This is a genomic window from Stenotrophomonas sp. 364 (genome assembly GCF_009832905.1).
In the GTDB taxonomy this organism is placed as follows: Bacteria; Pseudomonadota; Gammaproteobacteria; order Xanthomonadales; family Xanthomonadaceae; genus Stenotrophomonas; species Stenotrophomonas maltophilia_AP.
The window spans coordinates 4140822-4196952 of the sequence record NZ_CP047135.1; the positions used below are offsets into that span (position 1 = coordinate 4140822).

Here is a 56131-nt window from a genome sequence, read left to right on the forward strand (position 1 = left end):
TCATAGCCCTGCTCTTCGGCCGGGCGGTTGACCACCAGCAGGCTGTCCGACGGCAGTGCGCGGCCCAGTTCCGGCGCGGCCGGGTACGCGTCGTCAGCAACGGCGGCGGCCACCGGCAGGGCCAGCTGCAGCGCCACCGGCTGGCGGATGTCGGTGGGCGCGGTGCGTACATGCAGCGTGCCGCGACGCTCGGCGGCATCGAAGTACCAGCCTTCGCTGGCCGCCTGCCACGCCGCCTTGTCGGCCAGCATCGGCAGCGCACGCTCGCCCAGGGTGACCGCGGTGGGGCGCTGGCGGCTGAGCACGCGCAATGCGTAGCGGCGTTGCGGCAGCTGGCCGGCGTACTGGCCCTGCACCGCCCCGATGGTGACCTGCACCGGGCCCGTGCCCTGCGTGGGAGCTGTGACGGTCACCTGCTGGGTGCTCGATTCGCCCTTCTCGTAACGGCGGGTGTTGCCGTCGTCTTCGTACAGGGTGTACTGCGCATCGCCCTGTGGGTACAGGTCGAAGGTGACTTCATCCAGCGGCTTCTGCCCGTCGTAGAGCATGTCCGGGTACATCGGAATGATCGCGCCGGCCCGCACGAACACCGGGATCGTGGCCAGGTCCACGGCACGGTCCAGAGTGCGACCGGCGGCACCGGCCTGCAACTGGCGGCCATCCCAGTAGTCGATCCAGCGGCCCTGCGGCAGGTGGATGTCGCGGCGCCAGCCACGGCTGGCGGCCTGGCTGCGGTACACCGGCGCGATCAACAGTTCGCGGCCGAGCAGGAACTGGTACTTGTAGGCTTCGGTGTAGGCCTGCGGGTCCTGCGGGTAATCCCACATCAACGCGCGCAGCAGCGGTGCGCCGGTGGTGGCCGCCTCATGCGCCAGCCCGTACATGTACGGGGTCATGCGCATCTTCAACTTCAGGTAATCGCGGTTGACGCTGCGGTAGGGCTCATCGAACCACCACGGGTGTTTGCGGGCGTTGCCCGACCAGCCGGACATGCCCATCAGCACCGGGGTGAAGCTCTTCCACTGCAGGTCGCGGGTGAAGGTTTCGGCGCTGCCACCGAAGATCGCATCCACATCGCCGCTGGCATAGGCCATGCCGGACAGCCCCGAGCCGACCAGGGTGGGAATGTGCCAGCGGATGTAATCCCAGCTGCTGCTCTGGTCGCCGGTCCAGGCCACCGCGTAGCGCTGGATGCCGCCCCAGCCCATCACCGTCCACAGGAACGGGCGCGAGTCGGAGTTGTGCAGGATGCCGTTGAACGCGGACTGGTTGGCGTCCATCGCGAACTGGTAGCCCTTGCCGGTCCAGGCCACGTCCAGCTTCTGCACGCGGCTGCCGGCGGTGCCCACTTCCCAGGCGATCTTGTCCACGCCGTTCTCGGTCCACAGGCCGGTCCTGAAGCCGTACCGGGCCAGGCCCTTCACCGTTTCTGGCAGTTTCTTGTAGCCGCAGCCATAGCCATCGTTGGGCAGGATCCAGCCGCCGGGCATGTCGTGGTCGCGGTACTGTTTGGCCACGCTGTCCACCACGTCCGGGGTGGTACCGGTGGGACCGTCGCTCCAGCCATCGGGCACGCTGCCGGGTTTCTTGATGTTGTCGCCGTCGTTGTAGCAGTCGGCGTCGCCGTAGGAGAACGCCCAGCGCGGCAGCAGCGCGGCACGGCCGGTCAAGGTGGTGTAGCGGTCCAGCAGGGTGTGCAGGCTTGGGCCGACGAAGTAGTACGCATCGAAACGGTCTTCGCGGTGCAGCAGCGTGGCCTGGTCGGCCTGGCGCAGATCGTAGGTGCCATCGCTCCAGGTGTTGCGCAGCATGCCCCAGCCGCGTGCGCTCAGCAGCATGGGCGCGGGGTTGGGGCGGTCGCCCTCTTCCCAGCCACCGGAATAGGACACCTCCAGTTCGCGGCCCTTGAAGGCAAAGCGGCCGTTCTGCTGGCCGCCACCGAAGAAGTGTTCGTCGGCGTCGCTGGACAGCACCTGCACGCTCTGTTCCTTGCCCAGGTCCAGCGGCTGCAGCTCGCGCCACAGCGGCACGGCGCCGCCTGCGTCGCGGCGGTCCAGCGCCAGGCGAAGCGGTTGGCGCTGGATGTGCAGCACAAGCGCCGCGGTGCGGATGCGGACCTCGGTGGCGTCTTCTTCCAGCTGCGCGGCCACCTTCGCGGCCGGCTGCGGCACCACGATCGGGGCGGCCTTGTCGCCGGCGCCGCTGAGCGTGCCGTTGCGTCCGGCCTGCACGCGCAGCATGTCCTCGCCCAGCAGGTCCACGCGCAGCAGCATGCCGTTGTCGGTACGGATGTCCCAACCGGGGCTGCCGTCCTTGCTGGGGGCGGCGCTGATGCGGGCCAGGTTGCCCAGCGGCTCGGCCACGGCCGGTGCCGCCGCCAGCGCGGAGAGCAGGGCCACCATCAGGCCAGTACGTCGAAACCGGGATTCCACCTTGCCCCCAAGCCCGCGGTCAGCGGGAATCTGAAACCAGTGCGGCCGACTCTAGGGCAGGGTCTCGAAAGATGTCAACAAATTGCAAAGAAAAAGGAAGGATATTTTCTTCAAAACGAAAGATATGGCTGGAGCCGCTTTCTATATGGCGGCTGAATACGCGATTGTTGCCGCCTGAAACCTTGCTGCGATGCGGCATTGCGGCGTGAAGGCGCCGCGTTCGCCCGGATCGATTCGTAAAAACTGTGACCGCCCTAGCTTTTCTTTATCTTTCGATATTTGACATTTCGAAAGAAAACGAAGAAGGTGCGGTCGCCCAACAGGAATTGCGAATGGACGCTTCTGTGCTTACCGACTTGCCCGCGTGGCAGCGCCTTGGCGGCGCCTATACCGCCGAAGAAATCGCCCAGCAGCCGCGCATGTGGACTGCCCTGGCCGACCTCCTCGATGACGCGCAGGCGCGCATCGACCGCTTCCTTGGGGATGCACTGCGCCAGAGCGGCCAGTTGGTGATCTTCACCGGTGCCGGCAGCTCGGGCTTCATCGCCGAAATGGTGGCCGACCACATCAATGCGCAGTGGCCCGCCGAGGTCCGCGCGCTCCACACCACCAGCCTGCTCACCCATCCGGCGCTCTACCTGCGCCGCGAGCGCCCGACCCTGCTGGTGTCGTTCGGGCGCAGTGGCTCCAGCCCGGAAAGCGTGGCGGCGGTGGAACTGGTGCGCGACCGGGTCGACGACGCGCGCTTCCTGGACATCACCTGCAATGCCGATGGCGAACTGGCCCGGCGTGGCCATGGCCGCAGCGACACGCTGTCGTTGCTGATGCCGCCGCCCAGCTGCGACCGCGCCTTTGCCATGACCAGCAGCCTGACCAGCATGCTGCTGGCCGCGCTGAGCGTGTTCGACAGCGCGCCGTGGCCGCAGCGCGTGCAGCGCCTGCGCAGCCTTGCCAGCCACGGCGCGCGTGCCCTGCAGGCGTGGGACGGTGCCGTGGGCACGCTGGCCCAGGCCGCGTATTCGCGTGTGATCTACCTGGGCAGCGGCCCGCTGGAAGCACTGGCCCGCGAAGCGGCGCTGAAGGTGCTCGAACTCACCGCCGGCCAGGTGCTGGCGCTGGCCAACACCCCGCTCGGCTTCCGCCACGGCCCCAAGTCCACGCTCAATGGCGACACCCTGGTGGTGATGCTGCGCAGCGCGCAACCGCTGTCGCGCCGCTACGAACAGGACCTGCTGGACGAACTGCGTGGCGATGGGATCGCCGCACGGGTGATCTCGGTGGGTCCCGATGGCGATGACCGCGCCGACGGCGACTTCGTGCTCGACGCACCCGCGCTGGACGACAGCTGGCTGGCCCCGCTTTGGCTGCTGATGCCGCAGTGCTATGCGCTGCAGCGTTCGGCGGCGCTGGGCATGACCCCGGACAACCCCTTCCCCGACGGCACCGTGAACCGGGTCGTGCAGGGCGTGACCATCCATTCCCATGGCTGAGCAGGGCATGCCCATGCAGTGCTGGTACGGCATCGACGTTGGTGGCACCAAGATCGAGCTGGTGGCCTACGACGCCACCCTGCGCGAACTGCACCGTGAGCGGGTGACCACGCCCACGCAGGACTACGACACCTTCCTGCAGGCGATCACCGGGCTGGTGCACAGCGCCGACCGCACGCTGGGCGGCGCGTGCCGCGCCATCGGTATCGGCCTGCCGGGCGTGCGCGACCGCAGCACCGGGCGGCAGCTGAGCGCGAACGTGCCCAGCCTCACTGGCCGCCTGGTGGGCGAGGACCTGCAGGCCCGGCTGCAACGGCCGTTGCAGTTCGGCAACGACCTGCAGTGCTTCGCCCTGAGCGAGGCGCATGGCGGCGCGGGCGAGGGGTACCGAAGCATGTTCGGCGCGATCCTGGGCACCGGTGCCGGTGGCGGTTTCTGCGTGGGCGGCCAGCTGCTCACCGGGGCCAACGGCATCGCCGGCGAGTGGGGGCACTGGAGCATTCCAGCCACGCTGCTGCAGCGCCATGCGCTGCCGGTGCTGCCGTGCGCGTGCGGCCTGCGCGGTTGTCTGGAACGCTACGTGTCCGGCAATGGGTTGGCGCTGATCCACGAAGGCCGCGGCGGTGATGCCGTGGACGCCACCGCCGTGGTGGCGCTGGCCCACGCCGGCGATGCCATCGCCATGCAGGCGCTGGACATCCACCGCGACCTGCTCGGCTACAGCTTCGCCAACCTGATCCTGGCCATCGACCCGCACGTGATCGTGCTGGGCGGCGGCCTGTCCAAGCTGGAGCAGCTGTACCACGACCTGCCCGCCGCGATCGTTCCCTACCTGTTCCAGGGGGTGCGCGTGCCGCCGATCCTGCCACCCACCTTCGGCGATGCCGGCGGTGCGCGCGGCGCGGCGCTGTTGGCCCGCCAGCACCACCCTGCCTGCTGATACCCCTTCGTTGCACCGCTTGTTTCCGGAGTTGCCATGTCTGCCATCCAATCGCTGATCGCCGCCCATCGCCAGGGCCATCCCGTGGGCCTGTACAGCGTGTGCTGCAGCAATGAACAGGTGCTGCTGGCGGCCATGCAGGTCGCCCAGCGCTACGACACCCTGCTGCTGATCGAGGCCACCTCCAACCAGGTGGACCAGTTCGGTGGCTACACCGGCATGACTCCGCCGCAGTACCGCGACTACGTGCTGCACCTGGCCCGCGATGCAGGCTTCCCGGCCGAGCGGCTGGTGCTCGGCGGCGACCACCTCGGGCCGAACGCCTGGCAGAAGGGACCGGCCGAGGTGGCGATGGCCAACGCGCGCACGCTGATCGAGGCGTACGTGGCCGCCGGCTTCCACAAGATCCACCTGGACTGCAGCATGTCCTGCGCCGATGACCCCACCCCGCTGCCCGATGCAGTGGTGGCGGCGCGCTCGGCCGAACTGGCCCGCATCGCCGAACGCACCGCCGCCGCGCACGGCCTGCCGCCGCCGGTGTACGTGATCGGCACCGAAGTCCCGATCCCCGGCGGTGAAGCCTCGCTGGCCGGTGGCCTGCAGGTCACCACGCCGGCGGCGGCGGCCACCACCCTGGCCATCCACCGCGAGGCGTTTTCCGCCCCGGACCTGCTGCCGGCGTGGGAGCGCGTGATTGCGATGGTGGTGCAGCCGGGCGTCGATTTCGACCACAGCAGCGTGCACTACTACGACCCGTCCGCAGCGCGCGCGTTGTCGGCGTTTGTCGACGCGCAGCCGCGCATCGTGTTTGAAGCGCACTCCACCGACTACCAGACCGAAGCCGGCCTGCATGCGCTGGTGCGCGACCACTTCGCCATCCTCAAGGTGGGCCCGGCCGCCACCTATGCGTTCCGCGAAGCGGTGTTCGCCCTGGCCATGATCGAGGCCGAGCTGCTGCCGGCGGCGCAGTGCTCCAACGTGATCGCCGTGCTCGACCAGTGCATGCGCGACAAGCCGGGCAGCTGGCGCAGCTACTACCAGGGCGACGAGCACGAACTGCGGTTGCTGCGCGCCTACTCCCTGAGCGACCGCAGCCGTTATTACTGGGGCGAGCCGGCGGTGGTGGCCGCGCTGCAGACGCTGGTGGCCAACCTGCGCCAGCACGCGCCGCCGCAGATCCTGCTCAGCCAGTTCCTGCCCAACCAGCAGTTGGCCATCGAAGCCGGCGACCTGACGGCCGAGCCGCTGGCGCTGATCCAGCACAAGGTGGCCGAACGGCTGGGCGAGTACGCCCGCGCCTGCAATCGCAACCGCGCCGGGGCCAATAACGAAACTTCCCGGGCCACGGAGCTTTCGGAACGGTAAGCTTTGGCTTTCCTTCCGAACGGAATCGCCCCCATGCGCAATACCCGCCAGCGTCGCCAACAGATCCTGCAGTTGCTGGTCGAGCACGGCAACGTGCAGGTCAGCGAGCTGGTCGGGCGTTTCGGCGTGTCGGCGGTGACCATCCGCGCCGACCTGACCCACATCGAATCGCAGGGCCTGGCCACGCGTACCCATGGCGGCGCCACCCTGGTGCGCACCCCGCCGCAGGAACAGGACATCCACGAGAAGGACGCCCTGAACCTGCCGGTGAAGGACAGCATCGGCACGCACGCGGCCGGGCTGGTCAAAGCCGGCGACAACATCATCATCGACTCCGGCTCCACCACGATGACCCTGGCCCGGCACCTGCGCGGGCATCGCGATGTGACGGTGATGACCAACGGGCTGAACATCGCCTGGGAACTGGCCAACGCACCGGGCGTGGAACTGCTGCTCACCGGCGGCCTGCTGCGCAAGCAGTCGCTTTCGCTGCAGGGCAGCCAGGCCGAGGCCAGCCTCAACACCTACAGCTTCGACACCCTGTTTTTGGGCGTGGACGGCCTGGACCTGCAGTTCGGCCTGACCACCCACCACGAGGCCGAAGCCAGCCTCAACCACCGCATGGTCGAGCGCGCACGCCGCATCGTGGTGCTCACCGATGCTTCCAAGTTCGGCCGGGTCAGCCTGCACCGCATCGCGCGGCTGGACCAGGTCCACACCGTCATCACCGACGCCAGCATCGACGCCGAGTACCTGGAAGGGCTGCAGCGGCTGGGCATCGAAGTGATCATCGCGCAGGCCCCCGCGTGACCCAGACCCGCTCTCTTTACGGCCGCATCCTCACCCCGCTGGGGTGGCGCCGCGGCCATGTGCACTTCGACACCCATATCCGGCAGCTGCAGGTGGACGACCACAGCGGCGCCGATGATCTGCAGCTCCCGGTGATCCTGCCCGGCTTCATCGACCTGCATGTGCATGGCGCGGCCGGCGTGGACCTGATGCAGGGCGGCGACGTGGCCCGCACCATCGCCCGCACCCACGCGCGGTTTGGCACCACCACGCTGCTGGCCACCACCATGACCGCCGGCCTGGACGAGATCGCCCATGCGCTGCAGGGCGTTGCGGCCACCATGGCCACGCCCGAAGCCGCGGCCGCCTGCATCGCCGGCGTGCACCTGGAAGGCCCGTTCATCAGCCCGCAGCGGCTGGGCGCGCAGCCCAATCGCACGCTCGAGGCCACGCTGGCGCTGGTGCAGCAGCTGCACGCGCTGGCGCCGATCCGGGTGATGACAATGGCACCGGAGATCGGCGCGCACACCGCGTTGATTCCCGCGCTGACCGCGCTCGGCATCCGCGTGCAGCTGGGCCACAGCGCCGGCACCTACGAGGACGGCGTGGCCGCCCTGCAGGCCGGCGCATCCGGCTTCACCCACCTGTTCAACGGCATGACCGGCGTGGACCACTACCACCCCGGCATTGCCGCCGCTGCCCTGGCGCATGCGCAGTACGCCGAGATCATCCCGGACCTGCAGCACCTCCACCCCGGCGTGATCCGGCTGGCCGCACGCGCGATTCCGCGCCTGTATGCGGTGACCGACGCCACCGCCGCCACCGGCATGCCCGACGGCGAGTACGCCCTGGGCGAGCAGCGCGTGCACAAGTGCGGCGGCTGCGTGCGTCTGGCCACCGGTTCGCTGGCCGGCAGCGCGCTGACCATGGACCAGGCGCTGCGCAACCTGGTGCAGGTGGGGCTGGAGCTGGCCGATGCATCACAGCGCGTCTCCACCTTCCCGGCCCAGTACCTGGGCCTGGACGATCGCGGCAGCCTCGCCCCGGCCGCGCGCGCGGACCTGGTGGTGCTGGATGCCGCGCTGCAGTTGCAGCAGGTGTTCGTCACCGGCCACCCGATCGCCCTGTAACACCGGGTGCTGCCCGGCCAGCACCAACAATTCGCCAGGCCCGGCTGCTGGCACCGCCCCTTCTTCCCGTCTTTCCAGGAACGCGTAGATGACCACCGCCGCCGCCACTGCCGTTCCCGCCCCCGACGCCCCACGCTGGCCGATCCGCTACCTGCTGTTCATGGGTGGCATGGGCGGCCTGCTCTACGGCATTGATATCGGCATCATCGCCGGCGCCCTGCCCTACCTGGAGGCCACCGCCACCGCCAGCTGGCACCTCACCAGCCAGCAGCTGGGCTTCGTGGTGGCCGCGGTGCTGCTGGGCAGCGTGCTGTCGTCGCTGTTCGCCGGCATGGTCGCCGACCTGATCGGCCGACGGGGCGCGATGTTCCTGGCCGGCGTGCTGTTCACCGCCAGCATTCCGATCATGGCGCTGTCCGACGGCTATGCCGCGCTGCTGATGGGGCGGCTGCTGCAGGGCATCAGCGGCGGCCTGATCGGCGTGGTGGTGCCGCTGTACCTGGCCGAAGTGCTCAGCCCCGAACGGCGCGGCCGAGGCGCGGCGATGTTCCAGCTGCTGCTGACCATCGGGCTGGTGCTGGCCGCCTTGATCGGCCTGTACCACGCGCATGCGGTGGACGCGGCCACCGAAGCGGTGCGCCAGCTGCCGGTTGCCGAACAGCAGCGCCTGCTGTTCGACGTCAAGGACCACGCCTGGCGCACCATCTTCTGGACCTGCCTGCTGCCGGGGCTGGTGTTCACCGGCGGCGTGCTGCTCATCAGCGAATCACCGCGCTGGCTGGTGCGCCGTGGCCGTATCGAGAAGGCGCGGCTTGCCCTGCAACGCACGGTGGCGCCCCGCGATGTGGAACCCACCCTGCAGCGCATCCAGGCACCGGATGCCGTGCAGACCGGCGCCACCGGCACGCGCGACCCGCTGCTCAGCCGTCGCTATGTATGGCCGTTCGTGCTGGCCTGCCTGGTGCTGGCCTTCACCCAGGCCACCGGCATCAACTCGGTGCTGGCCTATGCGGTCAACATCCTCAACCAGGCCGGCCTGCCCGGGTCGGTGGCCAACGGCGCCGACGTGGCGATCAAGCTGCTCAACGCGGTGATGACCGTTGTGGCGCTGGTGCTGGTGGACCGCAAGGGCCGCAAGTTCCTGCTGATGTTGGGCACCGGCGGCATCACCGTGGCCCTGCTGGCCGCCGCGCTGCTGTTCGTCAAAAGCGAGCACGGGCGGCTGGACGTGCAGGCGCAGCTGCAGCAGCAGGTGGCCGGCAGCACTTTGTCCCTGCCGCTGGATGCGGCCCAGTGGCAGCGCCTGGACCGCAATGCCGGCGACGCCCCGCAGCAGCTCACCGTGTCGTATGCGTACGGCGGTTTCAGCAACGTGCGTTCGCTGCGCAGCGACAACCCGATCGACGCCACGCTGCAGATCCGTCGCGAAGACGCGGTATCGGCCGACAGCGTGATCGGCGCGTTCTTCCGCCGGCTGCACCTCAACCCCTTCCCCGATCCCGCCCACGCCGCGCAGGCGCCGCTGGTGATCGAGCGCGCGATGATCGGTCCGGTGCCCTCGCCCACCCACGGCTGGCTGGTGGCCGGCTGCATCCTGCTGTTCGTGGCGTTCTTCGCGGTGGGTCCGGGCGTGTGCGTGTGGCTGGCGCTGTCCGAACTGATGCCCACCCGCATCCGCTCCAACGGCATGAGCATCGCGCTGCTGATCAACCAGTTCGTGTCCACCGTGATCGCCGCGATCTTCCTGCCCACCGTGGGCCACCACGGCTACGCCAGCATGTTCTTCTTCTGGGCAGCGTGCACGCTGCTGTACTTCCTGATCGCCGCGTTCTGGCTGCCGGAAACCAAGGGCAAGTCGCTGGAGCAGATCGAAGCCAACTTCCGCTGACGCGTACTGCCGGGCTCCGACTCTGCTCGCCCTACCGTAGCGCCGGGCTCTGCCCGGCCGCCTGCCCGACCGTCCCAACGGCGGGCAGCGATGTGCTCAGGGCGTTTTTCCGGTGATTTCGGTGTACATGCGCTGGGCCTGGGTGGCATCGCCCAGGCCGGACACCTGCATGCCCTTGCCGAATGGCCCCTGGATGGTGGCCACCGACAGCACCTTGTCGCCAACGCTGAAGGCCACCCGGCGGCCAATCCGGGCCTCGGTGGCGGCCTGGATGCGCGGCGCGGCGGCGTCGGTCATGGTCAGACTCAGCAGCGGCTCGCCACCCTGTGTGTTGCGGTCCAGCGCGACCGATGCGATATCGGCGGTGGTGATGAACGCTGGTTCCAGCACGGCCAGCGGTCGTCCGTTCTCGTCCTTCAACAGGGTGGCAGCGGCGCTGCCGTGCTCGTCCACGTCGCGCATCAGGATCCGGGCCTGCGGCAACGGTGCCGCCGAGGAGGGGGGATCGAACACCTGCTGGATCTGCTGGCAACCGGCCAGGCCGACCGTGCCGGCCAGCAACATCACGGCAAGAAACATCCTGCGCATACGCCCTCCTCCCTGTCAGGGGGTGCGGGCCTGGCCCGGCACCGGTCAGCGCAGGCGGCGAAGGCGGAACGCCACCACCACCTGCAGTACGCCATAGATGAGGCTGCCGATTCCGATCCACAAGGTCGTGACGGCGATACCGGCCAGCGGGTTGGCCACCAGCAGCGCGCCCAGCACGATCGCCAGCACGCCGCTGAGAATCAGCAGCCATTCGCCCTGGATGTGGCGGCGCACGCGCACCGCGAACACGATGCGGTGGATGCCGGCCACGATCAGCCACACCGCCAGCAGCAGCACCAGCACGCTGGCCGTGGCCAACGGATTGATCACCGCCAGCACGCCGAACACCAGCGATGCCAGCGCGTACACCGCCAGCCAACCGCGCGATACCCCGCTGTTGCCGCCGAACAGCGCAACCAGACTGATCACGCCCTCCACCACGGCCATCACGCCGATCGCCCATGCCAGCGCGGTGGCGGCCGCGAGCGGCTGCAGGATGGCGACCGCACCAAACACCAGCGCGACCAGGCCGTACAACAGCAGTACCCACCAGCTGCGGGCAAGCAGCGACACCAGAGGCGATACCGGAATGTTCATGCGCGGCTCCATGCAGGGAGGGGGAACAGCCCATGCTAGCGCCGGCGCATGAAAGCCGCAGTCACACCGCGGCGTCGCCTGGCACTGCCTTCAGCTCATCCAGCAGCGCCTGTTCGGCCGCCGCGCTGAAGCGCCAACCGCCCTCCACCGGCACGATCGCCCCCTCGGCCACCCGTGTATCCCACCACTCTTCGACGAAGCCGGGCGCGAACCCACCGGTCTTGAAGCCGAAGGGCGCCACGACCAGGTCGAACGGCACCATGAGTTCGTAGCACGGCGTTGCGTAGTCGTCCTGCTCGGCGGGGAGCTTGAGGAAATGCGTGAACGAGGTGGCCGTGGTCAGCTGCGAGTACAACCAGAACATCAGGTCGTACATCCGGTGCGAATCGGGATCGGCATGCAGCGCGAAGAAGCCCTTTTCCTCGGTGATCCGGCGCGCCAGCGCACGCAGCGCGCGCTCACCGTCGGGCAGCACAGCGGCCGATACCTCCAGCGCGCGCTGCACGATCGGCGACAGCGTGCCCCGGTCCACCGTGATCAGGTCGATCTCCAGGGTTTCGGCTGCATCGTCGAACGCTTCTTCATCCACCAGTCCGTGGATGAACGTGGCGAAGTCAGGTGCTACCACGGTGATCTGGTAGTCGTCGCCCTGGTCCACGTGCACCACCTGCGGCTCGCCCTGGGGGCCGCACTGGCGGTAGTCGAGCATGATCAGGTCGTGCCCGGCGCTGGGGCAATCGGCGATGACGATGCCGATGTCCGGGTAGCCCCACTCGCGCTGCATGAACCGCGTGCCGATCTCCCCGCCAAGCGAATACCGTGCCTGGCGGCCAATCGCGTGCAGGCCGGTGACCTCGATGTGGTCGTCGGCCCAGCTGGTGGCCTCGTCCATCGGGTGGCAGCTGCGCTGCAGCAGGCCGCCGTTGTGGCGACGGGCCAGTGCGATGTACGCATCGGGGAAGCGATAGCCCAGCTCGGCCTGCAGCTCGGCAATGAGCGCGTCGCTGGGCGGCGGTTCCTGGTAGTTCTGCTGCGAGTACTCGCAGTCGTCCCAGAAATCGGAGAAGTCGAACGTGGCGAACGGATCCATCGGCAGCGGTCTTTCCCTATGACAGCTTCCGAGTATAGAGCGGCCACTCACGGCACCCGTGCGCAGACCCACACCGCGGGGTCGGGCAGGCCAACGCGTTGCAACGCGTGCACGGCCGCGTCGAGCGTGGCGCCGGTGGTCATCACGTCATCCACCACGGTCAATCGCGCCGGCGGTGGGGTGGTGATCGCAAAGGCGTCGTGCAGGTTGCGCCGCCGCGCATCGGCATCCAGCGCCGACTGCGCGGCCGTCGACCGATCCCGATGCAGTCCGCACCACAGCGGCTGCCGCAGCGCGCGCGCCAACGGCCGGGTGAGTTCCAACGCCTGGTCGTAGCCGCGCGTGCGCAACCGTTGGCGGTGCAGCGGCACCGGGGCCAGCGGGCCGATGACGAAACCGGGCACCCGCTGCAGCATCAACTGCGACAGCAGACGCCCGGCGGCCAGGTCGTGGTGGAACTTGAAGCGACGCAGCAGCTGGTCCACCGGTGCGGCGTACAGGAACGCCGCGCCAGCGGCAGCCTGCCGGGGCGGGTCATGCAGGCAGGCGCCACAGCGCCGCGCCGGCGTGCCCTCCGGCAGCGGCAGCGCGCACAGCGGGCATGCGTGGTCGTTCCAGGGCAGGGCGGCATGGCAGGCCGCGCACAGGTCCAGCCCGGCGCTGCCGGGTTCTTCGCAGACCAGGCAGCGCAGTGGCAGGGCCTGCCGGCCCAGCCAGGTCAGCGCAGCAGACAACCGGGCAAGCATGCGATCACCGCTTGAAGAGGCCGGCCCCAGTGTGGCGGCCTGCCCCCGGGCGTGTCTGTCGGTGCTTGCCGGTGCGTGCGGTCGGCCTTCTACCGGGCGCACCCGCCGATCAATCGCAGTCCTGGTAGCCACCCAGTTCGCCACACTGCGTGCAGCGGAACATGTACGCGGTAGGCGAACCGTCCTTGCGCAGCGCGCCGAAGAAATGGTCCCACTGCGGGCCATCATCCAGCCCGGTGCTGTCCTGGATCGCCGCAATCGCGCCTGCGCCCAGTGCCTGCAGTTCCGCCTGCCCGGCACGGCCAATGAACTGGCCCGCGTCCCCGCAGTGGGTCCACCACTTTTCCTGCTGCCAGGCGCTGAAGCCGGGAGTGCGTCGCGCAACTTCCTCGACCACCGCCTCGGGTACTTCGTCCCATTCACCGCCGCCGCCAATGCCTTCGTCATCGGTGAAGCTGGCATCGAGCCGCGCGCTGGCCGACCCGTCGGCAATGCACCACGGGCAGATCTCCGCGTCGTACTCTTCTTCGGCATACACCGGGCCGGTGTAGACGTAGCCGCGCGCCTGGTGGCAGCTGACGCAGACCGTGGCGGAGGCGACGACGCTGCCGGTGGCGAGCGGGTCGGGGTGGTAGGTGAAACGGGGCAGGGACATGCGGTCTCCTTCTGGTGCTTGGGTGGAGACTGTAGTGAGTTTGGGGTTGGCCGGGGTGTCGGCCGGCGGCCGGCACTATCTTTCTGTAAACCTTTTGTATCGCCATTTGGTTGACAGCAGGTTGCGTCAGCGACCACACTTCCGCCCCCGTTCCTGCACGCAAAGGGCTGCTCCATGCCGAGCGACATCCGCCACGACTGGCGCAGCGAGGAGCTGCTGGCCCTGTTCGCGCTGCCGTTGCCGGCGCTGCTGCACCGCGCCGCCAGCGTGCACCGCGAGCACTTCGATCCGGCGCAGGTGCAGGTGTCCACGCTGCTGTCGGTCAAGACCGGCGGCTGCCCCGAAGACTGCGCGTATTGCCCGCAGGCCCAGCGCTACAGCACCGGGGTGGATGCGCAGAAGCTGATGGCCACCGAGGACGTGGTGGCCAAGGCGCGGCAGGCCAAGGCGGCGGGTGCGTCGCGGTTCTGCATGGGCGCGGCCTGGCGTTCGCCCAAGGAACGCGACATCCCCAAGGTGGCGGCGATGATCCGCGAGGTGAAGGCGTTGGGCCTGGAAACCTGCGCCACGCTGGGCATGCTCAGTGGCGAGCAGGCCGTGGCGCTGCGCGAGGCCGGGTTGGACTACTACAACCACAACCTGGACACCGCGCCGGACTATTACGACTCGATCATCCATACCCGCCAGTACCAGGACCGCCTGGACACGCTGGGCCACGTGCGCGACGCCGGCTTGAAGACCTGCTGCGGCGGCATCGTGGGCATGGGCGAGACCCGCGAGCACCGCGCCGGGCTGCTGCTGGCGCTGGCCAACCTGCCGGCCCACCCCGATTCGGTGCCGATCAACCGGCTGGTGCAGGTGGCCGGCACGCCCCTGCACGGCACCGCCGAACTGGACCCGTTCGAGTTCGTGCGGATGATCGCGGTGGCGCGCATCGCCATGCCCCGCGCGATGGTGCGGCTGTCGGCCGGGCGCGAGGCGATGAGCGACGAGCTGCAGGCGCTGTGCTTCCTGGCCGGGGCCAACTCGATCTTCTACGGGGAAAAGCTGCTGACCACCGGCAACCCCGACACCGAACGCGACCTGGCCCTGTTCGCGCGGCTGGGCCTGCGCCCGATGCCGGTGCAGGTGGATGCGGCCGACCACGACCGTCCCGGCACGGTCCATGCCGACATCACCCAGGACACAGGGCGTTGCGGTGGCGGCTGCGAGCAGGCGGCCTGAGGCCCGCCCGGTGCCCGCCCCCCGGGGCAGCGCCGCGCCCGCCAACCGGGTACGCTAACCGCCCATCCATGCCAGCCGACGACCATGGCCCGCCCCGACCTGCACGACCGCATCCAGGCCCAGCGCAAGCTCCGCGACGCGCAGGGCCGCATCCGCGTGCGCCGCACGGTGACCCGTCGCGACGGCGTGCGGCTGGAGATCGACGGCCAATGGCTCACCGGCTTCTGCAGCAATGACTACCTGGGGCTGTCGCAACAGTTCGGGGTGGTCAGCGCGCTACAGGATGCCGCCGCGCGCGAGGGCACCGGTGCCACCGCTTCGCACCTGATCTGCGGCCACCATGCGCTGCACGAGGCGCTGGAGCGGGAAATGGCCGAGTGGCTCGGCTACCCGCGCGCGCTGCTGTTCGGCAGCGGCTTTGCCGCCAACCTGGCGGTGCAGCAGGCGTTGCTCAGCGAAGAGGACGATGTGTGCGTGCAGGACCGGCTCAACCACGCCAGCCTGCTCGACGCCACGCGCCTGGCCGGTTGCCGGCTGCGCCGTTACCCGCACCTGGACACCGAAGGCGCGCTGCGCCAGTTGAAGCACGCGCCCGACGGCGCGGCGATGCTGGTCACCGATGGCGTGTTCAGCATGGACGGCGACATCGCCCCGCTGCGCTCGCTGTCGTTGGTGGCGCGCATGCAGGAAGCGCTGTTGTACGTGGACGACGCGCATGGCATCGGCGTGGTGGGCGAACATGGCCGCGGCTGCGTGGCCGATGCCGGGCTGGGCGTGGCCGACATACCGCTGCAGCTGGCCACCCTGGGCAAGGCGCTGGGTGGCAGTGGCGCGGTGGTGCTGGGCGATGACGCCCTGATCCAGCACCTGGCCGAAACCGCCCGCCCGTACATCTACACCACGGCGGTGTCGCCGGCACAGGCGGCTGCCTCGCTGGCGGCGGTGAAACTGGCCCGGCGTGACGACTGGCGACGCGAAAAGCTCGGCGAGCTGATCGCCGTGTTCCGTGCCGGTGCGCGCCAGCACGGGTTGGAACTGATGCCATCCGATACGCCGATCCAGCCGTTGCTGTGCGGCGCCGAGTCCACCGTGATGGCCTTGTCGGCCGCGCTGGAAGCCTCCGGCTTCCTGGTCAGCGCGATCCGTCCGCCTACCGTGCCGGAAGGAAAAGCGCGCCTGCGCGTGACCTTGTCGGCACTGCACACCCCGGCGCAGGTGCGCGCGCTCACCGACGCGATCGGGCACGCGCGCGATACCGTGCTGCGCCAGCAGTCGCTGGATGCACTGAGCGCGTGAGCCCGGTGCTGTGAGCCTGCATATCGAGGTGGTCGGCACCGGGCCGGCGCTGGTGCTCATCCATGGCTGGGCACTGCATGGCGGCGTGTTCGCGCCGCTGGTGGACCGCCTGGCCGCGCAGTACCAGCTGCATCTGGTGGACCTGCCCGGCCATGGTTTCAGCCACGACGATGCCACGCCGCTGCGGCTGCCCCACGTGGTCAACGCCATCGCGGCCGCCACGCCACCGGCGGTGTGGTGCGGCTGGTCGCTGGGCGGGCTGTTCGCCCTGCATGCCGCCGCCACGCTGCCGCAGGTGCGCGCGGTGGTGATGATCGCCGCCACCCCGCGTTTCGTGCGCGGCGACGACTGGCCGCACGCGGTGGAACCGGCGGTGTTCGAACAGTTCGGGCAGGACCTGGCGCAGGACTACCGCGGCACCCTGGAGCGTTTCCTGGCGCTGGATGCGATGGGGTCCGAACACGCCCGGCAGGAACTGCGCACCCTGCGCGAGATGCTCATCGCGCGCGGTGAGCCGGCCGCGCGTGCGCTCCAGGAGGGGCTGCGCCTGCTCGAGAACAGCGACCTGCGCGGCGCCCTGGCCGGGCTGGGCAAGCCGAGTCTGTGGCTGGCCGGCGCGCGCGACCGGCTGGTCTCCGCGCGCGCCATGCAGGCGGCCGCCACGTTGGCGCCGGGCGCGCAGGCGCATGTGATCGCCCAGGGCGGCCATGCGCCGTTCCTGGGCCACACCGACGCGGTGGCCACGCAGCTGCAACACTTCGTTGCCGGCCTTCCCTGACCCAGCCACCGCGCGCATCGCCGATCATGTACGCCCGTCTTTCACTGCAGGAGTGACCCATGGATCTTGGAATCGCCGGTCGCTGGGCGCTGGTCTGCGCCGCCAGCAAGGGCCTGGGGTTGGGCTGCGCCCGTGCACTGGTGCGCGAGGGTGTGAATGTCGTGGTGGCCGCACGTGGTGAAGACGCGCTCGACCGCGCGGTGCTGGAACTGCAGGCGCTGCCCGGCGCGCGCACGGTGGTCGGCGTGGTCGCCGACATCACCACCGTGGCCGGCCGCGATGCGGCCCTGGCCGCTTGCCCGCAGGTCGACATCCTGGTCAACAACGCTGGCGGCCCGCCCGCCGGGGATTTCCGCCAGTTCACCCGCGACGACTGGATCGCCGCGCTGGATGCCAACATGCTGGCCCCGATCGAACTGATCCGCGCCACCGTGGACGGCATGATCGAGCGCGGCTTCGGCCGCGTGGTCAACATCACCTCCTCCTCGGTGAAGGCGCCCATCGACATCCTGGGGCTGTCCAACGGCGCGCGCTCGGGGCTCACCGGCTTCGTCGCCGGCCTGGCCCGCAAGACCGTGGCCCACAACGTCACCCTCAACAACCTGCTGCCCGGCCAGTTCGACACCGACCGCCTGCGCGGCAACTTCGCCTACCTGGCCCAGCAGCAGGGCATCGACGCCGGCCAGATCGCCGAGCGCAAACGCACCCACATCCCGGCCGGCCGCTTCGGCACCGCCGACGAGTTCGGCGCCGCCTGCGCCTTCCTGTGCAGCGCGCACGCCGGGTACATCACCGGGCAGAACCTGCTGATCGACGGCGGCGCCTACCCGGGCACGTTCTGACCTTCGCACCCTTGTTTTCGCAGTGAGCCTTCCATGACGTCCAGCTTCGATCCCCGCCACGTCCGCCGCGCGTTCTCGCGTGCCGCCGCCAGCTACGACGCCGCCGCCGCGCTGCAGCGCGAGGTGGAAAAACGCCTGCTGGAATCGCTGGACTACCTGGAAGACCGCCAGCCGCAGGTCGTGCTGGACGTGGGCAGCGGCACCGGCCACGCCACCGCGGCGATGAAGAAGCGCTGGCCCAAGGCGCAGGTGATCGCGCTGGACCTGGCCGAACCGATGCTGCGCGAGGCCAAGAAGCAGGCCGGCTGGTGGAAGCCGTTCACCCGCGTATGCGCCGATGCGCAGGCGCTGCCGTTGCTGGACCAGAGCGTGGATGTGATCTACAGCAACCTGTGCCTGCAGTGGGTCGAGGACCTGCCGGCGGTGTTTGCCGGGTTCCGCCGCGTGCTCAAGCCGGGTGGGCTGCTGCTGTGCTCCACCTTCGGCCCGGAAACGCTGATCGAACTGCGCGACGCCTTCAGCCAGGCCGACGCGGTGCCGCACGTGAGCCGCTTCGCGCCGATCGCGCAGTTCGGCGACGCGCTGATGATGGCTGGCTTCCGCGACCCGGTGCTGGACCGCGACCTGTTCACCCTCACCTACGACGACATGACCGCACTGATGCGCGAGCTGCAGGCCATCGGTGCCACCAACGCGCGCCATGACCGCCGCCACACGCTCACCGGCCGCGGCCGCTTCGCCGCCGCCCGCGCCGCCTACGAACCGCTGCGCCGCGAAGACGGCAAGCTGCCCAGCAGCTGGGAAGTGATCTACGCCCACGCCTGGGCGCCCGAAGCCGGCGCCCCGATCCGCGAACAGGGCCGCGACGTGGCCAGCGTGCCGGTATCGGCCATCCCGATCCGCCGCCGCACCCCGTAGAGCGGGGCTCTGCCCCGCCGCGACACACCATCACCCCGTAGAGCGGGGCTCTGCCCCGCTGCGACATACCGTCACCCCGTAGAGCGGGGCTCTGCCCCGCCGCGACACACCACCACCCCGTAGAGCGGGGCTCTGCCCCGCTGCGACATACCGTCAGCGGGGCAGAGCCCCGCTCTACGCCGGGAACAGGTCCCGGTGGAAGAAATAGATCTCCTGCACCAGGAATTTCCAGCTGGTGTGGAAGCTGCGGAAGCGCGTGCTCGGGGTGGAGGAGGCCAGCGCATCGATGCCCAGCTCGCGCGCCAGCCGCAGCGCGCGCGCCATGTGCAGCGGGTCGCTGACGATGATCACCCGGTGCAGCTTGCGCTGCTGCATCAACCGCCGCGCCTCGATCAAGTTCTGGCGGGTGGTGCGCGAGGCGGTCTCGATCAGGATCGCCTCGTCCGGAATCCCCTGCTTGAGCGCATAGCGGCGCGCCACCTGCGATTCGGAGAAGCGCGCGCCGGTACCGCCGTAGCCGCCGGTGAAAATCAGAAGCGGCGCATAGCCGGCCTCGTACAGATCCAGGCCATGGCGGATGCGTTCCTCAAACACCGGTGACGGCTTGGCGTCATACGCGGCCGCGCCCAGCACGATGATCGCGTCGGCCTTGGCCGCCTGGTCGCGCTCGCCCACCCACACGATCCACGCGGTGACGCCCAGCAGCCAGGCCACCAGCAGAATGCACAGCCGCCATACCCAGCCCAGCAGCCCGACCCCGGCACGGCGGCTCATGCGCGCACCCACGGCAAGGCATCCAGGTCGACATTGCCGCCCGACAGCACCACGCCTACCCGCTGCCCGGCAAACCGCTCCGGGGTGGCGAGGATGGCCGCCAGCGTGATCGCCGACGACGGTTCCACCACCTGCTTGAGCACCTGCCAGAGCAGGCGCATGGCCGCCACGGTGGCGGTATCGGCCACGGTGATGACCTCGGCCGCGCCGTGCAGCAGCGCGAAGTTCGGTGCGCCCAAGGTGGTGCGCAGGCCATCGCACAGCGTGTCCGGGGTGAAATCGATGCGGCGTTCGCCGGCCGCCAGCGAGCGCGCGGTATCGGCCGCGCCCTCCGGCTCGGCCAGCACCAGTCGGGTCTGCGGTGCCAGCGCCTGCAATGCCAGCCGCGTGCCCGATGCCAGCCCGCCGCCGCCCACCGGCACCACCACCACGTCGAACGGGCCGTGGCTGCGCAGCAGCTCCAGCGCCGCCGTGCCCTGCCCGGCGATCACCCGCGGGTCGGCATAGGGGTGCACCAGGCTGGCGCCGGTCTCGGCCTGCACCTGCGCGCACATGGCTTCACGCGCGGCGATGCTGGCCTCGCAGCGCCACACGGTGGCGCCGTGCCGGGCGATGTTGGCCAGCTTCGCGCCCACCGCGCCCTGCGGCACCACCACGTTGCAGGCGATGCCGCGGGTACGCGCGGCCAGCGCCAACGCGGCACCGTGGTTGCCCGAGGAATGGGTGACCACCCCGCGTGCGGCCTGGTCCGGGTCCAGCGACCAGACAGCGTTGCAGGCCCCGCGGAACTTGAAGGCCCCGCCACGCTGCAGGTGCTCGCCCTTGAACAGCAGCGACGCCCCCGCCAACCCGTCCAGGGCGCGCGAGTGCAGCACCGGGGTCACGCTGGCATGCGGGGCAATGCGTGCGGCGGCCGCCAGCAGGTCGTCGACACAGGGCAAGGGTGAATCGCTCATGACGCAAGATTAACGTATGGCCCCGGTTCGCACCGCCCCGCCTGAACGTGACACGATGGCAATCATTCAGCGGATCGAGCCGGAGTTAAGGGCCGATTCAATGCGCCGGGCCGAAGCTGGCCGCATACCCTCGGGGGGAACCCATCATGAAAATGCGCCTGATGTTCGCCGGTGGCCTGCTGTTGGCCCTGTCCGGCTGCGCCACCTACGACTATGTCGGCGGTGGTGCCGGCAGCGGTTACTACCACGGCGCGCCGTCGGTGGAGTACCGCTATCCCTATGGGTACCCGTCCGGTTACGGCCCCGGCTACTACGGTGGCGGGTACTACGGCGGTGGCTATGGCTACGGCAACCCGTATTACCGCCCGTATCCGAACTATCGCCCCCCGCACAACCACCGCCCGCCGCCGCGTCCGGGCAACGGGGGCAATCCGCCGGTGCGGCCGGATCGCCCGGATCGCCCGCGCCCGTCGTACAACGGCGGCTCGCCGTGGCGGAACATGGATTCGGTGGGCGGTCGGCCGCCTCAGCAACAGCGTCCGTCGCCGCCGCCGCAGGCACGCCCCGCCCAGGCGCCGCGCCCGGCCCAGCGGTCCAACGGTTCGCCGTGGCGGAACATGGACAATTTGAACCAGCGCACAGTTGAGCCCTGATCCATCTTGATTTTCACCACCCACCCGGTTCACTCTAGGCGGGTGGTGACGGCCTCGGTCGCAAAGTGACAAAAGCGACACGGCACGTCACATCCAGCTCTATGTCGATATCCGCCGGGATTCTCTGGATCCCCCCTGTTCCGGCCCTGTCGGATGTCGGCACCTACAACGCAGAAGGCCCCGCCATGGCGGGGCCTTCTGTTTTTGGATCGTGGCATGGGCGCAAAAAAACAGGGCCGGCAGTCCCCCGACTGCCGGCCCTTCTGCTTCCCCTGGTTGCGCATGGACCGGCCCCTGTTCCAATTCCGGTCCGTAACGCCAAACGGCGCCTGCCAGCCTGGGTGCTATTGGGTTATCTGCAGAAAACGTGCCAACTTGAGGGTTGATTTCAGCGACAGCCACGATTGGCGCTAAAATCACCACCCACGCCCTGCTTCCAGGGCCGTTCCGGGCCCCCGTGCCCCCGAGCCCCATCGAAATGACCGACTCCTTCTACCGTTACGACGTCATCGTCATCGGCGGCGGCCACGCCGGCACCGAAGCTGCGCTGGCGGCTGCGCGCAGCGGCGCACGCACCTTGCTGCTGACCCACAACGTGGAAACCATCGGCGCGATGAGCTGCAACCCGGCCATCGGCGGGATCGGCAAGGGCCACCTGGTGAAGGAGATCGACGCCCTGGGCGGGGCCATGGCGCATGCCGCCGACCGCGCCGGCATCCAGTGGCGCACCCTCAATGCCTCCAAGGGCCCGGCCGTGCGCGCCACCCGCTGCCAGGCCGACCGCAACCTCTACCGCATGGCGATCCGCCAGATCGTGGAAGCCCAGCCGAACCTGACCGTGTTCCAGGCAGCGGTGGACGACCTGGTGATCGACGGCGACACCGTGCGCGGCGCGATCACCCAGACCGGGCTGACCTTCCACGCCCCGGCCGTGGTGCTCACCGCAGGCACCTTCCTGGCCGGCAAGATCCACGTGGGCCAGACCCAGTACGCCGCCGGCCGCATGGGCGACCCGCCGGCCACCACGCTGGCCGCGCGCCTGCGCGAGCGTCCGTTCGTGATCGACCGCCTGAAGACCGGCACGCCGCCGCGCATCGACGGCCGTTCGCTGGACTACCGCGTAATGGACGAGCAGCCCGGCGACGACCCGCGCCCGGTGATGTCCTTCCTGGGTGACCAGGCCGAACACCCGGCCCAGGTGAGCTGCTGGATCACCCACACCAGCGAGCGCACGCACGAGATCATCCGCAGCGCCCTGCACCGCTCGCCGCTGTACAGCGGCCAGATCGAAGGCATCGGCCCGCGTTACTGCCCGTCGATCGAAGACAAGGTGGTGCGCTTCGCCGAGAAGGCCAGCCACCAGATCTTCGTCGAGCCCGAAGGGCTGGACGTGGTGGAGATCTACCCCAACGGCATTTCCACCTCGCTGCCGTTCGACGTGCAGCTGGCGCTGGTGCGCAGCATCACCGGTTTCGAGAACGCACACATCACCCGCCCCGGCTACGCGATCGAGTACGACTTCTTCGACCCGCGCGGGCTCGACAACACCCTGCAGACCAAGAGCGTGTCCGGGCTGTTCTTCGCCGGCCAGATCAACGGCACCACCGGCTATGAAGAAGCCGCCGCGCAGGGCCTGCTGGCCGGCATCAACGCCGCCCGCCACGTGCGCGAACAGGCCGGCTGGTGCCCGCGCCGCGACGAGGCGTACCTGGGCGTGCTGGTCGACGACCTGATCACCCACGGCACCACCGAGCCGTACCGCATGTTCACCAGCCGCGCCGAATACCGCCTGCAGCTGCGCGAGGACAACGCCGACGTGCGCCTGACCGGCACCGGCCGCGAACTGGGCCTGGTGGATGACCGCCGCTGGGCCGCGTTCCAGACCAAGCAGGAGGCGGTGGCCACGGAATCGGCACGCCTGCGCGCGCTCTGGGCCACCCCCGGCAATGCACTGGGCCGCGAAGTGGAAGCCACGCTGGGCGTGGCGGTCAGCCGCGAAACCAACGTGCTGGACCTGATCAAGCGCCCCGAACTGGACTACGCCCAGCTCATGCAGGTGCCGTCACTGGGGCCGGCGGTGGCCGACCCGAAGGTGGCCGAACAGGTCGAGATCGGCGTGAAGTACGCCGGCTACCTGGACCGCCAGCGCGATGAGATCGCGCGCCAGCAGCGCCACGAGAACACCGCCATCGCCAGCGACTTCGACTACGCCGGCGTGCGCGGGTTGTCGGCCGAGGTGCAGCAGAAGCTCGAACGCGTGCGCCCGCAGACCATCGGCCAGGCCCAGCGCATCCCCGGCATGACCCCGGCCGCGATCTCGCTGCTGCTGGTGCACCTGGAACGCGCGCGCCGCATCCGCGCCGCATGACACACCACCCCGCCGCATAACACGCCACCCCACCGGGTAACGCGGCACCCCACCAGGTAGAGCCGACCGTTGGTCGGCTGCTCCAAATGCCGGTAGAGCCGACCGTTGGTCGGCTGCACAGCATCCGCCGCCGGGTTCCTGGCAGCCGACCAACGGTCGGCTCTACCCCCGGGTGGGTGCGTGCCGTTGCGCATGGCGGGCGGCGGGCGCCCCCGCGTTATCATCAGGGATCTCGCTGCTGCTGGTGCACCTGGAACGCGCGCGCCGCATCCGCGCCGCATAGCACGCCACCCCACGGCATAACACGCCACCCCACCGGGTAACGCGGCACCCCACCAGGTAGAGCCGACCGTTGGTCGGCTGCTCCAAATGCCGGTAGAGCCGACCGTTGGTCGGCTGCACAGCATCCGCCGCCGGGTTCCTGGCAGCCGACCAACGGTCGGCTCTACCCCCGGGTGGGTGCGTGCCGTTGCGCATGGCGGGCGTCGGGCGCCCCCGCGTTATCATCAGGAATCTCGCTTCTGCTGGTGCACCTGGAACGCGCGCGCCGCATCCGCGCCGCATGACACACCACCCCGCCGGGTAACGCGGCACCCCACCAGGTAGAGCCGACCGTTGGTCGGCTGCTCCAAATGCCGGTAGAGCCGACCGTTGGTCGGCTGCACAGCATCCGCCGCCGGGTTCCTGGCAGCCGACCAACGGTCGGCTCTACCCCCGGGTGGGTGCGTGCCGTTGCGCATGGCGGGCGTCGGGCGCCCCCGCGTTATCATCAGGGGCCGGGACAACGCTGCAGGCGGCGTACCCGCCCCTGCCTTGCCGGAGTTTGCGCATGTCCCCGATCCGCCCCTACCTCGACAAGCGTCCCGTCCTTGGCGAGCGCTGCTACATCGACCCGGCCTGCACCATCATCGGTGACGTGGTCCTGGGCGATGACGTGTCGGTCTGGCCGGGCACGGTGATCCGCGGCGACGTCAACCATGTCAGGATCGGCGCGCGGAGCAACATCCAGGACGGCACCATCATCCATGTCAGCCACCATAGCCCGTACAACCTGGAAGGCTTCCCGACGCTGATCGGCGAGGGCGTGACCGTGGGCCATGGCACCATCATCCATGCCTGCACCATCGGCGATTACAGCCTGATCGGCATGGGCGCGTGCATCCTCGACGGGGCACGGGTGGAGCAGCACGGCTTCGTCGGCGCCGGTGCCGTGGTGGGCCCGGGCAAGGTGGTGGGCGAAGGCGAACTGTGGGTGGGCAACCCGGCGCGCCTGGTGCGCACGCTGACCAGCAAGCAGATCGAATCGCTGCACTACTCGGCCGACCACTACGTGCGGCTCAAGGACACCTACCTGGGCTGATCGCGCGCGGGACGGTCGCAACCGCCATCGCCCTGCCCGCAGCGCTGGGCATCGGCCCGGCCGCACGGTAAAGTCCACAGCCGACCAGGAAGCAGTCGAGAACCGCATGCCCCCGCTGGCAGCAGACCGGAGAGGATTCCGGCACATCGTTTCCGGCCCCGTGCGCGCATGAGCGCGACGATGCTGGACACCTACCGTGAAGTGATCACGCCCGAAGGCGTGCCGCTGCACCTGCCGGCCGCCGGTCCGGTGCCGCGCGCGCTGGCGTGGGCGATCGATTTCAGCATCCGCGTCGGCGCCTTGATGATGCTGAGCATTCCGCTGGCCTTCCTCGGCGAGTTCGGCCAGGGCCTCTACCTGGCGCTCATGTTCCTGCTGATGTGGGCCTACACCATCGTGCAGGAAGCGTTGTGGGGCCGCACCATCGGCAAGCGCGCGCTGGGCCTGCGCGTGGTCGCGCGCGACGGTGCGCCGATCGGCTGGATGGCGGCCATCACCCGCAACCTGCTGCGCACCGTGGACATGCTGCCATTCGCCTACGCGCTGGGCCTGCTGTCGAGCCTGTTCGATGCACACGGGCGTCGCCTGGGCGACCTGGTCGCCGGCACCGTGGTGATCCACGACAGCGCGCGCCCGGTGCTGGGCAGCGTGGCCATCGACACCGTGCTGGCGCCACCGCAACCGTTGCAGCCCGCCGAACAGGCCGCCGTGGTGGCCTTTGCCGAACGTGCCGCGCGGCTGTCCGCACCGCGCCAGCAGGAACTGGCCGGCATCGTTGCCCCGCTCAGCGGCGGCGGTGGCCAGGTGGGCGTATTGCGCCTGTATGCAATGGCCAACTGGCTGCTGGGGCGCCGATGAGGCAGGAACAGTTCGTCGCCCGCTACCAGCACGAATGGCAGGCGCTGGAGCACTGGCTGGCCACGCGCGGGGACAACCCGCGCAGCGGGCGCGGGCAACCGGCGGCTGACGGGCTCAATGATGAGGACATTCCGCAGCACTACCGGCGCCTGTGCCAGCAGCTCGCGCTGGCCCGCCGGCGCGGCTACAGCCCGCAGCTGGTGGCACGCCTGCAGCTGCTGATGCAGCAGGGCCACCGCCTGCTCTACCGCACCCCACCGCCCCGCTGGCGGCGTGCGCTGGAATTCCTGTTCGCGGATTTTCCACAGCTGGTGCGCAGCCAGGCACGCAGCATGTGGGTGGCCACCGCGCTGTTCGTGGTGCCGCTGGTGGGCACCTTCGCGCTGGTGCAGTGGTACCCGCAGTTCATCCACCTGCTGATGGACAACGCCCAGATCGCCGCGATGGAGCGCATGTACGATCCGGCCGCGCCGCACCTGGGGCGCGACAGCGGCACCGACTGGATGATGTTCGGCTACTACATCATGAACAACATCAGCATCGGCCTGCGCACTTTCGCCAGTGGTCTGCTGGCCGGTGTGGGCACGGTGCTGATCCTGCTGTTCAACGGGCTCACCATCGGCGCGGTGGCCGGCCATCTGCAGCACGTCGGCCATGGCGATCCGTTCTGGCGCTTCGTGGTCGGGCATGGTGCGTTCGAACTGACCGCGATCGTGATCGCCGGGGGCGCCGGCCTGCAGCTGGGCATGAAGCTGCTGGCCCCGGGGCGCAGGCGGCGCATCGATGCATTGATCGAGGGCGGCGTGATCGGTGCGCGGCTGTGCCTGGGCGTGGCGGCGATGCTGTTGGTGGCCGCGTTCATCGAAGCCTTCTGGTCCTCGATCGCCGAGATACCCGCGTGGGGCAAGTTTGCCGTGGCCGCCCTGCTGTGGAGCGCGGTGTTCGCCTGGTTGTGGCGCGGCGGGCGTGGGAGCGGGCATGCGCATTGACCAGCTCGACGTGGTGCTGCGCGCACGAAGCGGCTGGGAAGCGGTGGAGCTGGGCACGGCGCTGGTGCGCCGGCATGCACGCGCGATCTGGACACCGATCGTGCTGCTGGGCCTGCCCGTCTTCGCGTTGGTCAACGCGCTGGCATGGTGGGCCGATGCATTCGGCTGGGCGTGGCTGCTGATGTGGTGGCTCAAGCCGGTGTTCGACCGGCTGGCCCTGTATGTCATTTCGCGCAGCATCTTCGGCGACGAGCCCACTGCCCTGCAGACCCTGCGCGCCCAGCGCCAGTGGGGCTGGGCCGGGTTCTGGGGCTACCTGGGCTGGCGCCGTTTCAGCCCGCTGCGCACGCTGCTGATGCCGGTGAACCTGCTGGAGGGCAACCCGCCCGAACACCGGGGTGTGCGCCGACGTGCGATCGCCAGTGGCGCGTTCGGGCACGCGCTGCTGCTGGCCGCCACCTGCATGGCCTTCGAACTGGTACTGGTGGCCGGCTGCATCGCGGCGGTGTTCCTGTTCGTACCGCTCGAGCTGCTGTCCGACTCGTGGCGCGCGGCGTGGGCCATGGTGCGCGACGACACCCCGGCCTGGGCCCTGCTCGGGCTCAACCTGGTGTTCTGGCTGTCGGCCACGTTGATCGGGCCGTTCTACACCGGCGCCGGCTTCGGGCTGTACTTGAACCGGCGCACGGAGATGGAGGCCTGGGACGTGGAGATCGCGTTCCGGCGCCTGCGCGACCGCCTGCAGCCGGCCGCACCGCTGCTCGTGCTTGCGCTGGTGCTGGCATGGCCGGGCACGCCGTTGCACGCCCAGCCGGCCGACGCCGGTGCGCCCTCGCTGGAGCAGCTGCTGGACGACGCCGAGGCAGAAGCAAGAAAGGACACGCACGACGCCGGGCGGCCCACGGCCACGTATGCCAACGACCCGGCCAATACTGCGGAAGGCATCTTCGGCAGCGATGACGTGGACACCGCCGGCTTCCGCCAGGCGGTGCAGCGCGCCTATGAGGATCCGTTGCAAAGCCCCACCCGCCAGGTCAGCCGCTGGGAACGTACCGACCAGGATCCTGCGGCGAAAGAAAAGAAGACACCGGACGCCAAGGACACCGACACGGCGCGCAGGCCCAAGGGGCCGCTGCTGCCGGCGCAGATCGCCGAGTGGATGCTGTGGGGGCTGGTCGGCGTCCTGCTGGTGATCCTGGCAGTCACCGCACCGCGCTGGCTGCGCTGGTTGCGCGGCGATGGCGCGCGGCGCCGTGCCACGGTGTCGGCGGTGGTCGAAGATGACATCACCGTGCCGCAGGAGGTCCCACCGGACGCGGCAGCGCGTGCACGCGCCCTGTGGCAACAGGGACGGCCACGCCAGGCCTTGGCGCTGCTGTACCGCGCCAGTGTGGAATCGATGAGCGAACGGGCGCAGATGGCGCTGCCGCCCGGCGCCACCGAGGCGCAGTGCCTGCGCGTATCGCGGCGCATGCCCGATGCGGCCGACCGCAGCCTGTTCGCGCGCGTCGTGCGCGTGTGGCAGTACGCCGCCTATGCCGGACGACTGCCCGACGATGACGCCTTCGAAAGCCTGGCCAGCACCCTGCAGCAGCAGTTCCGGTGGCGCGGATGAGCGTGCGCCTGCGCTGGCTGTTGGTAGTGATAGGGCTGCTCGCGATCGGCGTGCCGTTGACGATCCTGTTCCTGCGCTCGCACGAGCGCATCACCGAAACCCAGCACCTGCCCCCGCAGGGCGAAGCCAGTTACAACCCCTTGTACGTGCTGGGGCAGGCATTGCGCGCCGACGGCATCGAGGTGCATTCGCAGCCGCGCGTGGACCTGACCACGATGGCGCTGCAGCCGCACGACACCTTGGTGCTGCTGCAGGACAGCGCTCTGCTGCCCGCCCCCACCGCCAAGGCGCTGCTGGACTGGGTGGCACGCGGCGGCCACCTGCTGGTGCGCACGCCGCCGATCACCGGCGACGACCTGCTCGAGCGCAATGGCCCGTTGCTGGACGCACTGGGGGTGGACGGCATCGATATGGAGGCCGGCTGCCAGCCCTTCCACGTGCGCGATGACCCGCAGCACGTGGAGTTCTGCGGCGGCCGCCGCTTCAGCGTGGCACCGCCGCCGGGCATCACGCTTGCGCGCAGCTGGGGCGAGCAGGACGAAGACAGCGAGGCCTACGGACTGGTGTTCGCCCGCCTGCAGCACGGTCAGGGCAGTGTGGACGTGCTGGCCGATATGGACTTCATGCAGGGCCGTGGCCGCCCTGCCCCGCCTGACGCCCCCGGTACCAGGCCGGGCGATTTCGTTGATGGCCTGCATGACAAGGCGCACCGCGACCTCACCCGCTACCTGCTGGCCCCGCGCTATGGCCAGGGCACGATGTGGCTGGTATACGGCTCGCGCCCGCCCTCGCTGTGGCACCGGATCTTCTACCAGGGCTGGCCGGTCTGGGTGCCGCTGCTGCTGGCCCTGCTGGCCTGGCTGTGGCAGCGCGCGCAGCGCATGGGCAGCCTGTTGCCGTCGCCGGCCATCGAGCGCCGCTCGCTACTGGAACACGTGCGCGCCAGTGGCGAGCACCTGCTGCGATACGGCAAGGCCCCGTTGTTGTACGACGCGGTACGCCGTGCGTTCCTGGCACGGCTGCGACGGCGGGCACCGACGGCCGCCGCGCTCACCGGCGAGGCGCAGGTACAGGCCATCGCCACGTTGCTGCAGTGGCCCCATGGCCGCGTGCAGACCGCCCTGCACGTCCCCGCTTCGCAAGACCTCACCGCGCTGCGCGAGCGCATCCGCCTGCTGATCCAGATGAGAAACCTGCTATGACCGAGTCCATCCAGCCGCCGCCGCTGTCCCCGCCCGACCCCAGCCCGGCCCCGGCCGCGCTGTCCGGCCCCAGCCTGGTTGAACGCGTCGATGCCGTGCGCGACGCGGTCGGCCGCGCGTTCATCGGCCAACCGGAGGTCCTCGACCAGATCCTGATCGCGCTGCTGGCCGGTGGCCACGTGCTGATCGAAGGCGTGCCGGGGCTGGGCAAGACCCTGCTGGTGCGGGCACTGGCCCAGGCACTGGAGCTGGACTACGGCCGCGTGCAGTTCACGCCCGACCTGATGCCCAGCGACGTCAGCGGGCACGCGGTGTACGACCCCAAGTCGGAGAGCTTCAAGATCCGCCGCGGCCCGGTGTTCACCAACCTGCTGCTGGCCGATGAAATCAACCGTGCCCCGGCCAAGACCCAGTCGGCGCTGCTGGAAGTGATGCAGGAAGGCCAGGTCACCATCGAAGGCAAGGCGTTCGCGCTGACCCCGCCGTTCTTGGCGCTGGCCACGCAGAACCCGGTGGAGCAGGAAGGCACCTACCCGCTGCCCGAAGCGCAGCTGGACCGTTTCCTGCTCAAGGTGCTGATCGACTACCCGCAGCTGGAAGACGAAAAGCGCATGGTGGATGCGATCACCACCGGCCGCAGTGCGGCCGACTTCGACCTGTCGCAGGTGCCGCGCGTGCTCACCGCCGCCGAGGTGGTGGCCCTGCAGCAGGCCACCGCCGCGATCACCGTGGACCCCGAAGTGATCGACTACGCGGTGCGGATCGTGGCCGCCACGCGCCAGTGGCCGGGCATCGCGCTGGGCGCGGGCCCGCGCGGCAGCATTGCGCTGGTACGTGCCGCGCGCGCGCAGGCGGTGCTGGCCGGCCGCGATTTCGTCACCCCCGATGACGTGCGCGACATCGCCAAGCCGGCGCTGCGCCACCGCATCGCGCTGGCCCCGGAACTGCAGATCGAAGGGCAAAGTGCCGACGACGCGCTTGAAGCGTTGCTGGCCAAGGTGGAAGCACCGCGCAAATGAGGTCCCGCCCCGCCATTGACGCCTGGAAGCTGCGCCGATGAGGCCAGCGCCGTTGCTGCTGGTGTTGCTGCTGGCCTGGAGCCTGCTGGGGCTGCCGGTGGCGTTCGGGCTGTGGCCGCGCTGGAGCTGGGCCGCCGCCGGCGGCGCGATCGCGCTGCTGGCGCTGGTGGACCTGCTGCGGCTGTGGCGGCAGCCCTCGCCCAGCATCCAGCGTGACATGCCCGAGGCGCTGGCGCTGAACGTGGCGCGGCCGGTCACGCTGCGGCTGGAATCGAGCCTGCACCAGCGCGTGGAGGTGTTCGACCTGGCACCGGGCCAATGGACACTGCAGGGCCTGCCGCGCCGGCTCACGCTCAAGCCGATGGTGGCCAGCAGTTTCCAGTACACGGTGACCCCCACCGCGCGCGGCCGTTTCGAACTGGACGGTGTGCACCTGCGCGTGCAGGCGCCGTGGCGGTTGTGGTGGCAGCGGCGTACGTTGCCGCCGACGTTGAGCGTGCGCGTGTACCCCAACTTCGCCCCACTGACCCGCTTTGCGTTGTTCAGTGCCGAACAGGCCTCGCGGCTGGTCGGCGCGCACCTAAAGCGTCGCCGTGGCGAAGGCACCGATTTCCACCAGATGCGCGAGTACCGCATCGGTGACAGCCTGCGCCAGATCGACTGGAAGGCGACGTCGCGCGCGCGCAAGCTGATTTCGCGCGAGTACCAGGACGAAAAGAACCAGCAGCTGATGCTGATGATCGACACCGGCCGGCGCATGATGGCCAGCGAAGGCGGGCTGTCGCACTTCGACCACGTGCTCAACGCATCGCTGGTGGTGTCCTACCTGGCGTTGCGCCAGGGCGACGGCGTGGGCCTGTTTGCCAGCGGCGGCGACAGCCGCTGGGTGGCACCGCAGCGCGGCATGGGCGCCATCGATGCCCTGCTGCGCGCCAGCTACGACCTGCAGGCGCGACCGGTCGCCACCGATTACCTGGCCGCCGCCACCGAACTCACCCTGCGCCAACGGCGACGTTCACTGGTGATGCTGGTCACCAACGTGCGCGACGAAGACATCGAAGACCTGCTCGCCGCGGTGCGCCTGCTGCAGCGCCAGCACCTGGTATGCGTGGCCAGCCTGCGCGAACGCGAGCTGGACGACGCGCTGGACCAGGACGTGGAGACGCTGCAGGACGCCACCCAGGCCGGTGCGATCGCGCGTTACCTGCAGCAGCGCAGCGACGCGCATGAGGCCCTGCGCAGCCATCGGGTGATGGTGCTGGACGTCACCGCCGATGCGTTGCCGGGCGCGCTGGTGGAGCGCTATCTGGCGGTCAAGCGCGACGGGCTGCTGTAACCTACGCGTACCGACCAACGGTCGGTACCTAGAGGATGGCGTTGGCCTTGGCGATCAGACGGGCGGTGGCCTTCTGCAGCAGCACGCGGTTGCGTGCCAGTTTCATCCACTGCGGCAGGCGCGAGAACATTGACCCATTGGCGATACCGGTGCTCTCGCGCAGCGACGCAGTAGCGTAGTCGTGCAGTGCCTGGAGGTGAGCCGCGTTGTAAGCCCACAGCAAGCCGGCGGCCGTTTTCTCAACCAACAGCAGCGACATGCCGAAATGCGGGTCGACCGCTTCGCTACCGCGGACCTGCACCACGCTGACGGTGACATCGCTGCTGCGTCCACATTGGGCGCAGTTCGCCGCAAGGGATTTCATTGGCGGCGAGGCCACCTCGCGTGTCGCTGCGGCACTGACCCACTGATGGCCACAGTAGCCACAGGGACGCCGGCCGCTGTAACGCACCGGCCCCACCCAGTCGCCAGGCCCGCAGCGGCTGCAACCGCAGCCACCGTCCAGCGCAACGCTGCAGTTCAGGCACCGAAAGCTGGCGGCTTTCTCCTTTCTGATCACCCATCCAGGCGATTGGCAGCGGTGACAGCGTACCGCCACCTGATCCGCGTACCGCCATAGACCATGCCCATCATCCAGATGCCGGCCGGCCAACGGGCGGCCGCGCAGATCACGACGGTAAATCATGGCCATCAGACGTAGATACGCGTCGGCGCTTCGTCGATGATCGCGTGCGGCACGAAGCGCGCGCTGTCGCGGGTGATGCGGCTGTTGTCTTCGCGGATGCCCAGGCCGCAGGCCTGGTCGCCCACTACCCAGCTGCCCACCAGCGGGTAACCGCCGTCGAACGCGGTGAGCGGGTGCGCGGCCTGGCGGATTGCCGGGCCGGTGTACGGGCCTTCGCTCTCCTGCCAGCTGCCATCGGCCAGGTGCATGGCCACGTTGGCGCCTTCGCGCGAGAACAGCGGCTTGCGTACCCAGCCACGTGGCAGCGCGCTGCCATCGTCGAACTCGGCCGGCAGCAGGTTGGGATGGCCGCGGTGGCGCTGCCACAACAACGGCAGCACGCCCTTGTTGCTCAGAATCGCCTTCCACGCCGGTTCCAGCAGCTGCACGCCCGACCCGGGCAAGGCCTGGCCGAACGACTCGGTCATCAGGTCTTCCAGCGGGTACAGCTTGAACAGGCTGCCAATGACGGTGTCATCCATCGCGGTGAAGCGACCGTCTTCGGACAACCCGATGTCTTCGATCGCGATCGCCTCGCCCCGCAGGCCGGCCTGGGCCGCGCAATCGCGCAGGTAGGCCACCGTGCCTTGGTCTTCCTCCGAGCTGCCCACCGCGCTGAAGTACAGCGGCGGCGGCAACTGCGCGGACAGCTGTGCGAAGCGGTCCACCAATGCTTCGTGGATCGCGTTGAACTGGTCGGCGTGGGGCGGCAGGCGGTTCTGGTTGCGCTGGTCTTCCAGCCACTGCCACTGGAAGAACGAGGCCTCGAACAGCGACGTGGGCGTGTCGTAATTGAGTTCGTACAGCTTCGCCGGGCCCGTGCCGTCGTAGGCAAAGTCCAGGCGGCCATACAGGTGCGGCTCGCCACGGCGCCAGCTGTCGGCGATCCAGTCGCGGAACGCCGGCGGAATGGCCAACTGGTCCATCAGCTGTTCGCTGCCCACCACCTCGTCCACCAACCCCATTGCCATGGCGTGCAGCTCGGCGCTGGGGTCTTCGATGTCCTGTTCGATCTGGCGCAGGGTGAAGGCGTAATACGCGGTTTCATCCCAGTACGGCAGGCCGTCGATGGTGTGGAAGCGGAAGCCGGATTCCTCGGCCCGGGCGCGCCACTGGCTGCGCTCGGCAATACGGACACGCTGCATCGATCAGCCGCCGACGCTGCTGCGGCCGCTGCTGGTGCTGCCGAAGCCACCGCGGCTGGCGGTCACGGCGCGGTTGGGGGTGGCGTTGACCGGGGCCAGGCCGGCCTTGCCGGCGCCGATGCCGCTGGCGGTGTTCAAGCCGCCGCTGCCACCCGGGGCCGGGCGTGCCCAGCCCTTGGCCTTGTCCTGGTAGGCCGGGCTGGCCGCCGGGGCCTGCGCCAGGCCGGCGCCACGGTTGCCAAGCATCTGCGACATGAAGAAGCCCATCATCATCGGGCCGATGAACGAGTGGCCGGTGGAGGTCTTCTGTTCCACGCACTGCTCGGCGTTGTACTCGGCTTCGCATTCGGCGCGCGAGGCGTACTTGGGCGCCGCATCGGCCGACTGCTTCTTCGCTTCGGCAAAGGCGGTGCGGCAGCTGGACGGGTCACCGGTGGCTTCGGTACAGGCTTCCACCGAGGTGTACAGCCCTTCCTGCGTCTGGACGCCGGCGTCCTTCTGGCAGGCGGTGAACAGCAGCGGTGCGGCGCTCATCAACAGCAGCGCGGTGGTCCTGGAACGTTTCATGGCGTCATGCCCCCTTGTACGGTTATCGGTTCAATCATGCCTCATCGGGCCGAACAACCAAAACCGGCAAAGCCGGGAAGATGAATGGCATTTCAGAAATCCGTAGCGCCACACGGCCCGCCATCGCTGCGGGCGGCGGGCGCTTGGTTGCAAACGCAACCGGAATTTTTGGGCAGAATCGAGGTGAAACGCGCCCCCACGGCCCGCCAGATCCTGCCAGCCACCATGCCTGAATACCGCTCCCGCACCTCCACCGCCGGCCGCAACATGGCCGGCGCCCGCGCCCTGTGGCGCGCCACCGGCATGACCGATGGCGACTTCCACAAGCCGATCATCGCCATCGCCAACTCGTTCACCCAGTTCGTGCCAGGCCACGTGCACCTCAAGGACCTGGGGCAGCTGGTGGCGCGCGAGATCGAGCAGGTGGGCGGCGTGGCCAAGGAGTTCAACACCATCGCGGTGGATGACGGCATTGCCATGGGCCACGACGGCATGCTGTATTCGCTGCCGAGCCGCGAGATCATCGCCGACTCGGTGGAGTACATGGTCAACGCGCACTGCGCCGATGCGCTGGTGTGCATTTCCAACTGCGACAAGATCACCCCCGGCATGCTGATGGCCGCGTTGCGCCTGAACATCCCGGTGGTGTTCGTGTCCGGCGGCCCGATGGAAGCCGGCAAGACCCGCTTGTCCGAGCACAAGCTGGACCTGGTGGACGCGATGGTGATTGCCGCCGACGAAAGCGCCAGCGACGAGAAGGTCGCCGAGTACGAGCGCAGCGCCTGCCCCACCTGCGGGTCATGTTCGGGCATGTTCACCGCCAACTCGATGAACTGCCTGACCGAAGCACTGGGGCTGTCGCTGCCGGGCAACGGCTCCACCCTGGCCACCCACGCCGACCGCGAGCAGCTGTTCCGTCGTGCCGGGCGCCTGATCGTGGAGCTGTGCCATCGCTGGTACGGTGGCGAAGACGCCAACGCGCTGCCGCGCACCATCGCCAGCGTGGCCGCGTTCGAGAACGCGATGACCCTGGACATCGCCATGGGCGGCTCCACCAACACCATCCTGCACCTGCTGGCGGCCGCGCAGGAAGCGGAGGTCGACTTCGACCTGCATGCCATCGACGCGCTGTCGCGGCGCGTGCCGCAGCTGTGCAAGGTGGCCCCGAACACGCCGAAATACCACATGGAAGACGTGCACCGCGCCGGCGGCGTGTACGGCATCCTGGGCGAACTGGCGCGCGGTGGGCTGCTGCATACCGACGTGCCCACCGTGCACAGCCGCAGTCTGGCCGACGCGATCGCGCGCTGGGATGTGGCCGTGAGCGACGATGAAAAGGTGCACGACTTCTTCCGCGCCGGTCCGGCAGGCATTCCCACCCAGGTGGCCTTCAGCCAGGCCACGCGCTGGGCCACGCTGGACGTGGACCGCGCCGACGGCTGCATCCGCAGCGTCGCCCACGCCTACTCGGCCGAAGGCGGGCTGGCCGTGCTGCGCGGCAACCTGGCCGTGGACGGGTGCGTGGTCAAGACCGCCGGCGTGGATGAGTCCATCCACGTCTTCGAAGGGCGCGCACGCGTGTTCGAAAGCCAGGACGCGGCGGTGGCCGGCATTCTCGCCGATAAGGTGGTGGCCGGCGACGTGGTGGTAATCCGCTACGAAGGTCCGAAGGGCGGCCCGGGCATGCAGGAAATGCTGTACCCCACCAGTTACCTGAAATCCAAGGGCCTGGGCAAGCAGTGCGCACTGCTCACCGACGGGCGCTTTTCCGGCGGCACCTCCGGGCTGTCGATCGGCCACGCCTCGCCCGAAGCCGCCGCCGGCGGGGTGATCGGGCTGGTGCAGGAAGGCGACCGCATCCGCATCGACATCCCCGCGCGCCGCATCGACCTGCTGGTGGATGACGCCACGCTGGCCGCGCGCCGCAGCGAGCAGGATGCGCTGGGCTGGACACCGCGCGAGGCGCGCCCGCGCAAGGTCACCGGCGCGCTGAAGGCGTACGCGCTGCTGGCGACGAGTGCGGACAAGGGCGCGGTGCGCGATTTGTCGAAGCTGTAACGGCATCTATCGCACACCCCGGTAGACGAACAAGTGCTGCCGGGCAGAGCCCGGCACTACCGATCCGGGCGGCATGGCCAACGGTGACCGCGGCCCATGCGGGAACGGCGCGCAGCCTTCATACTGGGCGTCCTTCACACATGGACGTGACGATGCGGCTGAATAATTGCCTGGTGTTTCTTGCGCTGTCCTGCGCTTCCGGCCCGCTGCTGGCGGCCGAATGCACCCTGGCCAACCGCGACGCGGTGCTGGCCCTGCCCCTGCAGGTGTTCGACGGTGATCCGGATGCGGGCTGGCGGCCGCTGGCCGACCGGCCCGGGTGCGTGCTGGAAACCGCCGAGCTCATCGCCGACTACCGGCGCCAGCAGCCCGCCGCGGCGGGCGATCCCCCCCTGGTCTGGCGCGAGGCGCAGCTGCGCGCACTGGGCGGGGAACGCGACCCGGCCAGCGCGCTGATGCGCACCACCTACAAACCGAAACACGCCGATGTGGGCGGCTGGAATGCGTATGTGGACGCCACCATTGCCTTCCTGGACGACGACATGCCGGCGTTGAAGCAGGCACGTGCGCGATTGGCTGCGCTACCGCCGCCACCGGGCCGGGTGGTCCGCGACGGCAAGGTGCAGGTGGAGGCCGAGCAGGTGCCGTGGCCCCCGCGGCTGCACGTGGTGGATGCGTTGGTGCGGTGCATGTACCAGCCGTATGCGTTGGCGTATGAGGCGTGTCCGGCGGCGTCGGAGTAAGGGGCGGCTTGACCCGACGCGCGCTGCTGGCAAACACTTCGGTGATGGTTCTGCACAGGGAGGTGACGATGCGCGCTGTTCGCTGTCTGCTTGCACTGGCCGTTTCGCTGGCTGCGCTTCCCGCCCTTGCCGAGGATTGCGTGGTTGATCGCGCCGCGCTGCTGGCGCTGTCGCCGGATCAGTTCGACCAGGACCTGGCCGGCGGCTGGCGTCCGATGGCGGAGAAACCGGCCTGCCAGCTGGCCGCCGCGGACCTTATCGCGGCCTACCGTGCGCAGCCCAAGGCTGCGGGCAATACCACGTTGATCTGGCACGAAGCGCAGGTGCGCGCGGAGGCCGGGCAGGATGCGCAGGCCGTGGCGCTGATGCGCCAGACCTACAAGCCCGCCCCCGATGCCGGGGGCTGGAATCCCTACGTGGATGCCAGCATCGCGCTGATCGAGAAGAACAAGCCTGAACTGCTTTCGGCCCGCGCGGCGTTGGCAGCCGTGCCGGTACCCCCGGAGGCGAACGTCAAGGACGGGTTCTTTTCGTTCACCCTGCCCAGCGGCGAAACGATGAAGGTGGCCTGGCCGCCGAACCTCGACGTGGTGGATGCCTTTGTCCGCTGCTTCGGCAAGCCCTACCGCGATGCCTACGGGATGGCCTGCCGCACCCCCGGCGGGTAACGGCGGGGTGTGCGGCTGGGTCAGGCCGTGCAGCCACGCATGACGTGGCTCTACCGGTTTCCTAGCCGATCACCCGCTTGAACGGCGGCAACGCGTCGATGATGCGTTTGCCGTAGCGGCGGGTCAGCAGGCGCGAATCGAGGATGATCACGCGGCCGGTGTCGGTGGACGTGCGGATCAGGCGGCCGGAGAACTGGGTCAGCGTGCGCAGCGCGTGCGGGATCGCGATCAGGTTGAAGGCATTGAGGCCGCGGCTTTCGAACCACTCGCTCAGCGTGGAGGTCTGCGGGTCGGTGGGCACCGCGAACGGTACCTGGGTGATCACCACCGTGGTGCAGGCCTCGCCGGGCAGGTCCAGGCCTTCGCCGAACGAATTCAGGCCGAACAGCACCGAGCCCTCGCCGGCAGCGGTGCGCCGCAGGTGTTCGTCGATCATCTTCTGCTTGGCGCCCTCGCCCTGCACCAGCATCAGCTTGCGCTGGGCAGCAGGCATCAGCTCGGCCACCTTTTCCATCTTCCAGCGCGAGGTGAATAGCACGATGCTGCCCTTGCCCCAATCCAGTTCCTTGACCAGGTACTTGGCCACTTCCTTGGGATGGCGCTCGCGGTCGTCCGGGGTGACCGGGAACGCGGGCACGATCAGCTGGGCCTGGTTGGGCAGGTCGAAGGGCGAGGCCAGCGACACCATCTCGGCTTCGGCCGGAATGCCGTTGTCGATCGCCAGCGACTGGAAATCGCCGCCGCCGGTGAGCGTGGCCGAGGTCATCACCACCGAATCCACTTCGTCCCACAGCAGTTTGCGCAGGACGTGCGCGGCCGACACCGGCGACCCGTGCAGGATCAGGTCGCCATCGCGCGAAAGGGTGATCCAGCGCGCCATCGGCGGTTGGCCTTCCTTGTCTTCGCGGCGCCAGGCCGTCCACAGGTTGTGCTGCTGCTCGATCATCTCCAGCGCCATGCCCAGGTTGCGCTGAAGGCGTTCGCGGGCGGCATCCTCGGGCTTGCCCTTGGCCACCTGGGCCAGCGCGGCATGGGCCCAGTTGAACAGGCTGCGGGTGTCGTCGGCGATGGCCTCGATGTCGGCCATCCAGATCTCCGGCAGGCGGCCGTTCGGGGCGCGCCACATCGGCTCCTGGGCGGCCGGGTCCGGGCGCCAGCTGCGGTCGATGACGTCGCGGAACGCCTTGAGCTGTTTGCTGACCTTGGCCGCCGCTTCGATGGCCTCGTTGGGCAGCAGGTTGCCCAGCTTGTCCTTGTCCACCGCGCGGTAGGAGGCGGCGATCAGCACCTGCAGGCGGCCGGTGCGCTTGGCCATCTCGTCCAGGGCCAGGCTGGCCGCGCCCTGGTCGATGGCCACGCTGCCGATATGGTGGCCTTCGTCGAGTACCAGCAGCATGTCCGAGGGCGGGGCGATCAGCGGCTGGCCGTTGTCGCTCTCACCGATGGACAGCGCCGACAACAACAGCGCGTGGTTGGTGACCACGATCTGCGCCTCGCGCACGGTGTTGCGTGAGCGCAGCACCGCGCACTGCGCCGAATAAGCGCACTTGCGCCCGGCACAGCCGGACGCCGGGGTGGTGATGCGCGAGCGCAGCGTGTTGCTGATGGTCTCCGGGGCGTTGTCGAGGTCGCCATTCCAGCGCCCTTCCAGGAAGTCCTTGCTCAGCTTCTGCGCCAGGTCCATCTCGATCGGCGCCAACGGCCGGTCGAACAGCGGTTGCTCGTCCTCGAACATGCCCTCCTGGGCGCCATCGCCATGTGCTTCGGCGGCATTGCGCGTGCACAGGTAGCGGGTGCGGCCCTTGGCCAGGGCCACCGTGGCCTCGATGCCGGTGGCCTTGAGGAAGTTGGGGATGTCGCGCTCGAACAACTGCGACTGCAGGGCCACCGTACCGGTGCTGATCACCAGCTTCTTTTTGGTGGCCAGTGCGATCGGCACGCCAGCGGTGAGGTAGCCCAGCGACTTGCCCACGCCGGTAGGGGCTTCGACCACACCAACGCCGCCGCTGTGCGACAGCGCACGCGAGACCACGCCGATCATCTGGCTCTGCGAACGCCGGGTGCTGAAGCCGGGGGTGTTGGCCTGCAGCTTGGCGTAGGCATCGCGGATGGCGGCCTTCATGTCGTCGTTCAGCGCACGCGGGGCTTCAACTTTTTCGGTCACGCCAAGAGCTACCTGCCTGGATCACGGCGGGTATTTTCTCACGAGCGGAGGGTCGGGACCGGCGCGGATTTCCGCGCCGGTTCAGATCCGGGATGCAGGTCCGGTGTTCACACCCGCTGGCGCACGTTCCGGCGCGGTGGTCAGCCGGCGGCCGCCACGTTGCGGGCGCGCAGCGTGCGGGTCAGCGCCCACACCAGCAGCACCACGCCCAGCGCCTCGAGCAGGCCCAGCACGAAATGGCCCACGCCCAGCCACATCGACAGGCTGCGGATCGACTCGTAGTTGCCCTGCTGCACCAGCCAGATCGGCACCAGGTTCAACACCAGCCCGGCCACGGTGGCCACGGCCAGCAGGATCAGCGACCACAACGCCACGTTACGCACGGTGGTGCGCGGGGTATCGATCACCCACACCACCGAGATGGCCAATGCAATCAGGATCGGCAGGCGCGTGGCGGTCATGCCCAGCACGGAAATCAGCAGCTCCATGTTCATCGGCTCAGTCCTCGCCGGCCAACGCGTGCTCGGCGCGCAGTTCGGCGTACACCGGGTCGGTCTGCGGGCGCACCGCATGCCATTGCAGGAAGCTCTCGGCGGCCTGCTCGACCAGCATGCCCAGCCCGTCCACCACATTGCGGCAGCCGGCCGACCGCGCCCACGCGGTGAAGCCGATGGCGGCCTCGCCGTAGTTGAGGTCCACCGCGGTGGTCATGCTGTTGACCAGCCCCAGCGGCAGGGTGAATTCGTTGGCGCGGTCGCGCCCGGCCGAGGTGGCGTTGATGATCAGTTCGAAGTCGCCCAGCTCGCGGATGTCTTCCCAGTACCGGGTGATGGCGCGGCCGGGTTCGCCCATGGCGTCGATCAGCGCATCGGCGCGTTCGGGGGTGCGGTTGACCACCACCAGCTCCAGGATGCCGGCATCCAGCAGCGCCGGGGCGACGCTGCGTGCCGATCCGCCCGCGCCGATCAGCAGGGTGCGGCGGCCGCGCAGGTCCAGGCCGTGGCGGTCGGTGAGGTCGCGCACCAGGCCGATGCCATCGGTGGTGTCGCCATGCCAGCGGTCGCCCTTGCGCAGCAGCGTGTTGACCGCGCCCGCCCGGCGCGCGCGCGAGGTCAGCGTGGTGCACAGCGCGAAGGCTGCCTCCTTGTGCGGGGCAGTGATGTTGGCGCCCACGCCGCCTTCGGCCGCGAAGGCCTCCAGGGCGGCGGCGAATGCGTCCGGGCTGGTCTCGATGGCGCGGTAGTCCAGCGCGATGCCTTCCTGGCGGCCGAACGCGGCGTGGATGCGCGGCGACTGCGAGTGCGCGATGGGCTGGCCAAATACGGCGTAACGATCGGCGGTCATGGGTGTGTCTGCTCCGGGCCTAGAATGGAACGCAAACCCCCAACGGAAGCGGCTATGCGCACTCCATTGTCACTGCTCGCGCTGTGCGCCAGTTTACTCTCCACGCCGCAGGCCATGGCGCTTTCCGAATTCGGCATCGAGGGCATGGGCGTGGTGTCGACCAAGGCCAACGAGGCCCAGGCCACCATCGCGCCGGACGGCCAGCGCATCGTGTGGGCCTCCGACCGCGCCGGCGGTGCCGGCGGCTGGGACCTGTGGCAGGCGGTCCTGCGCGACGGACGCTGGCAGGACCCCACGCCGCTGGCGTTCAACACCGGCAGCGATGACACCGACCCGTACTTCAGCCACGACGGGCGCTGGCTGTACTTCGCCTCCAACCGCAGCGGCGGGCGCGGCGGGTTCGACCTGTACAGCGTGGCGGTGCATGGCGACGGCAGCTTCGGGCCGGTGATGGCGCTGCCGGTGACGATCAACACCGCCGCCGACGAGCGCCGCCCGGCACTGCGCCCGGATGGCCAGGCGCTGCTGTTCGCGCGCAATGGCACGGGCACCCACGGCGGCTTCGACCTGTACCTGGCCACCGTGCAGGACAAGGGGTTTGGCACCGTGGCCGCACTGCCGGCCCCGCTCAACAGTGGCGCCGACGAGCTGGGCGGCGCATGGCTGGGCAACGATGGCGCGCTGGCCCTCACCCGGGTCAGCGGCGGGCATGCGCAGGTGTGGGTAGTGGGCTGCGATTACCGCCAGCCGGCCACGCCGCTGGTGCTGTCGTTCAACACGGCCGACGGCCAGACCGGCGCGCCCGTGGTGGATGCCGCCAAGCCGACCGAGCTGGTGGTGGCGGGCATGGCCCGCGCACCGCGCGCGGGCGGGCTGGACCTGTACCGGATGAAGGCACCGGACGCACCGGACGGTGCGTGCCGCTGAGGAGAATCGATGCGATCAGCGCGCCGACAGCAACGCGGCGCGCTGCCGTTCGTACTCCGCTTCGCTGATGTCGCCGTGGTCCTTGCGCTGGTTCAACGCAGCCAGCTGCGCCTGCAGTTCGGGCGACAGCTGCGCCTCACGCGCCACCCGGGCGGCGGCGGACGGCTGTTCCGGCGGGCGCTTGGCCGCGCGCAGCACGCCGCGGATGACCAGCCCGATCACCGCCGCGAACACCACCACCCCGGTGCCCCAGGTCACCCATTGGACCCATCCCATCGTCTGCATCGTCATCGTCCTGTCGGCGTAGTGGCGCGTATTGTCAGCGTTCGCGCAGCCAACGCGCCACCTGCGGGGCGAAATAGGTCAGCACGCCATCAGCACCGGCGCGCTTGAAACCGATCAGCGACTCCAGCACGCAGGCGCGCTCGTCCAGCCAGCCGTTGGCGAAGGCGGCCTTCATCATCGCGTACTCGCCACTGACCTGGTAGGCGAAGGTCGGCACGCCGAACTGCTGCTTCACCCGGCGCACCAGGTCCAGGTATGGCATGCCCGGCTTGACCATCACCATGTCCGCGCCCTCTTCCAGGTCCAGCGCGATTTCGCGCATGGCCTCGTCGCCGTTGGCCGGGTCCATCTGGTAGGTCTTCTTGTCGGCCTTGCCCAGGCTGGTCGAGCTGCCCACCGCATCGCGGAACGGGCCGTAGAACGCCGAGGCGTACTTGGCCGAGTAGGCCATGATGCGCACGTTGACGTGGTCATCGGCATCCAGCGCGCGGCGGATGGCGCCAATGCGGCCGTCCATCATGTCCGATGGCGAAATGATGTCCACGCCGGCGGCGGCGTGCGACAGCGACTGCTTCACCAGCGCGGCGACGGTGATGTCGTTGAGCACGTAGCCCTTGTCGTCGATGATGCCGTCCTGGCCGTGGGTGGTGTACGGGTCCAACGCCACGTCGGTCATCACCCCCAGCTCGGGGAAGCGCGACTTCAGCGCGCGGATGGCGCGCTGCGCCAGGCCGTTCTCGTCCCACGCGGCGGCCGCGTCGAGCGACTTGCCGGACGGGTCGATCACCGGGAACAGGTCGATCACCGGGATGCCCAGCTCCAGCGCTTCTTCGGCCACCTTGAGCAGTTCGTCGATGGACAGGCGCTCCACGCCGGGCATCGACGCCACCGGCGCGCGGCCGGCCAGCTCATGCACGAACACCGGGTAGATCAGGTCGTCGGTGGTAAGCGTGTTTTCGCGCATCAGGCGGCGCGAGAACTCGTCGTGGCGCATGCGGCGGGGGCGATAGTCGGGGTGGGCCATGGGGATGCTCCGTAACGGTATTCGGGGGGGCGGCAGGATTACTGCAGCAGGTAACGATGCGGTTGCAGCGGCGCGGGCAGCGGGTCCACGCCGAGGCTGTCGAGCAGATCGATTTCGATGGTGCGCACCAGCGCGTCCAGCGGCAGGTCGTTGGGCTCCAGCCCGAACGGCTCTTCCATTTCCTCGCCCAACTGGTCCAGCCCGAAGAAAGCGTAGGCCAGCACCGCCGACACCACGGGGGTGGCCCAGCCCAGCGAACTGGCCAGGCCGAACGGCAGCAGCACGCAGAACATCCATGCGCAGCGGTGCAGCAGCAGGGTGTAGGCGAACGGCAGCGGGGTGGACAGGATCCGCTCGCAGCCGGCCTGGATGCTGGACATCGCGTGCAGGCGCGTTTCGAACTGGGCGTACAGGATCGGGTCGAGGCGGCCGGCACGCAGCGGCTCGGCCAGGTCGGCGGCGATCATCGCCAGCAGCTGGTCGGGTGCGTTGAGGCGCGCGCCCAAGCGGGCGTGGTCGTCCTCGGCCACCCAGGGCAGCGCGGCCAGCGCGGCGTCGCGCCCGCGCAGCTTGGCCGCCAGCCCATGGGCAAACCCGATCCCGAGCCGGCAGATGCGGTCGCGGCGCGGCGCGTCATCGGCCAGCAGGGCGCTGCACAGCCGGGCCAGGCTGCGCGATTCGTAGACCAGCTGGCCCCACAGCTTGCGGCCTTCCCACCAGCGCTCGAAGCAGGCGTTGTTGCGGAAGCTCAGGAAGATCGACAGCACCAGGCCGAGCAGGGTGAACGGCGCGACCGAGACGCGCTCGATGCCCGGCGGATGCCAGACCTCGGCGAAGGCGGCCACGGCAATGGCCAGCAACAGGATGGCCAGCACCTTGGGCGCCACCGCTGGAACGATGGAGCCGCGCAGGATGTACAGCAATTGCCAGCCGTGGGGGCGGGGACGAATGATCATCGAATGCGGAAATGGCGCCTGGACAGGCGTGGGCCAGTGGCGCAAACGCCCCGGCAGCCGCTGATTGTACGCCCGTGCATGCGGACGCCCGCCCGCTGCGACCGATGGTCGCAGCCCGGACCGCGGACGCCGGGTGGGCTCAGATGATGCCGCCGCCCAATCCCAGGCGGACGATGCCCACCACCACCACGATGCCGTTCAGCACCAGCCCGGCCCAGGCCCGGCCCCGCTTGGTCGGATGGGTGAACAGGATGCCCAGTGCGGCAATGACCGCGCCGACCGCCGCGAACGGGATCAGGAACCAGTTGCCCCAGCCCAGCAGCGGGATCAGGGCCAGCACCATCCACAGCAGGGCCAGGATGCCCCACAACAGACTGATCAATCCCATGCCAGGCTCCTTGAATGACGGTGGCGCCACCATAGCCCAGATCCGGGCCGATGGCGCCGAACCTGACGCGTTCATCGGCGCATCCGTGCCGGCCATCGCCGCGGTGTCATGGCGATCACCTGCCCGGTGCTAGCGTAGGTCCCAGGACGTTGGCACCGATTCAGTAGCCAGCGTCGATGATCGCGCCACGGGCCACAGGTCCCTACCGAACAGGGGTGATGCATGAACATTCGAACGATTGCCGTACTCGGCGTGCTGCTGGCCGTGGCCGGCTGCGCCAGTACCTCCAAGGTGATGCTGGGCCAGGCGCGTGCGCCGGTAGACCCGGCCAGCGTGCAGATCTATTCAACCCCGCCGGCGGGCTCGGTGGAAATCGCCCAGCTGGAATCGTCCAGCGCGGTCGGTTTCGGCACCCAGGGCCAGACCGATGCGGCGGTGATGCGACTGAAGCGTGAAGCAGCCGCCCTGGGCGCCAACGGCGTGATCCTGATGGGCGTGGGCTCCAGCGGCTCGCCGGTGGGTATGTCAGTGGGTGGCGGCAGCTACGGCTCGCATGTGGGCGGCGGTGTCGGCATCGGCATTCCGACCACGCAGAAGCGCGCGGCCGGCGTGGCGATCTGGGTACCCAACCCGGCCGCGCCCACCGCACCGGCGCGCCTGCCGACGCAGACGATCACGCCGACCCGATAACACGCACGGGGGTGGGCCATGACCGTGGGTCGTGGCTCGGCGACGGGACACCGACCCACGGTCGGTGTCTACCGGTGGGGTCACTCAACCGATCAGCGTTTTGCAGGCGCCTTGTACTTCGGCACGAACACCTCGTTGACCGCTTGTGCCAGCTGGTCCGGTGGCAGCAGGCCCTGGTCGAGCAGGAAGTTGTTGAAGGCCAGCCGGTCGAAGCGCTTGCCCAGCGCCAGTTCGGTCTGCATGCGCAGTTCCAGGATCCGGGTATAGCCGTAGAAGTAGCTGCCGGCCTGGCCGGGCATGCGCACCATGTAACGGTCCAGTTCCTGGGTGGCCATCGCCTTGGACAGGCCGACCTCGTCGATCAGCACGCGCTCGGCGTTGGCCCGGTCGATCAGGCCCAGGTTGAGCATCGGGTCGAGCATGGCGCGCGCCGCGCGCAGCAGGCGGAACTGCAGCGCGATCAGCTGCCCGTCCAGCGGCTCGTACGGCACCATCTCCGCTTCGGCATACAGCGCCCAGCCTTCCACGTTGACCGAGTTGAACGCGAACATGGTGCGCGCCAGCGAGATGCCGCGTTCGACCATCGCGGTGAACTGCAGCTCGTGGCCGGGGCGGCCTTCATGTGCGCTCAGCGTCCAGGCCGCCGAACCGAAGTTGAAGTCGTCGTACTGCGCGGCCTTGTCGCCCGCGGCCGGGTTGCCCAGCGGCAGTACGAAGGTGCCCTGCTGGCCAGTGTTGCCCACCAGCGGCGCCGGCAGGAAGTGCGGGGCCGGCGAAGCGGCGCTTTCGGCAGCCGAACCCAGGCGCATCTGCATCGGGCGCTGCGGCACGTCGACGATCTTCTCGCGGCGGATGATCGGGTCGATCGCATCGATCACGCCCCGGTAGTGGTGCTCCAGCTGGTCATCGGCGATCTTGTCGCCCTTCAGCGCGCGCACCACCGCCACCGGATCGGTGGGGTCGGTCACCTTCAGGCCCTTGGCCTGCACCACCAGCGGCGACAGCTGGCGCATCGCCGAGCGGGTTTCCATGAATTCCAGCTGCGCACGCTGCATCAGCACCGCCGGGGCGATGTCGATGCCCACGCGCTTGAGCTGGTAGGCATACAGCGGCTCGGGCAGGCGCGCATCGGCACGGGCCTTGGGCAGCACGTCCTTGCGGGTCCAATCGCGGTACTCGCGCAGCTGGGTGGCGAGCGTCTTCAGCGCCTCGTCCGCGCCGGCCACCTTGTACTTGCCGAACAGCTGCTCGATGCCGGTGATGTAGGTGTCCACGTTGGCCAGCGACTGCTCGACCTCGATCTTTGTCGGCTGCAGCAAACCCTTGTCGGCCAGGCGCTCTTCATAGCGCTGGCGCGACAGCGTGGTCACCGGTTGGGTGCCCGGGGCCAGGCCGGCGTAGGCCTTCAGGCGATCCAGCGCCTTGGCGCGACGCTCGGCCGATACCTGGTCGGAGAGCAGCATGTTGATGCCGCTGAACACCGTCTGCGGCGTGTCGGTCCACGGCAGCAGGTACTTCTCGTTGAGTTCGCTGCCTTCGATGTTCTGGCTGGCTGCCGCGATCATGATCGCCAGGTCCTGGCGCACGTTCGGGTCGCGCTCGGTGGCCAGCTTGGCCTGCAGTTCGCTGCGCGCCTTGGCCATGGCCGCGCGGTAGCGCGCGCCGTTGTCCGGGCCGAAATCGGCCACCTTGTCGTCGTAGCCGGGCACGCCGAAGAAGCCGGTTTCCTCCGGTTGGAACGGGCCCTGCGCATCCAGCAGGATCTGCGCCAGCTGGTTGCTGCGAGTGACCCAGGCCGGGCTCGTCGGCGCCTTGGCGGCGGCCGGGGCGGCAGCATGCACGGGCGGCGCGGACAGCGCGGCGGGGACGGAAAGGGCCAACGCAACGGCAAGGGCAAGCGGCTTCATGCAGGACTCCCGGGGAACGGATGCCTGCGACCCTACCCGGTCAGGGCGGTACCGACAATCGGCCAAGGGTCATGGTGGTGCACCGCCGGCGCTACGCTCACAGCATCACGCCGGGTGGGCAGTCACCGCGCTCACGACACTCGCGCAGCGCACATTCCCGCGCCGCCTCGGCATCGTCCAGTGCGGTCAGATCGATCGGCTCGGACTGCCCGGCAAGCACGTACAGCATCGGGTAGTCCCACTCCCCCTGCTGGCGGGTGGCCTGCAGGAACATCCGCGCGTCGCCGCGCGGGCCATTCAAGTGCACCAGGAACTGGCTGTGGCCACCACCACCGGGCACCAGATTCATGCTGCCGGTGGGCAGGAAACCATCTTCAATCGGCTCGCCCAGTTCCGCCACCAGTTCCACGCTGCAGCGCGCGCGGCGCATGGCTTCTTGGTAGGGCTCGCTGCTGCGGCTCCAATGCGCCCACTGGGTGACCGCCAGCCACACCGCGGCCGCCGCCGCCGCGCTGGCCGACAGCACCGCCAATGGCATGGCCCAGCGCCAGTGCCGGCGCCACCATCCGGGGCCGGCAGGGCGCGCCCCGGGAAGCGGGGGTGGCTGGTTCATCGGCGTCCTCCTTGTCATGCCGGTGATGCGGGGTCCCGCGGGAGTTACGGTGCCAGGCAGCGCCCCAGGAAATCCTCGGCCAGGCGGTAGCGGTGCAACGCGTTGCTGCCCGACAGACCGTGCTTGGCGCCCGGGTAGGTCATCAGTTCGAACGGCTGCCCACGCTTCTGCAACGCGCTCATCAGCGCGGTGGAATTGGTGAACAGCACGTTGTCGTCGGCCATGCCGTGGATCAGCAGCAGGCGCGAGCGCAGGCCGTCGATATGGGCCAGCACACGCGCTTCTTCATAGCCCTTGGGGTTGTTGCCCGGCAGGTTCATGTAGCGCTCGGTGTAATGGCTGTCGTACAGGCCCCAATCGGTGACCGGCGCGCCGGCCACGCCGCAGGCATAGGTGTCCGATGCCTTGGCCAGCAGCATCAGGGTCATGTAGCCGCCGTTGGACCAGCCCTGCACGCCGATGCGCGCCGGGTCCACCCACGGCTGCTGCTTCAGCCAGGCCACGCCGCGCAGCTGGTCGGCCACTTCCACCGTGCCCTGCACGCCATACAGCGCGCCGCCGAAATCGCGGCCGCGACGCGGGGTGCCGCGATTGTCCAGCGAGAACACCACATAGCCCTGCTGGGCCAGGTACTGGTTGAACAGGTGGTCGCCGCGGCCGGGCCAGCTGTTGGTGACGGTCTGGCTGGCGGGCCCGCCGTACACGTACACCGCCACCGGGTAGCGCTTGGCCGGGTCGAAACCGGCCGGCTTGATCAGGCTATAGTGCAGTTCGGTGCGGTTGTCGGCGGCCTTCAGGGTGCCGAACTCGACCGGGCGCTGGGCCTCCAGGTAACGCGCATACGGGTGCTGCGGATCGGCCAGGTTGTTCTCCACCAGCGTGGCGATCTTCGTGCCATCGGCACGGTGCAGCGAAATCTGCGGCGGAGTGGTGGTGTTGGACCAGCTGTCCACGTACACACTGGCATTGCGCGCGAAGCTGGCGCTGTGCATGCCCGGTGCCTGGGACAGGCGCTGCGGCGTGCCGCCCTGCAGCGACACCGCGTAGATCTGGCTTTCGCGCGGCGACTCGACCCCGGCGCGGAAGTAGACCTGGCCGGCCGCTTCGTCCACTGCCAGCAGTTTGTCCACCGGCCAGTTGCCCTGGGTGAGCGCGGTAACGGTCTTGCCGTCCTCGGAGATGCGGTACAGGTGTTCAAAGCCACTGCGCTCGGACGACCATACGAAACCGCCCTGCGCCAGGAAACGCAGGCTGTTGTGCAGCGGCACCCAGGTCCTGGAGGTTTCGGTGACCAACGTGTGCTGCTTGCCGGTGGCCAGGTCGGCCTGGATCAACTCGAGATGCTTCTGGTCGCGCGACTGCCGCTGGAAGGTCAGCCGTTGCGGGTCGCGCCAGTCCACGCGTGCCAGGTAGATGTCCGGGTCGCGGCCCAGGTCGACCCAGCGCGGCGCGGCATCGGTCTTGGGGGCGATCACCCCCAGCGTCACGGTGACGTTGTGGTCGCCGGCAGCGGGGTAGCGCTGTTCGATCATTTCGGTGCGGTCGGCGTACATTTCGTAGCGCTTCTGCACCGGCACCGGGCGTTCGTCAATACGCGCGAAGGCGATCGCCGAATCGTCCGGGGCCCACCAGTACCCGGTGTGTCGGTCCATCTCCTCATCGGCGACGAACTCGGCCACGCCGTTGCCGATGGTGTCGCTGCCATCGCGGGTCAGCTGGATCTGCTTGCCGCTGGCCAGGTCGATCACCCACAGGTTGCGCGCACGCACGAAGCTGACAAAGCCGCCCTTCGGCGACAGCTTGGCGTCGGTGGCGAAGCCCTCCCCGTGGGTGAGCTGGCGCACGGCGGCCGTGCCTTGTTTGGACAGGTCATACAGGTACAGCTCGCCGCCCAGCGGGAACAGCAGGGTGTGCGCGTCGGGCGACCACTGGTAATCGACAATGCCGGTCATCGCGGCGATGCGCTGGCGCTCGCGGCGGGCCTTCTCTTCATCGCTGAGGGTTTCGGTGCCGGGCAGCACCACCTTGGAGTCCACCAGCAGCCGGGTCTGGCCGCTGGCGATATCGAAGCTCCACAGGTCCAGCTGGTTGCGGTCCTCCTGCTTGCCGCGGAGGAAACTCACCTGCGAGCCGTCCGGGGCCACCTTGGGTTTCATCAGGGTCGGACCGGACAACGGCAGCGGACCGGTGATGGCCTCCAGGGTCAGTTTTTCAGCGTGGGCCATGGTGGTCGAAGCGAGCATGAGGGCGAGCGAGGCAAACAGGTGGCGCATGAAGGGTTCCGGCAAGCGACAGGTCCGCCCCCATGCCAAGGCAGGGGGCGGTCAGCCCCCATCCTAACCAAGGCAGTGCGGGAAGGCAGCATGACCTTCTACCCGGGCGCGGTCGGCGCTGGACGCGCACCACGTAGAGCGGGGCTCTGCCCCGTTGCTTTGGATCCCGGCGCGGCCTTCAGCGCTGGCCGAACAGGTGCTTGCGCTCGTCCTCACTGAGCGGCTTGCCGGCGTCGGGGTTCACCTGCTGGCGCAGCGCATAGGCGCGCTGGGTGGCCGGGCGGGCGGCGATCGCGTCATGCCAGCGCTTGAGGTGCGGGAAGGCGGCAAAGTCCACGGGCAGCTTGTCGTACGCGCCAATCCAGGGGTAGCTGGCCATGTCGGCGATGCTGTACTCCGCGCCGCCCAGGTAGGCGCTGTCGGCCAGGCGCTTGTCCATCACCCCGTGCAGGCGGCGCACTTCGTTGTTGTAGCGCTCGATGGCGTAGGGAATCTGCTCGGGCGCGTACACATTGAAATGGCCCATCTGCCCGCTCATCGGGCCCAGCCCGGCCATCTGCCAGAACAGCCACTCCAGCACGGCCACGCGGCCCCGGCTATCGGCGGGCAGGAAGCGACCGGTTTTCTCGGCCAGGTACAGCAGGATCGCACCGGACTCGAACACGCTCTGCGGCGCGCCGCCATCGGCAGGCTGGTGGTCGACCAGCGCGGGCATCTTGTTGTTGGGCGAGATGGCCAGGAATTCCGGCTTGAACTGGTCGCCGGCGCCGATGTTGACCGGCTTGATCTGGTACGGCAGGCCCAGCTCTTCCAGCAGCAGCGTGACTTTGTGGCCGTTGGGGGTGGGCCAGTAATACAGATCGATCATGGCGACAGCACTCGCGGATGAGGAACCCCGAGTCTAGTGCGTCAGTTGGGTGGCAGGGTCACGGCGGACCCGTTACCCTGCCGCCTCTCCCGCAACGCAGCATTCCAGCATGAGCCCCACTCCCCGGCCCATCAGCCCCCTGTCCTCCCTGATCTTCGCCTCGCGCTGGCTGCAGCTGCCGCTGTACCTGGGCCTGATCCTGGCCCAATGCGTCTACGTGTTCCTGTTCGGCAAGGAGCTGTGGCACCTGCTGCACAAGGCCAATGCCATGGGCGAGCAGGAAATCATGCTGCTGGTGCTGGGCCTGATCGACGTGGTGATGATCTCCAACCTGTTGGTGATGGTGATCGTGGGCGGCTATGAAACCTTCGTCTCGCGTCTGCGCCTGGAGAACCACCCCGACCAGCCGGAGTGGCTCAGCCACGTCAATGCCAGCGTGCTCAAGGTGAAGCTGGCGCTGTCGATCATCGGCATCTCCTCGATCCACCTGCTCAAGACCTTCATCGCCTCGGGCACCCTGGACGCCCTGCCGCTGTGCGACAGCGAGGCCTACCTGAATGCCGTGGCGGCGACCGGCCAGATCATCAAGTGCGCCAGCATGACGTCCACCGGCGTGATGTGGCAGACCGTCATCCATTGCGCCTTCATCCTGTCGGCCATCGGCATTGCCTACACCGACAAGCTGATGAGCGGCGGGCCCAGCAAGACCCTGTCGCACTGACACTTGCCCGGCAGCGTCGGCATCGGTCACGATGCCGGCCTGCCCTCGCCGTCCGGCCCCTGGCCGGCCGGGGTGATGCTAGATTGCACACCTGCAGTACCGCCGTGGACGCCGGGAAACGTCCATCGGCCTCGGCCAGCCTGACCGCATCGGGCCTTACGTACCGTCGTATTCAAAGGGGAGTTGGATGTCGCACGTCAACACGATTGCCTCGCTGCGCCTGCTGGCGCCATTGGCCCTGCTGGTCGCCCTGGCCGCCTGCTCGGGCAAAGACGAACCGGCACCGGCCGCACCGGTCGCCGCACCCACTGCCACCCCGGCCGCGGCGCCTGCCGTGTCGGCCAAGGTGCAGTCGATGGGCACCGAGGAACTGCGCGACCTGGCCAGCAAGGCCCTGCGCGAGAACCGCATGTACGCCCCGGCGGGCGACAACGCCATCGAGTACTACCTGGCGCTGCGCGACAAGACCCCGGACGACGCCTCGGTCAAGAGCGCGCTCACCGACCTGCTGCCCTACACCCTGATCGCCGCCGAGCAGAGCCTGGGCCGCGAGGACTTCGCCGAATCGCAGCGGCTGGTCGCGCTGATCGAGAAGGTCGACGCCACCGCACCGGCCCTGCCGCGCCTGAAGCAAGGCATCACCGGCGGCATGCAGACCGCCCTCAAGCGCACCCAGGAAGAGACCGACAAGGTCAAGAAGGACGCCGAGAACCGCACCAAGCAGCTGGCCGACCAGCAGCGCCTGGCCCAGCAGCAGGCAGCCGAAGCCGAAGCGGCGCGCACCATTGCCGCCCAGCAGGATGCCGCCCGCCGCGACGGCGAGCGCCAGGATGCCGAACGCCAGGCCAGCGCCCGCCGCGAGGCCGAGCAGCGCCAGCAGACCGCCGCCGCCCAGCAGGCCGCCGCGGCCCGCCAGGCCGCCGCCCCGGCAGCGGCGGCACCGAGCCTGCGCCCGGTCAGCACCCCGGCCCCGCGCTACCCGGCCGAAGCACTGCGTTCGGGTACGTCCGGCGAAGTGCTGGTGGAGATCACCGTCGGCACCGACGGTTCGGTCACCAACGCCCGCGTGCTGCGCGCCACGCCGTCGCGCGTATTCGATCGCGAGGCGCTCAACGCGGTCAAGCGCTGGAAGTTTGAGCCGGTGGGTGCGCCGGTGACCACGCGGCGTACGCTGGCGTTCGCGCCGGGCGGTTGATCGGTTTCGACAGTGACGTGCAGAAAGGCCCGGAGCGATCCGGGCCTTTTTGGTTTTGGCGGGTGGGCTTCTACCGCCAGAGTTGGCGATCCAGGTGGCGCTGGCGTGCCCGTGCATAGATGGCCGGATCACTGGCGAACTCGGCCATGAAGCGGGGTTCCGGCAGCGCGTGGGGATCATCGGGCGCAATGGCGCATTCGGCTTCGATCTCCGGCGGGAAGACCGGGGCCTTGCAGGTCTTGAAGGTCAGCCAACGGCTGAGCGTCAACGCGCTGTAGACCGGCAACATCAACGTGTAGCGCAGCGGGAAGAGCGCGGTGCCCATCATCAGACACACCAGCATCCAGTGGTTGCGGAAGGTGGGCAGTGTGGAGAGCGTAATGACGCGATCCAACGGATCGTCGAAGCACGTTTCCGGACCCTCCTGCATGTACCGACAGATCAACGCCCATTCTTCCCGGATGTCCTGGTCGTGATCCCAGAAGTGGCCGATGGTGAAGGTCTGCTGCACTTGATGGTTGCGATCAAGCAGGTGGCAGCGGAGGTCGCGCAGCTGGGGGTCCTGGCCGCCACGGCCTATGTGGAAGAAGGCGAAGGGCGACCCCCATGGCACGACCACGACGCCACCCGGGCCGTTGTGACGGAAGAAGTAGATCTTGCGGGTGATGCGGTTGAAGCGGACGGGATAATGGGTGTAACTAAACACGTCCTTGCGTAGGTAGAGGAACCAGATCAGTGCGATCATGCCCGTTCCAGCAAGTGCGACGGAGGAGACAGAAAACACACTGTCTGCGAGCCCGCCACGCATCCCGGATGCCTTGAAGATCAGTGCCGATACCCCAAACACTGTCAAGCAGGAGAGCGTTAGCGATACCAACGTCGCAGTCATTCCCTTGATCTTGAATGTCCTATCTACGTACTCAATGAATACTGAGTTGAAGCGAACGAGGCTTATCGCGTCATCCGCCGAAACTTCGATTGAGGCGTCATGCTTCAGTTCACCGTCACATTCTTCCTTAGTGAGATCGCGCTCAACTTTGAACGGGGGCTGCCAGCCTGTCAGCATCTCAACGTGCCCTCAGTGCTTTCATGGCCTTTGATTGGTCCGTCCAACTGTCGAAGGCGCCGCTCTCATTGTTTCCGAAGTGCACCGCCTTATCGAGCCAGCGCTCAACTTCGTTTGGCACCATCCACGCCACTGCTACAGTTAGTACGGCTGCAGAGATCATGAGAAAAATGGCCACTGGAATGGCGGCGCCGATGGTGATGAGAAATGCGCCAGCCGCGCCGGCAATGCCGCCAATCATCATGCTCGCGCCATAGCCTTTGCTCAATGCGTAGTCGCGGTAGCCCTGATAGAACGTAAGGGCACCAATAACCATGCCCGCCAATCCACTCATCAAACGCCCACCTCCCCCCAAAAGTTCAGCTCTCGTGCTGGCATTGAACATCCATCGCCCCATTGGCTCAGCCAAGGTCTTCGAGAACCAGGGCAGCTTCGCGCCAACCTCACCCAGAAGAATGGCCGAATCACCAATCAGCGCCGCTGCGCCTGCCGCGAAGTTGGCCTGTAGAAGACCCTGCTCTTCCACGGGCGCCTTCATGATCTGCTGGTTCAGGTGACCCAGGCTGGCCGACATCATGACCAGCCCCGCGATGCCATATCCATAAGAGCTGCGATGGAGCCCAGACACGGTGCTACGCATCGCATCATGCAGGTCCACTACGCTCAAGGTGCGTTGCAGGTGCCGCTGGATCGTCGCCCCGGGCATCACCGCCTTGGCATTGAGTGCCTTGAACAGCTTCAGTTGATCGGCGTCCACAAAGGCCACCATGCCAAACTTGAACCGGGCGCCATCCATCGTCGCGTTGGCGGATTCGAGTGCTGCGGACGCAGCGACGCTGGCCTGCTGCGCCGCGTTCAAGCCCGCCCGCGACGCCAACGTCATGGCCAGCGCTTTGCGCGCGCGCTTTGGCGTGGTATGGCCGGTCAGATCCACCAACTGGGTTTGAGGCGATCCCGACTGCGCCATTGCGGTCATTAGCCCCATCTGCCAGCGCGCAGGCAAGCGGCCAACGTCCGCAGCGACCATACGGCCAATTTCGTCCCCCACCATTCGTGTCACTGGACCTGAAAGGTGTTCCAGCAGACGCGCTGAACCTTGATACATGCCCGCAGTCTTGCCCGCCGCCGGATTGTCCAGCAGCGCCTTGAACGCATTGGACAGCCCATGGGCCGCCAGCAGCCAGTCGCGCGCACCCGGTGCGGTGGAGGTTTTTGCCAGCACCTGTTTCCAGTCGCTGATCAGTGCGTCCTGGTTCCACACCTGCGCGCGGAGAAGAATGGACTGGGGATCCAGCGGATCGCCGTTCTCCAACTGTTCCAGCACATACGCGAACACTTTGCCGCGCGAGGTAGCGTCCTGCAGCATGGCGGTCACCGCCTCCTGATACAGAATCCCCGACGTGGTGTCGGTGCTGTCGAAGTTGCAGACCATATGCTGCTTGAAGGCCGCTGCCGACAACCAGGCGATGTACCCATCGTCCAGTGCGGCGATGTGCTTCTGGTAAAACCGGTCCTGCTCGTCCAGGTAGGTGTTCTTGAGCCAACGTGCATACGCGTTGCCATCGCGCAGGTGCTTGCGGTATTTCTTCCAGGACTCTCTGCCCAGTCTGAGCACCTCTTCTTCGTCTTCCACGGCGAACACGTCGTCGGTCCACAGCGGCAACGACCTGCTCAATTCCTGCGCGGCAGTCCGCCCACCGAACACCCCGACGATCCCCCTCCCCACCATCAGGTGCCGCCGAGCGGCTCGTGCCAGGTCCACGCGTGCACCGGGCCCATTACCTCGGCCATCTGCGCCGGAGTCAACAACCAGCGGAGGTGGCGGAATACGCGGGGATCGTGCACGCGAAACCATACGCGGCCCTTGCCGGGCCGCCACAAGCCCATCAGATGCCGCAGGTGACCTC

The 56131-nt window shown here is 68.7% G+C and carries 52 protein-coding genes (2 of these 52 only partly in view); 27 read left to right on the top strand and 25 right to left on the bottom strand.

The features are described 5' to 3' along the window. Nucleotides 1–2432 carry the 5' portion of a TIM-barrel domain-containing protein gene (locus tag GQ674_RS18480; RefSeq protein ID WP_159498237.1) on the bottom strand. The gene continues 925 nt to the left of window position 1, outside the view, so only the first 2432 of its 3357 coding nucleotides appear in the window; its start codon is at nucleotides 2430–2432; its stop codon lies beyond the left edge, outside the window. A gap of 332 nt (nucleotides 2433–2764) precedes the next feature. Here GQ674_RS18480 and GQ674_RS18485 point away from each other — a divergent pair, with 332 nt between their 5' ends. From GQ674_RS18485 to GQ674_RS18510, 6 genes are all read left to right on the top strand, one after another. Beyond that, complete coding sequence (locus GQ674_RS18485; protein ID WP_159498239.1) at nucleotides 2765–3922, top strand: SIS domain-containing protein; 1158 nt, start codon at nucleotides 2765–2767, stop codon at nucleotides 3920–3922. A 13-nt stretch (nucleotides 3923–3935) separates the two neighbouring features. After that, complete coding sequence (locus GQ674_RS18490) at nucleotides 3936–4862, top strand: ROK family protein (RefSeq protein WP_159499574.1); 927 nt, start codon at nucleotides 3936–3938, stop codon at nucleotides 4860–4862. Nucleotides 4863–4898: 36 nt separating this feature from the next. Further along, entirely contained in the window at nucleotides 4899–6227 is a 1329-nt protein-coding gene (locus GQ674_RS18495) for a D-tagatose-bisphosphate aldolase, class II, non-catalytic subunit (RefSeq protein ID WP_159498241.1), read from the top strand. 33 nt (nucleotides 6228–6260) lie between these two features. Then, nucleotides 6261–7037: a DeoR family transcriptional regulator gene (locus tag GQ674_RS18500; RefSeq protein WP_159498243.1), complete on the top strand. Its 777-nt coding sequence runs from the start codon at nucleotides 6261–6263 to the stop codon at nucleotides 7035–7037. Then, on the top strand, nucleotides 7034–8146 hold the full coding sequence (gene nagA / locus GQ674_RS18505) for an N-acetylglucosamine-6-phosphate deacetylase (protein WP_159498245.1): 1113 nt from the start codon (nucleotides 7034–7036) through the stop codon (nucleotides 8144–8146). Before GQ674_RS18500 ends, nagA begins: the two co-directional genes overlap by 4 nt. Before the next feature lie 88 nt (nucleotides 8147–8234). Further along, nucleotides 8235–10034, top strand: coding sequence for an MFS transporter (locus GQ674_RS18510; protein ID WP_159498247.1), 1800 nt, complete (start codon nucleotides 8235–8237; stop codon nucleotides 10032–10034). Nucleotides 10035–10130: 96 nt separating this feature from the next. Here the strand turns inward: GQ674_RS18510 and GQ674_RS18515 are convergent, their stop codons facing one another. The 5 genes from GQ674_RS18515 to GQ674_RS18535 form a co-directional block, all read right to left on the bottom strand. Beyond that, nucleotides 10131–10622, bottom strand: coding sequence for a hypothetical protein (locus GQ674_RS18515; RefSeq protein ID WP_137190705.1), 492 nt, complete (start codon nucleotides 10620–10622; stop codon nucleotides 10131–10133). A gap of 45 nt (nucleotides 10623–10667) precedes the next feature. Beyond that, nucleotides 10668–11219 (bottom strand): DUF308 domain-containing protein, encoded by a 552-nt coding sequence (locus GQ674_RS18520; RefSeq protein ID WP_159498249.1) that lies wholly within the window; start codon nucleotides 11217–11219, stop codon nucleotides 10668–10670. A 61-nt stretch (nucleotides 11220–11280) separates the two neighbouring features. After that, the gene (locus tag GQ674_RS18525) at nucleotides 11281–12309 is read right to left on the bottom strand and encodes an SMI1/KNR4 family protein (protein WP_159498251.1); all 1029 of its coding nucleotides are present in this window, start codon (nucleotides 12307–12309) and stop codon (nucleotides 11281–11283) included. 47 nt (nucleotides 12310–12356) lie between these two features. After that, on the bottom strand, nucleotides 12357–13055 hold the full coding sequence (locus GQ674_RS18530; RefSeq protein ID WP_159498253.1) for a ComF family protein: 699 nt from the start codon (nucleotides 13053–13055) through the stop codon (nucleotides 12357–12359). 109 nt (nucleotides 13056–13164) lie between these two features. Then, the gene (locus GQ674_RS18535; protein ID WP_159498255.1) at nucleotides 13165–13710 is read right to left on the bottom strand and encodes a CbrC family protein; all 546 of its coding nucleotides are present in this window, start codon (nucleotides 13708–13710) and stop codon (nucleotides 13165–13167) included. A 174-nt stretch (nucleotides 13711–13884) separates the two neighbouring features. Between GQ674_RS18535 and bioB the strand changes: the two genes are divergently transcribed. The 5 genes from bioB to bioC all read left to right on the top strand — a co-directional run bounded on the left by bioB (nucleotide 13885) and on the right by bioC (nucleotide 18768). After that, nucleotides 13885–14934: a biotin synthase BioB gene (bioB, locus tag GQ674_RS18540; protein ID WP_159498257.1), complete on the top strand. Its 1050-nt coding sequence runs from the start codon at nucleotides 13885–13887 to the stop codon at nucleotides 14932–14934. 84 nt (nucleotides 14935–15018) lie between these two features. Continuing rightward, a complete protein-coding gene (gene bioF / locus GQ674_RS18545) occupies nucleotides 15019–16230 on the top strand; it encodes an 8-amino-7-oxononanoate synthase (protein WP_159498259.1) in 1212 nt (403 codons plus the stop codon). Between the two features lie 16 nt (nucleotides 16231–16246). Next, nucleotides 16247–17008, top strand: a complete 762-nt coding sequence (bioH, locus tag GQ674_RS18550) for a pimeloyl-ACP methyl ester esterase BioH (protein ID WP_159499576.1) — start codon at nucleotides 16247–16249, stop codon at nucleotides 17006–17008. Nucleotides 17009–17067: 59 nt separating this feature from the next. Continuing rightward, entirely contained in the window at nucleotides 17068–17850 is a 783-nt protein-coding gene (locus GQ674_RS18555) for an SDR family oxidoreductase (protein WP_159498261.1), read from the top strand. A 33-nt stretch (nucleotides 17851–17883) separates the two neighbouring features. Beyond that, a complete protein-coding gene (gene bioC / locus GQ674_RS18560; RefSeq protein ID WP_159498263.1) occupies nucleotides 17884–18768 on the top strand; it encodes a malonyl-ACP O-methyltransferase BioC in 885 nt (294 codons plus the stop codon). 174 nt (nucleotides 18769–18942) lie between these two features. Here bioC and GQ674_RS18565 read toward each other — a convergent pair whose 3' ends face one another. Then, nucleotides 18943–19554 (bottom strand): YdcF family protein, encoded by a 612-nt coding sequence (locus GQ674_RS18565; protein ID WP_137190713.1) that lies wholly within the window; start codon nucleotides 19552–19554, stop codon nucleotides 18943–18945. Then, entirely contained in the window at nucleotides 19539–20498 is a 960-nt protein-coding gene (locus GQ674_RS18570) for a pyridoxal-phosphate dependent enzyme (RefSeq protein WP_159498265.1), read from the bottom strand. The genes GQ674_RS18565 and GQ674_RS18570 overlap by 16 nt, the downstream gene beginning before the upstream one ends. 146 nt (nucleotides 20499–20644) lie before the next feature. Between GQ674_RS18570 and GQ674_RS18575 the strand changes: the two genes are divergently transcribed. The 9 genes from GQ674_RS18575 (at nucleotide 20645) to GQ674_RS18615 (ending at nucleotide 31898) form a co-directional block, all read left to right on the top strand. Further along, nucleotides 20645–21151 (top strand): hypothetical protein, encoded by a 507-nt coding sequence (locus GQ674_RS18575; protein WP_159498266.1) that lies wholly within the window; start codon nucleotides 20645–20647, stop codon nucleotides 21149–21151. A gap of 478 nt (nucleotides 21152–21629) precedes the next feature. After that, nucleotides 21630–23519: a tRNA uridine-5-carboxymethylaminomethyl(34) synthesis enzyme MnmG gene (mnmG, locus tag GQ674_RS18580; RefSeq protein WP_159498268.1), complete on the top strand. Its 1890-nt coding sequence runs from the start codon at nucleotides 21630–21632 to the stop codon at nucleotides 23517–23519. Nucleotides 23520–24348: 829 nt separating this feature from the next. Further along, complete coding sequence (locus tag GQ674_RS18585; protein ID WP_128098225.1) at nucleotides 24349–24879, top strand: gamma carbonic anhydrase family protein; 531 nt, start codon at nucleotides 24349–24351, stop codon at nucleotides 24877–24879. 168 nt (nucleotides 24880–25047) lie between these two features. After that, nucleotides 25048–25737 carry an RDD family protein gene (locus GQ674_RS18590; protein ID WP_128098224.1) on the top strand — a complete coding sequence of 230 codons (690 nt, stop codon included), beginning with the start codon at nucleotides 25048–25050 and terminating at the stop codon, nucleotides 25735–25737. After that, a complete protein-coding gene (locus tag GQ674_RS18595) occupies nucleotides 25734–26726 on the top strand; it encodes a stage II sporulation protein M (RefSeq protein ID WP_159498270.1) in 993 nt (330 codons plus the stop codon). Before GQ674_RS18590 ends, GQ674_RS18595 begins: the two co-directional genes overlap by 4 nt. Continuing rightward, the gene (locus GQ674_RS18600; RefSeq protein ID WP_159498272.1) at nucleotides 26716–28341 is read left to right on the top strand and encodes a DUF4129 domain-containing protein; all 1626 of its coding nucleotides are present in this window, start codon (nucleotides 26716–26718) and stop codon (nucleotides 28339–28341) included. The genes GQ674_RS18595 and GQ674_RS18600 overlap by 11 nt, the downstream gene beginning before the upstream one ends. Continuing rightward, nucleotides 28338–29543, top strand: coding sequence for a DUF4350 domain-containing protein (locus GQ674_RS18605; protein ID WP_159498274.1), 1206 nt, complete (start codon nucleotides 28338–28340; stop codon nucleotides 29541–29543). Before GQ674_RS18600 ends, GQ674_RS18605 begins: the two co-directional genes overlap by 4 nt. Beyond that, entirely contained in the window at nucleotides 29540–30562 is a 1023-nt protein-coding gene (locus GQ674_RS18610) for a MoxR family ATPase (RefSeq protein ID WP_051598689.1), read from the top strand. Before GQ674_RS18605 ends, GQ674_RS18610 begins: the two co-directional genes overlap by 4 nt. Before the next feature lie 37 nt (nucleotides 30563–30599). After that, nucleotides 30600–31898, top strand: a complete 1299-nt coding sequence (locus GQ674_RS18615) for a DUF58 domain-containing protein (RefSeq protein WP_159498276.1) — start codon at nucleotides 30600–30602, stop codon at nucleotides 31896–31898. A 28-nt stretch (nucleotides 31899–31926) separates the two neighbouring features. On the opposite strand, the gene GQ674_RS21780 is transcribed toward GQ674_RS18615, so the two are convergent. The 3 genes from GQ674_RS21780 to GQ674_RS18630 form a co-directional block, all read right to left on the bottom strand. Then, nucleotides 31927–32262 (bottom strand): hypothetical protein, encoded by a 336-nt coding sequence (locus GQ674_RS21780; protein WP_328803824.1) that lies wholly within the window; start codon nucleotides 32260–32262, stop codon nucleotides 31927–31929. A gap of 326 nt (nucleotides 32263–32588) precedes the next feature. Beyond that, entirely contained in the window at nucleotides 32589–33767 is a 1179-nt protein-coding gene (locus tag GQ674_RS18625; RefSeq protein WP_038685654.1) for a glutathionylspermidine synthase family protein, read from the bottom strand. A gap of 3 nt (nucleotides 33768–33770) precedes the next feature. Then, on the bottom strand, nucleotides 33771–34334 hold the full coding sequence (locus GQ674_RS18630; protein ID WP_038685652.1) for a DUF1190 domain-containing protein: 564 nt from the start codon (nucleotides 34332–34334) through the stop codon (nucleotides 33771–33773). 225 nt (nucleotides 34335–34559) lie between these two features. Here GQ674_RS18630 and ilvD point away from each other — a divergent pair, with 225 nt between their 5' ends. The 3 genes from ilvD to GQ674_RS18645 all read left to right on the top strand — a co-directional run bounded on the left by ilvD (nucleotide 34560) and on the right by GQ674_RS18645 (nucleotide 37803). Further along, nucleotides 34560–36392: a dihydroxy-acid dehydratase gene (gene ilvD, locus GQ674_RS18635; protein ID WP_159499579.1), complete on the top strand. Its 1833-nt coding sequence runs from the start codon at nucleotides 34560–34562 to the stop codon at nucleotides 36390–36392. Nucleotides 36393–36544: 152 nt separating this feature from the next. Beyond that, on the top strand, nucleotides 36545–37135 hold the full coding sequence (locus tag GQ674_RS18640) for a hypothetical protein (protein ID WP_159498278.1): 591 nt from the start codon (nucleotides 36545–36547) through the stop codon (nucleotides 37133–37135). 68 nt (nucleotides 37136–37203) lie between these two features. Further along, complete coding sequence (locus GQ674_RS18645) at nucleotides 37204–37803, top strand: hypothetical protein (protein WP_159498280.1); 600 nt, start codon at nucleotides 37204–37206, stop codon at nucleotides 37801–37803. A 61-nt stretch (nucleotides 37804–37864) separates the two neighbouring features. Here the strand turns inward: GQ674_RS18645 and dinG are convergent, their stop codons facing one another. The 3 genes from dinG to aroE all read right to left on the bottom strand — a co-directional run bounded on the left by dinG (nucleotide 37865) and on the right by aroE (nucleotide 41311). Beyond that, nucleotides 37865–39925, bottom strand: coding sequence for an ATP-dependent DNA helicase DinG (gene dinG, locus GQ674_RS18650; RefSeq protein ID WP_128098228.1), 2061 nt, complete (start codon nucleotides 39923–39925; stop codon nucleotides 37865–37867). A gap of 182 nt (nucleotides 39926–40107) precedes the next feature. Beyond that, complete coding sequence (locus GQ674_RS18655; protein WP_236546128.1) at nucleotides 40108–40461, bottom strand: hypothetical protein; 354 nt, start codon at nucleotides 40459–40461, stop codon at nucleotides 40108–40110. A gap of 4 nt (nucleotides 40462–40465) precedes the next feature. After that, nucleotides 40466–41311 (bottom strand): shikimate dehydrogenase, encoded by an 846-nt coding sequence (aroE, locus tag GQ674_RS18660; RefSeq protein WP_159498282.1) that lies wholly within the window; start codon nucleotides 41309–41311, stop codon nucleotides 40466–40468. A gap of 54 nt (nucleotides 41312–41365) precedes the next feature. Between aroE and GQ674_RS18665 the strand changes: the two genes are divergently transcribed. Then, on the top strand, nucleotides 41366–42238 hold the full coding sequence (locus tag GQ674_RS18665; protein ID WP_159498284.1) for a PD40 domain-containing protein: 873 nt from the start codon (nucleotides 41366–41368) through the stop codon (nucleotides 42236–42238). A 15-nt stretch (nucleotides 42239–42253) separates the two neighbouring features. On the opposite strand, the gene GQ674_RS18670 is transcribed toward GQ674_RS18665, so the two are convergent. The 4 genes from GQ674_RS18670 to GQ674_RS18685 all read right to left on the bottom strand — a co-directional run bounded on the left by GQ674_RS18670 (nucleotide 42254) and on the right by GQ674_RS18685 (nucleotide 44891). After that, the gene (locus GQ674_RS18670) at nucleotides 42254–42523 is read right to left on the bottom strand and encodes an SHOCT domain-containing protein (protein WP_159498286.1); all 270 of its coding nucleotides are present in this window, start codon (nucleotides 42521–42523) and stop codon (nucleotides 42254–42256) included. Nucleotides 42524–42557: 34 nt separating this feature from the next. Then, complete coding sequence (gene hemB, locus GQ674_RS18675; RefSeq protein ID WP_159498288.1) at nucleotides 42558–43547, bottom strand: porphobilinogen synthase; 990 nt, start codon at nucleotides 43545–43547, stop codon at nucleotides 42558–42560. Nucleotides 43548–43585: 38 nt separating this feature from the next. Continuing rightward, nucleotides 43586–44503 carry a bestrophin family protein gene (locus GQ674_RS18680; RefSeq protein WP_159498290.1) on the bottom strand — a complete coding sequence of 306 codons (918 nt, stop codon included), beginning with the start codon at nucleotides 44501–44503 and terminating at the stop codon, nucleotides 43586–43588. Nucleotides 44504–44642: 139 nt separating this feature from the next. Next, entirely contained in the window at nucleotides 44643–44891 is a 249-nt protein-coding gene (locus GQ674_RS18685; RefSeq protein WP_128097341.1) for a hypothetical protein, read from the bottom strand. A gap of 222 nt (nucleotides 44892–45113) precedes the next feature. Here GQ674_RS18685 and GQ674_RS18690 point away from each other — a divergent pair, with 222 nt between their 5' ends. After that, nucleotides 45114–45581: a hypothetical protein gene (locus GQ674_RS18690; RefSeq protein ID WP_137190730.1), complete on the top strand. Its 468-nt coding sequence runs from the start codon at nucleotides 45114–45116 to the stop codon at nucleotides 45579–45581. 92 nt (nucleotides 45582–45673) lie between these two features. Here GQ674_RS18690 and GQ674_RS18695 read toward each other — a convergent pair whose 3' ends face one another. The 4 genes from GQ674_RS18695 to GQ674_RS18710 all read right to left on the bottom strand — a co-directional run bounded on the left by GQ674_RS18695 (nucleotide 45674) and on the right by GQ674_RS18710 (nucleotide 51242). After that, nucleotides 45674–47488 (bottom strand): DUF885 domain-containing protein, encoded by a 1815-nt coding sequence (locus GQ674_RS18695; protein ID WP_159498292.1) that lies wholly within the window; start codon nucleotides 47486–47488, stop codon nucleotides 45674–45676. A gap of 97 nt (nucleotides 47489–47585) precedes the next feature. Then, entirely contained in the window at nucleotides 47586–48101 is a 516-nt protein-coding gene (locus tag GQ674_RS18700; protein ID WP_159498294.1) for a cytochrome c oxidase assembly factor Coa1 family protein, read from the bottom strand. 44 nt (nucleotides 48102–48145) lie between these two features. After that, nucleotides 48146–50374 carry a S9 family peptidase gene (locus tag GQ674_RS18705; protein WP_159498296.1) on the bottom strand — a complete coding sequence of 743 codons (2229 nt, stop codon included), beginning with the start codon at nucleotides 50372–50374 and terminating at the stop codon, nucleotides 48146–48148. Nucleotides 50375–50552: 178 nt separating this feature from the next. Further along, a complete protein-coding gene (locus tag GQ674_RS18710; RefSeq protein WP_128095278.1) occupies nucleotides 50553–51242 on the bottom strand; it encodes a glutathione S-transferase N-terminal domain-containing protein in 690 nt (229 codons plus the stop codon). Nucleotides 51243–51351: 109 nt separating this feature from the next. Between GQ674_RS18710 and GQ674_RS18715 the strand changes: the two genes are divergently transcribed. Both GQ674_RS18715 and GQ674_RS18720 read left to right on the top strand, forming a co-directional pair. Then, nucleotides 51352–51963 (top strand): TIGR00645 family protein, encoded by a 612-nt coding sequence (locus GQ674_RS18715; protein ID WP_159498298.1) that lies wholly within the window; start codon nucleotides 51352–51354, stop codon nucleotides 51961–51963. A gap of 187 nt (nucleotides 51964–52150) precedes the next feature. Then, nucleotides 52151–53158, top strand: a complete 1008-nt coding sequence (locus GQ674_RS18720) for an energy transducer TonB (protein ID WP_159498300.1) — start codon at nucleotides 52151–52153, stop codon at nucleotides 53156–53158. A gap of 70 nt (nucleotides 53159–53228) precedes the next feature. Here GQ674_RS18720 and GQ674_RS18725 read toward each other — a convergent pair whose 3' ends face one another. The 3 genes in view from GQ674_RS18725 to GQ674_RS18735 are tightly spaced (at most 1 nt apart) and all read right to left on the bottom strand, a layout consistent with a single transcriptional unit that may run on beyond the window. Continuing rightward, complete coding sequence (locus tag GQ674_RS18725; protein WP_159498302.1) at nucleotides 53229–54224, bottom strand: DUF6708 domain-containing protein; 996 nt, start codon at nucleotides 54222–54224, stop codon at nucleotides 53229–53231. 1 nt (nucleotide 54225) lies between these two features. Further along, nucleotides 54226–55986, bottom strand: a complete 1761-nt coding sequence (locus GQ674_RS18730; protein ID WP_159498304.1) for a hypothetical protein — start codon at nucleotides 55984–55986, stop codon at nucleotides 54226–54228. Further along, a protein-coding gene (locus GQ674_RS18735) for a DUF4123 domain-containing protein (protein WP_159498306.1) crosses the window boundary here: on the bottom strand, nucleotides 55953–56131 show its end. 304 nt of this gene lie beyond the right edge of the window; the window shows 179 of its 483 coding nt (coding positions 305–483); its start codon lies beyond the right edge, outside the window — the gene reads right to left on this strand; its stop codon occupies nucleotides 55953–55955. Before GQ674_RS18735 ends, GQ674_RS18730 begins: the two co-directional genes overlap by 34 nt.

Coding starts and splice junctions, on each gene's coding strand:
- GQ674_RS18715 (WP_159498298.1), top strand. CDS start 51,352: ATGAGCCCCACTCCCCGGCCCATCAGCCCCCTGTCCTCCCTGATCTTC.
- GQ674_RS18690 (WP_137190730.1), top strand. CDS start 45,114: ATGAACATTCGAACGATTGCCGTACTCGGCGTGCTGCTGGCCGTGGCC.
- GQ674_RS18630 (WP_038685652.1), bottom strand. CDS start 34,334: ATGAAACGTTCCAGGACCACCGCGCTGCTGTTGATGAGCGCCGCACCG.
- GQ674_RS18640 (WP_159498278.1), top strand. CDS start 36,545: ATGCGGCTGAATAATTGCCTGGTGTTTCTTGCGCTGTCCTGCGCTTCC.
- GQ674_RS18655 (WP_236546128.1), bottom strand. CDS start 40,461: ATGAACATGGAGCTGCTGATTTCCGTGCTGGGCATGACCGCCACGCGC.
- GQ674_RS21780 (WP_328803824.1), bottom strand. CDS start 32,262: ATGAAATCCCTTGCGGCGAACTGCGCCCAATGTGGACGCAGCAGCGAT.
- GQ674_RS18495 (WP_159498241.1), top strand. CDS start 4,899: ATGTCTGCCATCCAATCGCTGATCGCCGCCCATCGCCAGGGCCATCCC.
- GQ674_RS18710 (WP_128095278.1), bottom strand. CDS start 51,242: ATGATCGATCTGTATTACTGGCCCACCCCCAACGGCCACAAAGTCACG.
- GQ674_RS18615 (WP_159498276.1), top strand. CDS start 30,600: ATGAGGCCAGCGCCGTTGCTGCTGGTGTTGCTGCTGGCCTGGAGCCTG.
- GQ674_RS18665 (WP_159498284.1), top strand. CDS start 41,366: ATGCGCACTCCATTGTCACTGCTCGCGCTGTGCGCCAGTTTACTCTCC.
- GQ674_RS18705 (WP_159498296.1), bottom strand. CDS start 50,374: ATGCGCCACCTGTTTGCCTCGCTCGCCCTCATGCTCGCTTCGACCACC.
- GQ674_RS18695 (WP_159498292.1), bottom strand. CDS start 47,488: ATGAAGCCGCTTGCCCTTGCCGTTGCGTTGGCCCTTTCCGTCCCCGCC.
- GQ674_RS18610 (WP_051598689.1), top strand. CDS start 29,540: ATGACCGAGTCCATCCAGCCGCCGCCGCTGTCCCCGCCCGACCCCAGC.
- GQ674_RS18605 (WP_159498274.1), top strand. CDS start 28,338: ATGAGCGTGCGCCTGCGCTGGCTGTTGGTAGTGATAGGGCTGCTCGCG.
- bioC (WP_159498263.1), top strand. CDS start 17,884: ATGACGTCCAGCTTCGATCCCCGCCACGTCCGCCGCGCGTTCTCGCGT.
- GQ674_RS18575 (WP_159498266.1), top strand. CDS start 20,645: ATGAAAATGCGCCTGATGTTCGCCGGTGGCCTGCTGTTGGCCCTGTCC.
- GQ674_RS18555 (WP_159498261.1), top strand. CDS start 17,068: ATGGATCTTGGAATCGCCGGTCGCTGGGCGCTGGTCTGCGCCGCCAGC.
- GQ674_RS18625 (WP_038685654.1), bottom strand. CDS start 33,767: ATGCAGCGTGTCCGTATTGCCGAGCGCAGCCAGTGGCGCGCCCGGGCC.
- GQ674_RS18720 (WP_159498300.1), top strand. CDS start 52,151: ATGTCGCACGTCAACACGATTGCCTCGCTGCGCCTGCTGGCGCCATTG.
- GQ674_RS18535 (WP_159498255.1), bottom strand. CDS start 13,710: ATGTCCCTGCCCCGTTTCACCTACCACCCCGACCCGCTCGCCACCGGC.
- GQ674_RS18585 (WP_128098225.1), top strand. CDS start 24,349: ATGTCCCCGATCCGCCCCTACCTCGACAAGCGTCCCGTCCTTGGCGAG.
- hemB (WP_159498288.1), bottom strand. CDS start 43,547: ATGGCCCACCCCGACTATCGCCCCCGCCGCATGCGCCACGACGAGTTC.
- GQ674_RS18530 (WP_159498253.1), bottom strand. CDS start 13,055: ATGCTTGCCCGGTTGTCTGCTGCGCTGACCTGGCTGGGCCGGCAGGCC.
- GQ674_RS18700 (WP_159498294.1), bottom strand. CDS start 48,101: ATGAACCAGCCACCCCCGCTTCCCGGGGCGCGCCCTGCCGGCCCCGGA.
- GQ674_RS18680 (WP_159498290.1), bottom strand. CDS start 44,503: ATGATCATTCGTCCCCGCCCCCACGGCTGGCAATTGCTGTACATCCTG.
- GQ674_RS18500 (WP_159498243.1), top strand. CDS start 6,261: ATGCGCAATACCCGCCAGCGTCGCCAACAGATCCTGCAGTTGCTGGTC.
- GQ674_RS18485 (WP_159498239.1), top strand. CDS start 2,765: ATGGACGCTTCTGTGCTTACCGACTTGCCCGCGTGGCAGCGCCTTGGC.
- GQ674_RS18645 (WP_159498280.1), top strand. CDS start 37,204: ATGCGCGCTGTTCGCTGTCTGCTTGCACTGGCCGTTTCGCTGGCTGCG.
- GQ674_RS18590 (WP_128098224.1), top strand. CDS start 25,048: ATGAGCGCGACGATGCTGGACACCTACCGTGAAGTGATCACGCCCGAA.
- GQ674_RS18520 (WP_159498249.1), bottom strand. CDS start 11,219: ATGAACATTCCGGTATCGCCTCTGGTGTCGCTGCTTGCCCGCAGCTGG.
- GQ674_RS18670 (WP_159498286.1), bottom strand. CDS start 42,523: ATGCAGACGATGGGATGGGTCCAATGGGTGACCTGGGGCACCGGGGTG.
- GQ674_RS18525 (WP_159498251.1), bottom strand. CDS start 12,309: ATGGATCCGTTCGCCACGTTCGACTTCTCCGATTTCTGGGACGACTGC.
- GQ674_RS18595 (WP_159498270.1), top strand. CDS start 25,734: ATGAGGCAGGAACAGTTCGTCGCCCGCTACCAGCACGAATGGCAGGCG.
- aroE (WP_159498282.1), bottom strand. CDS start 41,311: ATGACCGCCGATCGTTACGCCGTATTTGGCCAGCCCATCGCGCACTCG.
- GQ674_RS18510 (WP_159498247.1), top strand. CDS start 8,235: ATGACCACCGCCGCCGCCACTGCCGTTCCCGCCCCCGACGCCCCACGC.
- bioB (WP_159498257.1), top strand. CDS start 13,885: ATGCCGAGCGACATCCGCCACGACTGGCGCAGCGAGGAGCTGCTGGCC.
- mnmG (WP_159498268.1), top strand. CDS start 21,630: ATGACCGACTCCTTCTACCGTTACGACGTCATCGTCATCGGCGGCGGC.
- ilvD (WP_159499579.1), top strand. CDS start 34,560: ATGCCTGAATACCGCTCCCGCACCTCCACCGCCGGCCGCAACATGGCC.
- GQ674_RS18570 (WP_159498265.1), bottom strand. CDS start 20,498: ATGAGCGATTCACCCTTGCCCTGTGTCGACGACCTGCTGGCGGCCGCC.
- GQ674_RS18685 (WP_128097341.1), bottom strand. CDS start 44,891: ATGGGATTGATCAGTCTGTTGTGGGGCATCCTGGCCCTGCTGTGGATG.
- dinG (WP_128098228.1), bottom strand. CDS start 39,925: ATGAAGGCCGCCATCCGCGATGCCTACGCCAAGCTGCAGGCCAACACC.
- bioF (WP_159498259.1), top strand. CDS start 15,019: ATGGCCCGCCCCGACCTGCACGACCGCATCCAGGCCCAGCGCAAGCTC.
- GQ674_RS18515 (WP_137190705.1), bottom strand. CDS start 10,622: ATGCGCAGGATGTTTCTTGCCGTGATGTTGCTGGCCGGCACGGTCGGC.
- GQ674_RS18490 (WP_159499574.1), top strand. CDS start 3,936: ATGCAGTGCTGGTACGGCATCGACGTTGGTGGCACCAAGATCGAGCTG.
- GQ674_RS18725 (WP_159498302.1), bottom strand. CDS start 54,224: ATGCTGACAGGCTGGCAGCCCCCGTTCAAAGTTGAGCGCGATCTCACT.
- GQ674_RS18600 (WP_159498272.1), top strand. CDS start 26,716: ATGCGCATTGACCAGCTCGACGTGGTGCTGCGCGCACGAAGCGGCTGG.